The following is a 54,575-nucleotide window of genomic DNA, read 5'->3' on the forward strand; positions in this document are numbered from 1 at the left end:
GCGCCGGCGCGCATGCCGGTGCTCATCACGCCGGACTACGTGCAGAACAGCAACGACAGCTTCTGGCTCAGCAACCCCGACACCGCGCCGATGGCGGGTGTGTCGCCGTTGGTGGGCCCGATCGGCGTGCCGCAACGACTGCGCACGCGCAGCGCGATCATGGAAATCCGCGGCCGGCTCTCGGGCGGCGACGGCCTGCCCGGAAACCGCATGGGCGCGGCCGAGCTGCGCAGCGTGATCTTCCGCGACAGGAATCTCGCAGGCATGCTGGTGATGGACGATCTGCAGGCCGCCTGCAGTGCCGCCGGTAACACGCTCACCACCGATCAGGCGCTCGGCTGCCGCGTGCTCACCGCCTGGGACCGCACCAGCAATGCCGAATCGAAGGGCGCACCGCTGTTCCGCGAGTTCTGGCGCAAGACGAAGGACGTGCCCAAGGTCTGGCGCGTGCCGTTCGACCCCGCGCAGCCAGTGGCGACGCCCGCCGGGCTCGACATGGCCACGCCCGCCACGCGCGAAGCCGTGTTCAAGGCGCTGGGCGACGCGGTCGGCATCCTGCGCACCGCCGGCTTCGCGGCCGACGTGCCGCTGGGCGTGCCGCAGTCGCGCCTGGTGCGCGGCCAGAAGATCGCGCTGCACGGCGGCGACGAGTTCGAGGGCGTGCTCAACAAGCTGGAGTCGCAGGGCCAGTCGCTGATCGACCCGAAGGGCTACAACGTCAACTACGGCAGCAGCTACATGCAGGTCGTGACCTTCGACGCCAACGGCCCGGTTGCTCAAGGCCTGCTGACCTACGGCCAGAGCAGCGACCCGGCTTCGCCGCGCGCCTACGACCAGTTGCCGCTGTTCGCAGCCAAGCAGTGGCACCCGCTGCCGTTCCACCCCGCCGACGTGCGAGCGCAGCGCGAAGGCACTCCGCTGCAGCTCGCGTACTGACCGCCCATCCATGTCACAGCAAACCGCCCTTTCCCACACCGCCCCGAGCGGGCTCGACGAACTGATCCGCATCGCCGAGGCGCAGCCGCTGTCGCCAGCCTGCGATCACTTCTACTTCCTGCGCCACGGGCAGACCGGCCGCAATGCGCTGCGCATCTTCCAGGCGGTGAACGAGCCCCTGAGCGAGCTTGGTCTGCAGCAGGCCGCGCGCGCCGCCGGGCTGCTGGCCGGCGAGCCGATCAGCACCGTCGTGTGCAGCGACGCGCGGCGCGCGCACGACACCGCGTACACCGTGGCCACGACGCTGAAGCTCGTGCCGGCCGCACAGGCCGCGCTGCGCGAGCGCAACTTCGGCGCGCTGATCGGCACCTCGTCCGTCAACATCGACTGGGCCTGCGAGCCGGAGGGCGGCGAAACGCTCACGCAGTTCGTCGCACGCACGCGCGACGCGCTCGACACAGCCCTGCGGCTGCCCGCCCCGGTGCTGGTGGTGGCACATGGCGGCACGCTCTACGCGCTGGCCGCCCTCCTGGGCGTGCCCGTCGACGTCGGCCTGCTCGGCAATGCACAGCCCTTGCGTTTCGAGCGCCGCGGCCCCACATGGGCCGTGACGCCGCTGCTGCGGCAAGCCGACGGCGACGCAGCCCTGGCCTAGCCTCCCCCCACTCCTCGGGCCTTGTTGCCGTCCACCCAACGAACCGCCACACACCATGGAATTCAAGGACTACTACAGCGCACTGGGCATCGACCGCACCGCGTCCGACGACGAAGTGCGCAAGGCCTACCGCAAGCTCGCCCGCAAGTACCACCCCGACGTCAGCACCGAGCCTGACGCCGAGAAGCGCATGCGCGACATCAACGAGGCCAAGGACGTGCTTGGCGACAAGGAAAAGCGCGCCGCCTACGACGCGCTGGCCGATCGTGTCGCGCGCGGAGGCCATCCTGAGGGCGACTTCCAGCCACCGCCGGGCTGGGACGAAGGCTTCGAGTTTCACCGCGGCCCGCGCCAGGGCCCGGCCGACCACGCCGACTTCAGCGAATTCTTCTCGTCGCTGTTCGGCGAGGCCGAACGCCGCGGCGCCGCGCGGCAAAACTTCCGCGCGCGCGGCGAAGACCATCATGCGGCCATCGAGATCACGCTCGAAGACGCGCTCAACGGCGCCGAGCGCGAGATCACGCTGCGCGCGCAGACCGTCGACGCACAGGGCCACCCGCAGTGGGAGAACCGCACGCTCAGCGTGAAGATCCCGCCGGGCGTGCACCCGGGCCAGTTCATCCGCCTCGCGGGGCAAGGCATGCCCGGCCACGGCGGCGAGCCGCCCGGGGACCTGTACCTCGAAGTGCGCATCGCGCCGCACAAGCTGTACCGCGTGGAAGAACGCGACCTGTACATGACGCTGCCCATCACGCCCACCGAAGCCGCGCTGGGTGCGCAGGTGCAGGTGCCAACGCCCACCGGCGGCGTGGTCGAAGTGACCGTGCCGCGCAACGCGCGCAACGGCCTGAAGCTGCGGCTCAAGGGCCGTGGCTTCGCAGGCAAGACGCCCGGCGACCTGTACCTGCTGCTCGACATTGCGCTGCCGCCCGCCGACAGCGACGATGCGCGCAAAGCCTACGAACAGCTGGCGCAAGCCACGGCATCGTTCCACCCACGCCAGCATCTGGGAGTCTGAGCATGGTGAATTTCACTGTCACAACCGCCACCGCCGTCAGTGCCTCGCAGCCGCTCGCGGCGAGTGAACTGGCGCACGCCGTTGGCGCCGACACCACCTGGGTCGTGCAACTGGTCGAGGTCGGCATCCTGCGGATCGAAACGACCGAGACCCAACCCGAGCGCTGGCAGTTCTCCAGCGCCGACCTGCAGCACGCGCTCGAAGCGCGCCGGCTGGAGCGCGACTTCGGCGTGGGCCTCGACGCGGCCGCGCTGATCCTCGACCTGCAGCACGAGGTGCGCCGGCTCAAGGCGGTGCTGCAGGCGCGCGGCCTGCGCTGAGCTACTGCATCTGCTGCAGGTTGCCGATGCGCACCAGCATCTCGGTGAACATCTGCAGGTCGGCGTCGAGGTCGGGCACTTCCTTGTATTCCTTGGCGTTGTGCCCGGTGTACTTCTTGCCGGGCATGCCGGGGCCGAAGCTGATCGCGTTGGGCATCTGCTTGGCCGTGGTGGCGCCGGCCGCGGATACGGGCTTGGCCTCGAGGCCGGTGGTGTCGCCGTAGATGTTGAGCAGCGTCGTCAGCCACTGGCCAGAAGGATCGCGCGCCATCCAGTTGCCCTGGTCGTACTTGATCTCGACTGTGGCCTTGTTCGCCGCAGCCCAGTCATTGATCTTCGCGGTGACTTGGGTCTTGAGTTCTTCGGGCGTGCGGCCGCGCGGCATGCGCGTGTTGACCGCCACTACCACCCGGCCGTCGGCACCGGTGCGGATCAGGTTGGGAGAGAAAGTCAGTGGCCCCATGAAGTCGTCCCTGTAGCCCAGGCCGATCTTCTCGCCGAGGTAGCCGGTGCCGTAGAGCGCATCGACGTACTTCACCGCCTTGAGGAACTGGTTGTCGGCCAGCGTCACACCGGACTCCAGCAGGAACAGGCCCAGCCGCGGCAGCGGATTCACGCCGTTCTGGGGCTCCGAGCCATGGGCCGAGGTGCCGGTGACCTTGATGGCGATGCTGTCCCCGTCACGCGTGACGGCAATCGCAAACTTGCCGCCCTGCGGTTCGTACTTCTGCAGGAAGGCCGGTTTCGCGGCTTCGAGCTTTGCGAGCACCGCAGCGAGGTCGCCGCCCTTGAGCGTGGCGGTGGCGGTCTGCGAAATCGCGTTGACCGCGGCGGCTGCGCCCATGTCCGTGATCGCGGTGACTGCACCATCGGTTTTCTCCGCAGGGAAGAACACACTCAGCGAGCCCGCGCCCTTCTCGGCCACGACCGCGGGGTAGCCGCTGTCGAGCACGATGTTGTAGGCCGGCAGCGGCACCTTGCCGCGGTAGTACTCCATGGCGTCGCCACCGGTTTCCTCGGTGGTCTCGATCATCAGGCGCATGGTGCGCTGGATCGGCAGGCCGCTTTCCTTCACCGTCTTCATTGCATAGAGCACGGCGGCGATCGAGCCCTTGTCGTCGATGGTGCCGCGGCCGTAGAGGCGGTCGCCCACGCGGACCATGGTGAACGGATCGAGCCGCGTACCGTCGTCGAGCACCCACTCGGACAGCACCGCGGGCACCACGTCGGAATGCGTGAGGATGCCGAACTCTTCAGTGCCCTTGCCCTTGAGGCTGACTTCGAAGATGCGGTTGTCGACGTTGCGATACGCAAGCCCGAAGTCTCGCGCCATCTTCTCGACCAGCTTGCCGAAGTCGATGATCGTCGGGTTCTCGTGCGGCGGGATCTGCACGTTGCGCGCAGTCGGCAGCGCCACCATGGCACCGAGGCTCGCGATCACGGCCTTCTGGTTGTGCAGGCGGTTGTACAGGCCGAGCAGACGCGCGATGTTGGTGAGGTCGTCACCAGCCAGCGGTGCCTTCTTGCGATAGGCGGCCACGGCGGGCTTCAGCTCGGGGTTGGCCTTCTCGGCCTGGGCCAGGAAAGCGTTGAAGCTGGAGGCGGGCTTGCCGCCTTTCCAGGCCGCGGCCAACTGGTCGAGCGCGGGTTTCTTGAGCGTCTCCGAGAAGGCCGGTGCGGTGAGGCCAACTGCCATCAAGCCCATGGTGAGGGCTGGCAACGAGAAGCGAAATTGCAGCATGTGCGTGACTCCCTTTTCACAAAATGGAAGCCTTCGACGATACCCGAGCCACGCGCTGCGACAGGGCCCTGCGCACTACGAAGAAACGTTGCGCACGAGGGAGAAAGCGCGGCTTTAAGTTCGCCAACCGCGTGCGTTACTGCATCTGCTGCAGGTTGCCGATGCGCACCAGCATCTCGGTGAACATCTGCATGTCGGCGTCGAGGTCGGGCACTTCCTTGTACTCCTTGGCGTTGTGCGCCGTGTACTTCTTGCCGGGCATCGCGGGGCCGAAGTTGATGGCGTTGGGCATCAGCTTCGCGGTGGTGCTGCCAGCCGTGGGCACCGGCTTGGCCTCGAGGCCGGTGGTGTCGCCGTAGATGTTCAGGAGGGTCGAGAGCCACGCGCCCTTGGGGTCGCGCGCCATCCAGTTGCCCTGGTCGTAGGCAACCTCGAGCTTCACGTTGTTCGCGCTCGCCCACGCATCGATCTTCGACGTGACCTGCGCCTTCAGTTCATCGGGCGTGCGTCCGCGCGGCATGCGCGTGTTGACCGTGACTTCGAGCCTGCCGTCATTGCCCATGCGCACGAGGTTGGGCGAGAAGGTCAGCGGGCCCATGAAGTCGTCGGCGTAGCCCAGTCCCATCTTCTCGCCGAGGTAGCCGGTACCGTAGAGCGCGTCGATGTACTTCACGGCCTTCAGGTAGTGGTTGGCGGCCAGTGGCACGCTGGACTCCTGCAGGAACAGCGCGAGGCGCGGCAGCGGATTCACGCCTTCCTCTGGCCGCGAACCATGGGCCGAAACGCCTGTCACTTTCAGCTCGATGCCGTCGGCGCCGCGCGCAATGTCGATGGCGAACTTGCCGCCCTGCCCTTCGTATTTCTGCAGGAAGGCCGGCTTTGCTGCTTCGAGCTTTGCGAGCGCGGCCGCGAGGTCGCCGCCCTTGAGCGTGGCCATCGCCGTCTGCGAAATCGCGTTGGCCGATGCGGCGCCGCTCATGGCCGTGATGGCTGTCGATGCACCATCCGCCTGCTCCGCCGGGAACAACACCTTCAGCGCGCCCGAGCCCTTCTCTGCCACCACGGCCGGGTACTTGCTGTCGAGCACGATGTTGTAGGCCGGCAGCTGCGTCTTCGTGCGGTAGTACTGCATCGCGTCGCCGCCGGTTTCCTCGGTGGTCTCGATCATCAGGCGGATGCTGCGCTCGATGGGCAGGCCGCTTTCCTTCACGGCCTTCATCGCGTAGAGCACTGCGGCGATCGAGCCCTTGTCGTCGATGGTGCCGCGGCCGTAGAGAAAGTCGCCGATGCGGGTCATCTTGAAGGGGTCGAGCCGCGTGCCATCGTCGAGCACCCATTCGGACAGCACCGCAGGCACCACGTCGGAATGCGTGAGGATGCCGAACTCCTCGCCGCCTTTGCCCTTGAGGCTGACTTCGAAGATGCGGTTGTCGACGTTGCGGTAGGCAAGCCCGAAGTCGGTCGCCATCTTCTGCACCAGCTGACCGAACTCGATGATCGGCGCACTTTCATGGGGCGGCACCTGCACGTTGCGCACCGTCGGAATCGCCACCATGGTGCCGATGCTCGCAATCACGGCCTGCTGGTTCTTCAGGCGGTTGTAGAGGCCGAGCAGGCGCGCGATGTTGACGAGGTCGTCGCCGGCCAGCGAGGCCTTCTTGCTGCGGTACGCATTCACGCTGCTCTGCAACGCGGGCTGGCTCTTTGCAGCCTGCGCAAGGAAGGCGTTGAAGTCGGCGGCCGGCTTGCCGGCCTGCCACGCGGCGGCGAGCTGATCGAGTTGGGGCTTCTTGATGGTTTCGGCGTGCGCCTGCGCACCAAGGGCGAGCGCGACGCCCAAGGAAAGCGCCGACAATGAAAATCGAAAATGCTGCATCAGGGTCTCCCCCTCATTCTGAAAACACTCCCCGACGATAGCCGAGCAAAGAATCGAACGAACAATGAGCAACAGCACCGACAAGATCCGCTGCGCCTGGGCCCAGACCGACCCGCTGCTGGCCGCCTATCACGACGCCGAATGGGGCGTGCCCGAGCGCGACAGCCGCGCGCTGTGGGAAAAGCTCATGCTCGACGGCTTCCAGGCTGGCCTCTCGTGGCTCACCATCCTGCGCAAGCGCGATGCGTTCCGCAAGGCCTTCAAAGGCTTCGTGCCGGAGAAGATCGTCAAATTCACCGAGGCCGATGTCGAGCGGCTGATGCAGGACGCCGGCATCGTGCGCTCGCGCTCGAAGATCGAGGCCACCATCGGCAACGCGCGTGCCTACCTCGCGATGCAGGCGGCGGGCGAAGATTTCTCCGAATTCATCTGGGGCATGGTGGGCGGCAAGCCCATCGTCAACCGCACCGGTAGCGTTCCGGTGAAGACGCCGCTGTCGGAGGATATTTCCGCGGCGCTCAAGAAGCGCGGCTTCAAGTTCGTGGGCCCCGTCATCGTCTACGCGTGGATGCAGGCCACAGGCATCGTGGACGACCACGCGCACGACTGCCACCGGCACGGCGCCAAACACAAACCCAAGCCCCAATGAAAAAACCGGACGCTGCTTTCGCAGGTCCGGTTTTTTATTGACGTGTGACTGAGGCGGCTTGCGCCGCCTTCAATTACAGGCCGGCTTGACGCGTGAAGGTCAGGCCCTTCGCTTGCGAGGGGATCACGCTGCCAGCGAAGGTTTCGGGACGCAGGTTCTGGCCAGGTGCGTGTGCAGCGGCCACAGCCTCGCTGCGAACAGTGGCGCGGTCGACCGAAGCGGCCAGGGCGGGCGTTGCGGTCGACGCAGCGCCTTCGTTGTCGCCATAAGCGTTGCCGGCACGGGCAGCTGCCACGGCTTGGGGCGCCACTTCGGCGCGGCTGTAGCCAGAGGTCAGGGGCTGAACGCCTTCGTAGGTTTCTGCATGGGCGCCAGCGGCGGCGAGCAGGGACAGAGCGGCGGCAGCGAGGATGTTCGAGGTCTTCATTTCAATTCCTTCTTCATTGGGCTTTTGGGTGCCCCAAGTGTGCACCGCGATTCCTAGGGTAAACCCCCGCTCAATCGAATCGCAGTGTTCATGAAATTGAAACAATAACGAGGAACTTTCGGTTGAGGCTAACTCAACTGCCCTTTCGGTCGCCGGAACTGCGGTTAGTTTGTGTACTTTTCTTCTAGCCCGTCAAGTGACGAGCATCGCGCAAGCAAATCCAAGCACGTTGCATGCCAGCTACTGCGCCCTGCAAGCTCTCTGTCGCCCCAATGGGCCCGGTCCGCGAGCTTTGCACAATTCGCAATTCAAGAAAGATCTTGCCCATAATGACGGCTTGATTGGGCAAATGGTTGCGAATGAGCCTCGCCGTATTTGCGAATCTTGCAAATAACCGGATCAAGCGATGAAGAAGACTTTCATGGGCGTGCGGCTGCGCAGCCTGCGCGAGGAGCGCGGCCTGAGCCAGCTCGCGCTCGCGCAGCAGTTGGGCCTGTCGCCCAGCTACCTGAACCAGATCGAGCAGAACCAGCGGCCGCTCACGGTGCCGGTGCTTCTGCGCCTGCATGCCACGCTGGGCGTCGACATCCAGGCCTTCTCCGAAGACGAAGAAGCGCGCCTCATCGCCAGCCTGCGCGAGGCACTGGCCGACAACCCCGGCGGCGATGCCGTCGCGCTGGCCGAGCTGCGCGAAGTCGCCACCCAGATGCCCGCCGTGGGCCGCGCATTGGTCGCGCTGCACCAGCGCCATCGCGATGCGATGGAGCGGCTCGAAGCACTGGCAGGCGAACTCGGCGACGGACGCGGTGATCTCGCACGAATGCCGCAGGCGCGGCCCATGCCCTTCGAGGAAGTGCGCGACTTCTTTTTCGCGCACCAGAACCACATCGCGCCGCTCGATGAAGCGGCCGAAGCCCTCGCCGCGCAATGGCGCCTGCGCGAAGGCAACCCCGGCGACCGCCTCGCGCGCCAGTTGCTCGATGCGCATGGCGTGCGGGTTGTGCCCGCCGAAGACGGCGAGGCCGGCGCGCAGCGGCGCTACGACCCGGGCTCGCGCGTGCTGAGGCTCTCGCCCTACCTGGAGCCCGGGCAGCATGCATTCCAGCTCGCCACGCAGCTCGCCTTCTTCGAAGTGGGCGACATGCTCGACGAGCTGGTGGCCGCCGCGCCGCTGTCGAGCGACACCGCTCGCTCGCTGGCGCGCATCGGCCTGGCCAACTACTTCGCCGCCGCGCTGCTGCTGCCCTACGGCGAGTTCCTCGAAACTGCCGAGCAGTTGCGCTACGACATCGACCAGCTGGCGCGCCGCTTCGGCGTGGGCTTCGAGACCATCTGCCACCGCCTGAGTTCGCTGCAGCGGCCCGAGGCGCGAGGCGTGCCTTTCTTCCTGATCCGCGTCGATCGCGCGGGCAACATCTCGAAGCGGCAATCGGCCACGCACTTCCACTTCTCGAAGACCGGCGGCACCTGCCCGTTGTGGAACGTGTACGAGGCCTTCGCGCAGCCAGGCCGCGTGCTCACGCAGCTCGCTCGCATGCCAGACGGACGCGCCTATCTCTGGATTGCACGCACCGTGTCGCACGGCTATCGCGGCTACGGTTCGCCCAACAAGACCTTCTCGATCGGGCTGGGCTGCGACATCAGCCACGCCACGCGGCTGGTCTATTCAAAGGGCATGGACTTGCGCGATCCCGATGTGCCCACACCCATCGGCGCGGGCTGCAAGGTGTGCGAGCGCGAGGCCTGCCCGCAGCGCGCGCTTCCGTTCGTGGGCCGGCCGCTCGACGTGGACGAGAACCAGAGCCGGTTCATGCCTTACGCGGCAGCACCGTCCGGCAACAACGCGATCGTCAGGAGCGCGGCCAGGCGCGCACCAGGGTCCGCAGCGCGACCCCGCCGCTCCCCTTGACCTCGGCGCGGTAGGTGCCCACCAGGGCCTCGCGCTCGGCCGCGGCCTGCGGGTCGTTGCGCCAGGCCAGCAAGGCGGCCACATCGGCATCGGGCAGCGCGGCGAGCAGTGCCTGCGTTATCTGCTTTTCGAACTCGCGCGCCACCAGCATCAGGTTGCGCGGGCGCGTCGACGTCACACCACGCGACCACAGCGTGTCGAGAGCCATGTCGAGCGTGCGGTCCGGCAGCGAGCTGAGTTGTCCGCCGTTGCCGCGCGCCAGTTGCTTGACCACCGCGCTCATCAGCAGCTGGCTTGAAAAGTCGATCTCGCGAACATCGGCCACGGCCGTGCGTTCGAGCAGTTCGGTGCGCGCTGGGTCGGCCGGCTTGGCGCGCTCGCGGTTGAAGAACTCGGCCCTGCTGGCCTCGCTCATCGCGGTGTAGTCGGTACGCAGCTTCACGAAGCGGGCCACAGCGGCCTGCACTTGCGGGCTGAGTGCGGCACCGCCGTTGCCTGCCGATGCCACTTCCTGCTGGATAGCGGACACCGAGGCGGCTGTGTTGAATGCGCGCGTGGCAGCCGTGTCCAGCGCCTTGAGCGCCTTGTCGGCGATGGCTTGGTCATCGGGGTCAAGCAGCTCCTTCGCTCCGCGCGCGACAGCGCCGGGTGCATAAGAAGCCTGGTAGCGCGCCTGCACGCCTTCGAACTGCAGGAGTGCTTCCGCGCGGTTCTGCGCCCAGCCCATCAACGGGGCCAGAAACAGCAAAAGCAACAGGGAGAAACGGAACGGCGAAAGACGGTTCGGAGAGAGCATGGTGCCATTATTGGCACACCTGCCCGCTCCCCACGTCGCGCCATCTTGTGAAGTAACGCAAAAGTTCAGGCTCGTCGCCATGGAATCGAAACGTGCCGGCTTGCAGCCAAGCAACTGGATGTGACCGGCCGCGAGGCATATGATTCAACCGAGATATTTCGCAAATTCGATTGAATAATTTTCATGCTCCAGTCGATCCTCGAAATACGTCATCTGCGCACGCTCATCGCGCTTCGCGACACCGGCAGCCTGGTGCGCGCGGCGCAATTGCTCAACCTTACGCAATCGGCGCTGTCGCACCAGATCAAGCTGCTCGAAGACCGCTACGACGCACAGCTGTTCGAGCGCAAGTCGGTGCCACCGCAGTTCAGCACCACCGGCCTGCGTCTGCTTCAGTTGGCCGACACGGCGCTGCCGCTCATCGAAGAAGCCGAGCGCGACGTGGCGCGGCTCGCGCTGGGGCGCAGTGGCCAGCTGCGCATCGTGGTCGAGTGCCACGCCTGCTTCGACTGGCTCATGCCGGCAATGGATGCGTTCCGCCAACGCTGGCCCGAGATCGAGCTCGACATCGTCTCGGGCTTTCACTCCGACCCGATCGCGCTGGTGACGCAGAACCGCGCCGAAGTGGCGGTCGTGTCCAGGGAAGGCTCCGACGAAGCGGTGGACTATCACGCGCTGTTCCGCTTCGAAATCATGGCCCTGCTGGCCAACGACCATCCACTGACGGCCAAGGCTTACCTCACGGCGCGCCACTTCACCGACCAGACGCTCATCACCTACCCCGTGCCCGATGAAGTGATCGACGTCGTGCGGCAGGTGCTGGCGCCTGCGGGCGCGGAGCCTGCGCACCGGCGCACGACCGAGCTCACGGTGGCAATGCTGCAGTTGGTAGCCAGCGGGCGCGGCGTGGCAACACTGCCGCTGTGGGCGGTGCAGAACTACCTGGACCGCGGCTACGTCACAGCCCGGCGCGTGGGCAGCAAGGGGTTGACGGGGCGGCTCTACATGGCATGCACGCCGGGCACGTCGGAGCAGCCGTGGCTGGCGGACTTCGTGCGCATCACGCGAGAGAACTGCTTCAGGAGCCTGCCGGGAATCGAACTGCTCTGAGCGTTTTTTCTCTTCAGAACCGCGTGCCCACCGACAGCCGCACCATGTCCTGCGCGGTGAAGTTCACCTTCGGGTCGTAGGCCGCGCGAACGAACCAGCGCGGCCAGTCGTAGGTGACTGTCAGGCCCGCGCGGCGAATGAACCGGCCATCGACAGTGCCCTGCTTGGCCAGCAGGTCGACAGTCAGGCGTTGCCGCTCGGGCAACGGCACGCGGTAGATCAGATGCACGTCCTGCTGGTCGGGGTTCAGCCGGTTGTCGCGGATCAGCGAGAGCGACAGCGCCGTGCCGTCCGTCCACTTGTAGCCGCCATACACCGTGTACGAATCGTTCGGGTCGAAGTTCAGGTTCGCGTAGTTGCGAAGGTTGGTGCGGCCCAGCCCCGTGCCGACGAACCAGCTGTCGCCGGTTTCCACCGCCAGGCTGCCGCCCACGAACCCACCCGAGGCGGCCTGCAACGACGGCAGCACCCGCACCGGCCCCAGCGTGAAGGTGTGGTCCCACCCCACGCGCGGCTGCGCGAAGTCGAGTACCGGCGAGCGGAACCAGCCGATCCAGACATTGCCGTCTCCGTAGGTGTAGCGCAGGTTCATGTCCAGCCCCGGTCCCGCGGGCAGGCCGCCGCCGGAAACCCGGTAGGCGCCCACGGTGAGCTTGAATGGCAGTTCGGCCGGTTCATCGTCGGCCCATGCGACCGGCGCGAGGCACAGCAGGGCCGCGGCAGCAGCGAATCTTCGATGGCGCGCCGGCGTGCTCAAAACATGCTCGCGCCGATGTTGATGAGCAACGCGAGCACGGTCGTGTTGAAGAGGTAGGCCAGGATGCAATGCACCGAGCCGATGCGCCGCAGAGGCTTGGACACGAAGGACACATCCGCCGTCTGCCCCGAGGTGCCGATCACCGCGGAGAAGTAGAAGAAATCGCCGTAGGTCGGCGGTTCGTCCTCCGGAAACTGGAGGCCGGGTTTTCGCCCCTGGCCCGCCCCGGCGTAGTAGTCATGCGCGTAGTGCAGCGTGAACATGATCTGCGTGAAGGCCCACGACGACATCACCGTGAGCCCGGCCAGCGTGATGTGCGCGATCTTCTCCAGGCCGTGCATGTCCTTCACCACCGCGAGTTCGCCGCCGATGGCCGCCAGGCTCGCAATGGCCGACACCACCACCAGCACGAGGATGACGATCTGCCCATCGTCCTGCATCTGCGCGCGATAGCGCATGTGCTGCTGCGACGACCGGGTCATCATGACCGCGGCCAGCAGCACGTACAAGCAGGCTCCCGTGTTCCACGCGATCAGCAGGCGCGTGACCAGGTGGGCTTCGACAGCCGAAGGTATGAGCACGCCGGTCGCAATGGCGATGGCCGTGGCAATGAAGAGTCGCGGCCGGGCGGCCATCGGGCGGAGGAATCTGTGTCGCTGGAGTTTCATCAAGGCTTGGGCACGGCACGCCGCCGGGGTGGCGGCGCTACGGCCTGACCTGCGACTGTCGACGATGCTCTCTTGCGGCTACCTGACGAAGCGCCTTTCTGGCGCACCGCGCCGAGCAGCCAGTCACGAAAAGCCGCAACTTTCGGCCGGTCGCGGCTGCCCTCGGGGCACACGAGGTAGTACGCGAAGTCTTCGAGCCACGTCACTTTCGAGAGCTGCACGAGCCGGCCCTGCGCGATCTCGGGAGCCATCATGGCCGCGGGCAGCAGCGCCGCGCCCTGCCCTGCGAGCACCGCCTGCAGCAACAGGCTAGCGTCGTCGAAAGAAGGCCCGCGCGCCGGGCCGGCATCTTCGATGCCCTGCGCCTCGAACCACAGGCGCCAGCCCTTGCGATCGGCATCGTTCACGCGCGGCCACCGCAGCAGGTCGGCCGGCTTTTTCGGCTTGCCGTATTCGACGATCAGCGCGGGAGCGGCGACGGGAACCATCTCGACCGTGAGCACGCGCTGGCTGGCAAGCCCGGGGTACTGGCCCATGCCGTGACGGATGGCGACGTCTACGCCGTCGCGCGAGAAATCGGCTAGCGCATTGCTGGTCAGCACCTGCAGGTCGATGTCGGGATGTGCGTCCTGGAAGGACTTCAGGCGCGGCACGAGCCAGGCGGAAGCAAAGAACGGCGTGGCGCTCACGGTGAGCAGGCCGGTCTCCGCAGGCACGGCCACCTTCTGCGTGGCATCGCTGATTTGCCTGAAGGCATTGCGCACGGGCGGCAGATAGGCCTGGCCCGCGTCGGTCAGGAAGACGCCGCGATTGACGCGGCGGAACAGCTGCACGCCGAGATGCAGCTCCAGCGTCTTGACGAGCTGGCTCACGGCGCCGGGGGTCACGCACAGCTCGTCCGCCGCGTTCTTCACCGAGAGATGGCGCGCCGTGGCTTCGAAGGCGCGGAGTGCGTTGAGGGGCGGGAGCTGGTGTTCCATTATTTAGAAATTCTGATTCAGTAATAGCAGAAATTCTGGTTTGCGGCTCAGATTTATAAGCGGGAGTATTCGCACACTCGAAATCAATCAATTCAGATATTCTGATCTTTAAAGGCCTATGCCCTTGAGCCACACGCCAACCTCATCGCAAGCCGGCGGCCTCTTCCGCGGCTGGCTGGTGGTCGCAGGCGCCTTTGCCGTGACCTTCGTCGGCTTCGGCAGCGCCTACACCTTCAGCGCCTTTCTCGAATCGCTGCAGAAAGACTTCGGTGCCTCGCGCGGCTCGGTCTCGCTGGTGTTCTCGCTGGCAGGCTTTCTCTACTTCGGCCTCGGTGTGCTCAGCGGTCCGCTGGCCGACCGCTGGGGTTCGCGGCGGCTGGCCGTCGCCGGCATGGTGCTGGTCGGGCTGGGGCTGGCGCTTGCGGGGCAGGCGCGAAGCCTGACGCAGATCTATCTCGCCTACGGGCTGGGCGTCGGCCTCGGGGTCGGTGCGTCGTACGTGCCGGTGCTGGGCGCTGTGCAGCGCTGGTTCGTCAGGCGGCGCGGCTTTGCCTCGGGGCTGGCCGTGAGCGGCATCGGCGTGGGCACGCTGGTGATGCCGCCGCTGGCCTCGCTCTTCATCGAGACGCTCGGCTGGCGGAACGCCTACCTGGCGCTAGGCGCGCTGGCGGTGGTGGTAGGCGTGGGCATGGCGCTGCTGATCGAGAACGACCCGCGCGACCGCGGGCTCGGCCCCGACGGCGATCCGCCGCAGCCGAAGGCTGCATCGGCCCAGGCCGAGGGCTTCACGGTGCGCGATGCCGTGCGCTCGCGGCGCTTCGCCGGCCTGTACGTGGCCTGCCTCATCAGTTCCTTCGGCCTGTTCGTGCCCTTCGTGCATCTGGTGCCCTACGCGCTGGACCATGGCGTGCCCAATGCGCATGCGGTGCTGCTGCTGGGCGCCATCGGCGTCGGCAGCACGGCCGGGCGCTTCTTTCTGGGCGGGCTGGCCGACCGTATGGGACGCGCGCAGACCATGCTGCTGATGTCGACCGGCATGGCGCTGTCGCTGCTCGTGTGGGCAGCGTCCAGCGGCTTCTGGGGGCTGGCGGTGTTCGCGTTTTTCTACGGCGCGTTCTACGGTGGCTTTGTCGCGCTGCTGCCGGCGCTGGTGATGGACTACTTCGGCGGACGCAACATCGGCGCGATCATCGGCGTGCTCTACACCAGCGTGGCCTTCGGCACGCTGGTCGGCCCGGCGGCCGCGGGCTTTGCCTTCGATGTGAGCCGCAGCTACCTGCTGCCGATCCTTTTCAGCGTGGGGGCCAACCTCGTGGCGGCCGGCATCATGTGGGCGATGTCGCGGATGGACGCTTCTGCAAAGCTGGCCAGCACGGCCTCGCCGCGGGGTACAGTCGGGCATGACCCAAGCACCGCCCGCCGCTCCTAGCCCGCCTCCCGCATCGGCTGCACCTGCCGAAATCACGGAAAACCAGGCGATCATGCGCGCCTGGGTGCTTTTCACCGTGTTGTTCGTGGTGGTAATCGGCCTGCTTTGGGCTCTGCACTCCCACTACGGCTGACCACCGCCAGCGTCCGGCTCAGGGCGCCTTCTGCACCAGCTTCAGCACGCTCGAAAAATCGAGCGCGCCATGGCCCGCGAGGCTGTGTGCCGCATAGAGGCTGCGCGCCAACCCACCCAACGGCGTTGCCGCGCGCACGGCGGTCGCGTTTTCCTGCGCGAGCCCCAGGTCCTTGAGCATCAGGTCGGTGCCGAAGCCGCCGGCATAGTTCTTCGAGGCGGGCGAGGTTTCCATCACGCCCGGCATCGGGTTGTACTTCTCGAGCGCCCAGTTGCCGCCCGAGCTGCGGCGCATGATCTCCGACAGCACCTTCGGATCGAGCCCGTTGGCCACGCCCAGCGCCAGCGCCTCCGAAGTGCCGATCATCAAAATGCCGAGCAGCATGTTGTTGCAGATCTTCACTGTCTGACCCGCACCGGCAGCGCCAGCGTGGAAGATGTTGGCTCCCATCTTTTCGAGCACCGGACGCGCGCGCTCCAGGTCTTGCACTTCGCCACCGACCATGAAGGTCAGCGTACCGGCAATCGCGCCGCCAGTGCCGCCCGACACGGGCGCATCGATCATCGCGATGCCCTTGACGGCGGCCGCTTCGGCCACCTTGCGCGACGTGGCCGCTGCGATGGTGCTGCTGTCGATCACCAGCGTGCCGGCGCGAATGCTGTCGAGCAGGCCGGGCTTGCCGGCGCCACCGAGGAACAGGCCCTCGACATGCGCGCTGGCCGGCAGCATGCTGATGACGACTTCGGCGTCGACCACCGCTTCTGCAGCCGAAGCGGCAATGGGCAGGCCCTCGCCGCCGAACTTCTTGCTGGCCTCGGCCGAGAGGTCGAAGGCGCTGAGCGTGTGGCCGGCCTTGAGCAGGTTCATGGCCATCGGGCCGCCCATGTTGCCGAGGCCGATGAATGCGATCTTCATTTGTCTTGTCTCCGTTGTTCTGTGCGGGAAATGATGAAACTCAGACCAGCGACGCCAGCTCGGCAGGCATTTCGCCGCGCGGGCGCAGGTGGTCTTCGATGAAGGCGGGCGTGATCTCGTCGAGCGTGGCCGGGCTCCAGCGCGGGTTGCGGTCCTTGTCGACCAGCACGGCGCGGATGCCTTCGGCAAAGTCCTTGTGCGCGCAGAAGCCCAGCGAAGCCCAGTATTCGAGGCGGAACACTTCGGCCAGCGACATGCGCAGCACGCGCTGCCACAGCTCGAAGCTCAGCGCGGCCGAGCTCGGCGCGCCCTTGGCGAAGGTCTTGGCCGCCGTCTGCAGCCACGCGTCGTCGCTTTGCAGGTCATGCAGGCGCTTCGCGATGTCGAGCAGGTCGTCGCCAGCCATCAGGGCGTTGATGGTGTCGTAGTGCTCTCGCACCTTCGAGGCCGGCATCTCCGCGCCCTCGCCCGCCTTGGCGAGGATGCGCGACAGCGTGGCGCGGTCGGCCTTCTGCTCGCCTGCCCACTGCGTGGCGCCGATAGCTTCGAGCACTTCGCCCTTGCGCTCCTGCGGCACCAGCACGTCGGCCAGTCCGCAGAAGATGGTGTCGGCGGCGTTGACGTTGGCGGCCGTGAGCGCGAGAAACAGCCCCGTGCGGCCCGGCGTGCGGCGCAGGAACCAGCTGCCGCCCACGTCCGGGTACAGGCCGATGTTGATCTCGGGCATCGCGATGCGGCTCTGCAGCGTCATCACGCGGTGCGATGCACCGGCCAACAGGCCCACGCCGCCGCCCATCACGATGCCGTGGCCCCAGCACAGGAAGGGCTTGGGGAAGGTGTGGATCAGGTAGTCGAGCTCGTACTCTTCGCGGAAGAAGTCTTCGGCGTAGGTGTTGCGCGCGGGACCGCAGTCGAGCAGCGTCTGGTAGAGCTGGCGCAGGTCGCCGCCGGCGCAGAAGGCCTTCTCGCCTGCCGCCTGCAGCAGCACGCCGACGATGCCGGCGTCCTGCGCCCATTCGCGCAGCTTTGGCGTGAGCAGGCGCACCATGTCCACGGACAGCGCGTTGAGCGAAGCCGGTGCGTTGAGCGTGGCCACGGCAAAGCGCTGGCCACCGGCGGTCTTGATTTCGTCGAAGAGAACTACGGAGTCGGTCATTGTCTTGAGGGGTTCTGGATGCGGGGTTTCAGCGGATATCGCTGTCCCCTTCCAGCAATTTTCGCGCAACGATCACGCGCATGATCTCGTTGGTGCCTTCGAGGATCTGGTGAACCCGCGCATCGCGAACCAGCCGCTCCAGCGGGAACTCGCTCAGGTAGCCATAGCCCCCGTGCAGCTGCAGCGCGTCGTTGCAGACGTTGAAACCCGCATCGGTCGCAAAGCGCTTGGCCATCGCGCAATAGGTGCTCGCATCGGCATGGCCGGCATCGAGCTTCGATGCCGCGAGCCGCACCATCTGCCGCGCAGCAACCAGCTCGGTCGCCATGTCGGCCAGCTTGAACTGCAGCGCCTGGAAGCTCGCGAGCGGCTTGCCGAACTGCTGGCGCTCGTGCAGGTAGCGGCGCGCTGCATCCAGCGCGCCCTGCGCAGCACCCACCGAGCAGGTCGCGATGTTGATGCGCCCGCCGTCCAGCCCTTTCATGGCGATGCGAAAGCCCTCGCCTTCCTTGCCCAGCAGGTTCTGCGCGGGGATGCGCACGTTGTCGAAATTGATGGTGCGCGTGGGCTGGCTGTTCCAGCCCATCTTGTGCTCCTTCTTGCCGTAGCTGATGCCCGGCGCGTCGGCCGGCACCGCAAAGGCCGAGATGCCACTCGCGCCCGCGCCACCCGTGCGCGCCATCAGCACCAGCACGTCGGTCGAGCCCGCGCCCGAGATGAAGGCCTTGCCGCCGTTGATGACGTACTCGGCGCCCTGCAGCTCGGCGCGCGTCTTGAGCGAGCCAGCATCCGAACCGGCGCCGGGCTCGGTCAGGCAGTACGAGGCGAGCTTGCGCCCGCTCGTCAGTTCTTCGCCCCACTGCTGCGCCACCGCATCGGTCGCCCAGGTGCCGAGCATCCACGTCGCCATGTTGTGGATCGTGATGAAGGCCGTGGTCGAGGGGTCGACCGCGGCCATCTCCTCGAACACCAGCGCTGCGTCGAGTCGCGGCAGGCCGAGGCCGCCGACGCGCTCAGGCGCGTAGAGGCCGCAGAAGCCCAGCTCGCCGGCCTTTGCGATGGCCTCCTTCGGGAAGATGGCCTCGGCGTCCCACTGCGCCGCGTGCGGCGCGAACTCGGCCTGTGCAAAGTCGCGCGCAGTCTGTGCGAAGGCGCGCTGCTCTTCGGAAAGTTCGAAGTCCATCCGGCGGACTTCTTACTTGAGGCTGATCGTCGTGTTCACGCCGTGCGAGACGGTGCTGTCGTCGAACCAGCGTGCCGTCACCGTCTTGGTCTGCGTGTAGAACATGATGACCTGCTTGCCGTACGGGCCCAGGTCGCCCAGCTTCGACGCACGCGAGCCGGTGAACGAGAACATCGGAACCGGCACCGGAATCGGCACGTTGATGCCGACCTGGCCCACGTCGATGTCTTCCTGGAACCGGCGCGCTGCGGCACCCGACTGCGTGAAGATCGCCGTGCCGTTGCCGTTCGGGTTGCTGTTGATCAGCTCGATGGCTTCGTCGATGTTCTCTGCATCGGCAATGCAAAGCACCGGGCCGAAGATTTCCTGGTCATAGATCGTCATGCCGGGCTTCACGCCGGTGAAGATCGTCGGGCCGACGAAGTTGCCCTTCTCGTAGCCGGGTACGGTGGGCTTGCGGCCGTCGAGCACCAGTTGAGCACCGTCGGCTTCGCCACGTTCGATGAGGCTGTTGACGCGGTCGTACGCCGCGCACGAAACCAGCGGGCCCACGTCCACGCCCTTTTCAGTGCCGGCGCCGATCTTCAGCGTCTTCGCCTTCTCGATGAGCTCGGGCACCCAGTTGCGCGCCTCGCCCACCAGCACCGCGACCGACACGGCCATGCAGCGTTGACCGGCGGCACCGAAGCTCGCGCCGGCCAGCGCATTGAGCGTCTGCTCCTTGTTCGCGTCGGGCATCACGATGGCGTGATTCTTCGCGCCCATCATGCATTGCGCGCGCTTGCCGTTCAGCGTGGCGCGGTTGTAGACGTGTGTGCCGACCTTGGTCGAGCCGACGAAGCTGATCGCCTTGATGTCCTTGTGGTCGCAGATGCCGTTGACGATGGCTTCGCCGCCATGCACCACGTTCAGCACGCCGGGCGGAATGCCGGCTTCCAGCGCCAGTTCGCACAGGCGCATGGTGACCATCGGGTCCTGCTCGGAAGGCTTCAGCACGAAGGTGTTGCCGGTGACGATGGCCATCGGGAACATCCACAGCGGAATCATGGCCGGGAAGTTGAACGGCGTGATGCCGGCGCACACGCCCAGCGGCTGCAGCAGCGTGTAGGTATCGACGCCATTGGCCACGTTGTTGGCCAGCTCGCCGAGCTGCAGGTTGCCGATGTTCGATGCGTGCTCCACCACCTCGAGGCCGCGGAACACATCGCCCTCCGCGTCGGGCAGCGTCTTGCCCTGCTCGGCCGTGAGGATCGCGGCGAGCTCGCCCATGTGTTCGCGAATGAGCTGCTGCAGCTTCAGGAAGATGCGGGCGCGCGCACCAATGGGCGTCTTGCGCCAGGTCTTGAAGGCTTCCTTGGCAGAGGCCACGGCGGCATCCAGCTCGGCCGGCGTCGCGAAGGGCACGCGGGCCAGCACCTGCTGCGTGGCCGGATTGACGACGTCGCGCCATTCGGTGGTCTTCGATTCGACCAGCTTGCCGCCGATCAGCAATTTGACGGTGGCGACCTGGGTCGAGGGCGTGGTGGTGGCGTCCATGGGGTTTGTCTCCTGTGAATCCGGTGAAATTCGGGTGCCGGTCTGGCCGGTTCGGTCACGCATCCTAGCTTTGCAGATTTGCCATGACAATAGACAAATATGCGCGGCCGCTTTGCAAAAATGCAGAGCCTCAAACCAAAAACACGAGGGCACATGGACTGGGACAACCTTCGCTACTTCTTCGAACTCGCCCGCTCGGGCACCCTGATGAGCGCGGCCCGCCGGCTCGAGGTCGACCACACCACCGTCGCGCGCCGCATCCAGGCACTGGAAAAGGAAGTCGGCGCCCCGCTCTTCTCGCGCGAATCGGGCGGCCACCGGCTCACCGAGGCGGGCCGGCGGCTGCAACCGCAGGTCGAGGCAATGGAGAGCGCCTTCCGCACCGTGGAAAGCGCAGCGCCGGCCTCGCAGGAAGGCTTGTCGGGGCTGGTGCGCATCGGCGCGACCGAGGGCTTCGGCACGGTGGTGCTGGCGCCGCAGCTGGCGCTGTTCGCGGTGCAGCATCCGAAGCTCACCATCGACCTGCTCGCGATGCCGCGCCTCGTGCATCTGTCGCGGCGCGAGGCCGACATCGTGATCTCGCTCGAGCGCCCGGCGCGCGGGCCGGTGGTGGTCACCAAGCTCACCGACTACACGCTGCGGCTCTACGCCTCGAAAAAGTACCTGGCCGCACACAAGCCCATCAAGACGCGCGAAGACCTGCGCGGCCACACCTTCATCAGCTACGTCGACGACCTGCTCTTCAGCAAGGAACTGCAGTACCTCGACGAACTGCACCGCCCCGACGCCTTCGCGCTGCGCAGCACCAGCGTGCTCGCGCAGCACAGCGCGGTGGTAGCGGGCGCGGGCATTGCGGTGCTCCCGGCCTTCATCGCGGAGAACGACAGCGCGCTGCGCCCCGTGCTGCCCGGACAGGCGAACTTCACGCGCACGTTCTGGATGTCGATGCCGGCAGAGACCAAGCATCTCGGGCGCATGCAGACGGTGTGGAACTTCCTGCGCGAGACGGTACAGGCGCGGCAGGCGCTGTTGCTTCTGGCCCCGCCCGGCGATGAGAATGGCGCCTCACAGCAGCAGCAACGCCCGGCCCGCCCGCGCAGGCCAGCCCCGTAGCCAGCCCCCAAACACGGAGACCCGCCCCATGCCACGCCACCGCCCCGCACGTCTTGAACACATCGCAGGCATCGGCGTCGACCGCATGGGTGCCATTGCCGACGATGCCGATGGCCCGCCGTTTCTTCGGCTCGAGAACCTCGACGTCGACATCCCGCCCGACCCCGAAGCCATTGCGCGCACCGTGCGTGGGGCCTCGGAAGATTCGGACAACAGCTACTTGCCCTTCGTCGGCCAGTCGCGATTGCGCGATGTGGCGGCGCGGCATGTGTCGGCGCTGTCGGGCGTGGCGTACAGCGGCGCGCGCAACTGCGTGATCTCGGCAGGCGGGCTCTCGGGCATCCTCAATGCGCTGCTCGCGACCGTCGAGGTGGGCGACGAAGTGCTGGTGACCGATCCGACCTACGCGGGGCTGCTCAACCGCATCCGCCTCGCCGGCGGCACGCCGAAGTACGTGCCGTTCCAGTTCAGCCCCGGCGGCGAATGGAAGCTCGATCGCGCCGCGCTGCAAGCCGCCATCAGCCCCCGCGTGCGCGTGATGCTGCTGATGTCGCCCTTGATGCCCACGGGCGGCTGCTTCGATGAAGACGACTGGCGTGCCATCGCCGCACTGTGCGTGCAGCACGACCTGACGCTGATCCTCGACAGCGCCATGGAACGCCTGCTGTTCGACGGCCGGCAAGTGATCCACCCGGCAGGATTGCCCGGCATGGCCGAGCGCACGATCACCGTGGGCTCGTCGGCCAAGGAGCTGCGCATGATCGGCTGGCGCGTCGGCTGGACCGTGGCGCCCGAGAGCTACATGCCTGATCTCGTGGCCGTGTCGCTGGCCAATGTGGTGGTGCCGGTGGGCATCGCGCAGGATGCAGTGGCAACGGCGCTGGAACAATCGGTGCGCACGCTCGCGCCGTACGTGGGCGAGCTGGAGCAGCGGCGTGACACGGTGCTGGACGAACTTCGCGGCCTGCCTGTCGGTGTACCGGGCGGTGGCTGGTCGCTGCTGCTGCGCACGAGCGACTTCGGCATCGACGGGCAAACGCTGTCGCAGCGCCTGCTGTCGCATCGCGTCTGCGCCACGGCGATGCAAGGCTGGGGCGAGACGCATGGCGCGCAGTATCTGCGCTTCGTGTTTTCCAACGAGCCGGTCGAGCGGCTGCGCGGATTGGGAGACAAGGTGCGGGCTGCGCTGGGCGCCTGAGCGCTCAGGACAAGCTCAGGAAAAAAGGCGCTTCAGAAATCCAGGCTTTGCCGCGGGCGCTGCAGCCTTCTCCAGCAGTTCGATCAGCCCTTCCACGCGCGGCTTCTTGAGCCGGCGCGCATAGTCGATGTAGCTCTCTTCCTTGTCCATCCTGTAGAGCCGCGGCGGCATCGGCAGGCCTTGCACCGCGCCCAGCAACACGCGCAGCGCGTCGATCTGGTTCATGCGGATGGCGCTCGTGATCGCGGACTCGCCGAACGACGGAATGATCTCGTTGGACTGCGCGAGGCCCGCACCGAGCAGGGCCTTGATTGCCGCCACATCGCCTTCGACGGCCGCCGCACCCAATGCATCGAGCGCCGCCGACTTTTCGGGCGAGAGACTGGCCTTGTAGGCATCGCTGCGCTTGTCGTCCTCGTCGCGCGCGTCGCCGCCTTCCATGATCATGAAGTCGGTCACCAGCGCCACGGGTTCGCCCGCAGCGTCGAGCGCCCAGAAGCTGGGGTAGCTGCCGTCGCCCCAGCCCGAGCGGAAGATCACCATGTTGCTCGCCGAGCCCGGCCCGAGCGGGTAGTGGTCGACGACGTTGGCGTCGCCCATCTCGCCCGCGAGCACGTCGTCGTAGTAGCTGATGAAATCGGGGGCGGCGGCTTCGCGCTTGTCGCGCTCGGCCATGGCGGCCGCGGCGTCGGGGTCCATGAAGCAGCCGACGCCTGCGTCGACCGGGTAGCCGTAGAACTCGCCGTCGCCCAACGCTTCGAGCGACTCCCCTTCCATCAGCGCCATCTGCCAGTTCAGATCGGCGGCGCGCAGGCTGCCGCGGTCACGCAGCCACAGCACCGCCAGCGCATGCCGCCCCTTGTCGTGCAGCACTTCGACGGGGAAGGCGCCGCGCGCCTGCAGCTCGCGCGCAAAGGGTTGCCGCTCGGGCTGCACCAGCGGGTCGCAGGCCACAACGCGCCCGCTCGTGATCTGCACCAGGCCGCAGGGCAGCCGCGCCAGGTGCCGCGCGCGGAGCGCATCGTCGTCGAGGAAAACGGCCTGGAGGTTGTCGATGTCGAGGTAGGGCATCGGCCCAGTTTCTCACTTCGCTGTGTCGGCCGGCCACACCGGCGGATGGCTGCCCGGCGGCTTCGAAGGGCGCGGCCACGCGGCGGGCGTTCGCGACAGCTGCGCGCTGTGGCGCAGTGCGGCAAGTTCACCAAAGCCGGAGGCCGAGGTCTCGACGTACGGCTTGAGGTCGGGCCTTGCAATCGACAAGCCGCCGGGCACGCGACCAAGGCTGCGCAGCCACTGTCCCGTCTGCGCCAGCGACACCTGCACGTGCCAGCTGCCGCCCTCCTGCTGCTGTCGCCACAGCGCAGCGGCGGCACCGAATGCGATCAGGTAGCCGGTCGCTTCGTCGAGGATCTGCATCGGCAGCGGCTTCGGCTTGCCATCGCCGGCGGCCTCGCCTTCGGCGTGGTTGAAGCCCATTGCGGTCTGCACGAGCGAATCGAAACCGCGGCGATTGGCCCACGGACCTTGTGTGCCATAGGCCGTCAGCGACACGCACACGATGCCCGGCCGCAACCGCGCCAGCTCCGCCGGCCCGAAGCCCAGCGATGCAATGCCGCCGGGCCGGTAGCCCTGCACGAAGACATGCGCCTGCGTGGCGAGCTGCCGCAGCACGGCTCGGCCCTCGTCGGTGCGCAGGTCCACATGCGTCGAGAGCTTGCCGCGGCTGGTGTCGGCAATGGATTCGATGTTCGGCAGGTTCGGCGAATTGACGAGCATCACGTCGGCGCCATACGCCGCGAGCGCGCGCCCTCCCACGGGGCCCGCGAGGATCCGCGTCAGATCCAGCACGCGCACGCCGGTGAGTGGCCGTTGATCTTCGCGCAGCGGCGTCAGCGCGAGCGGCGGTGCGTCGCCGATCCGTTCGATGGTGAACAGCGGTTGCGCCGCAATGGCCTGGCCTTGCGGCGTGGCGCCCCACTCGTCGAAACGGCGCAGCGCGGTTGCCACCAGCCCTTGCGCAGCGGCGGCATCCTCGAATTCATGCGCGCGCCAGGTCGCCATCACCGCCTCGGCTTCGGCGCGCGTGGCAGTGGCCGGATCCAGCTTCATGAGCTTCAACGCCCCATCGCGGTGATGCGCAAAGTTCGCGTGAATGCGCACCCAGCCATCGGCGCAGCGGTACAGCCCCGAGAAGGTGTCCCACGGATCGGGCACGCGCCCGTCGAGGCTGAACCAGCCTGTGCAGTCGAGCGCCGCATGCTGCATGTCGACGCCGACCTGCTGGCGCGCCGAACCTCGCAGGTGCCCGAGCTCGCAGGCAGCCAGCGCCGCCGCAGCGATGGTGCTCTGTGCCGCCACGCCGACCGCGAAAGACGACGGCAGCACCGGGTCGGCGCCCGTAGGCCGTACAAACGGCAAGGCTTCTGCGGGCAAGCCTGCCTGCCGCCAGATGCCGCCCAGAACTTCGCTTGCATTCATTCCTGTGTGCTCCAAAGAAAAAGGCAGGGCCCGCTCTCGCGGCCCTGCCTTCGTTGTCGTTGCGTTCGCTGCCCTGTTACTGGATCAGCTTGGCGCCGGTCTTGGACTGCAGCGTGTCGAAGCTGACGCCCGGCGCCAGCTCGACGACCTTCAGGCCCTCGGGCACCACGTCCATCACAGCCAGGTCGGTGATGATGCGGTCGACCACGCCCACGCCCGTCAGCGGCAGGGTGCACTTCTCGAGGATCTTCAGGTCCTCGGTGCCGTCCTTCTTCTTGGCCACGTGTTCCATCAGCACGATCACGCGCTTCACGCCAGCCACCAGGTCCATCGCACCGCCCATGCCCTTGACCATCTTGCCGGGGATCATCCAGTTGGCGAGGTCGCCCTTGGTGCTGACCTGCATCGCGCCCAGGATCGACAGGTTGATCTTGCCGCCGCGAATCATCGCGAAACTGTCATGGCTGCCGAAGATGGCCGAGCCGGGCAGAGTGGTCACGGTCTGCTTGCCGGCGTTGATCAGGTCGGCGTCGACCTGGTCTTCGGTCGGGAAGGGGCCGATGCCGAGCATGCCGTTCTCGCTCTGCAGCCACACTTCTTTCGTGCCGGTGTGGTTGGCCACCAGCGTCGGAATGCCGATGCCGAGGTTGACGTAGAAGCCGTCTTCGAGTTCTTGCGCGGCGCGGGCCGCCATCTGGTCTTGGGTCCAGGGCATCTCAGGCTCCTTCTTTCTTGTTGGCGGGCACGGTGGGCACGGGCACTTCGCTGGTGGCGGCGGCCTGGGCGATGGCGGTCTGGGCCTCGACCTTGGCGGCGGCGGCATCGACCGAGGCGCTCACGGTGCGCTTCTCGATGCGCTTCTCAGGGCTGGCGTTGAGCACGATGCGGTGCACGTAGATGCCCGGCAGGTGGATGTCGTCGGGAGCCAGCTCGCCCACTTCGACGATCTTCTCGACCTCGACGATGCAGATCTTGCCGGCCATGGCAGCGGCCGGGTTGAAGTTACGTGCCGTCAGGCGAAAGCGCAGGTTGCCCGACTTGTCGGCTACGTCGGCCTTGACCAGTGCCACGTCGGGCACGAGCGAACGTTCCATCACGTAGGTTTCGCCGTCGAATTCGCGCAGCTCCTTGCCTTCGGCCACTTGCGTGCCCACGCCGGTCTTGGTGAAGAAGGCCGGAATGCCCGCGCCGCCGGCGCGCAGCTTCTCGGCCAGCGTGCCCTGGGGCGTGAATTCGAGCTCGAGTTCGCCGGCCAGGTACTGGCGCTCGAACTCCTTGTTTTCGCCCACGTAGGAGGCGACCATCTTCTTGATCTGGCGCGTTTCCAGCAGCTTGCCGAGGCCGAAGCCGTCGACGCCCGCGTTGTTCGAGACAACGGTGAGGTTCTGCACGCCGGAATCCTTGAGCGCTTCGATCAGCGCTTCGGGAATGCCGCACAGACCGAAGCCGCCGACCGCGAGCATCTGCCCGTCGGCCACGACCCCCTTGAGTGCCGCGTCTGCGGAGGGATAAATCTTGTTCACTCGGGCTCCTTGATGGATGAATGGAGAGTGGGTGGGAAAGCCCTGAACGATACTACCTACTCGCATACGTAGTATTTCGTAATGGTGACCCCCGATGCCCGAGATCGATTACCGGCTGGCTTTTGAGCATGCACCCGTCGGCATGGTGGTTTCGAGCAACCGCACCATCGTGGCCTGCAACGTGCGCGTGTGCGAGATTTTTGGCGCAACGCCCTCCGCGCTGGTCGGGCATTCGTTCAGCATCCTGTACCCCAGCGTGGCCGAGTTCGAGCGCATCGGCAAGCGCATGGAGCCCTTTCTGAACGCCAGCGGGCACTACGCCGACAACCGCATGATGAGGCGCCTGGGTGGCCTGCACGGCGCCATTGCAGGCGAAACCTTCTGGTGCCACGTCACGGGCCATGCGATGAATCGCGCCGCCCCGCACGAGGCCGGCATCTGGACTTTCGAAGACCTGGGCTCGCGCCGCGCAGTAAAGGCCGAACTCACGCCGCGCGAGCGAGAGGTGGCGGCGCAGGTGATGCGCGGGCTGACCTCCAAGGAAATCGGCAAGGCGCTGGGCATCAGCCACCGCACGGTGGAGCTGCACCGGGCGCGGTTGATGCGCAAATACGCGGCTGCGACCACGGCCGAGCTGGTGCAGAAGCTGATCGCGGGTTGAGCCCGACGATTGCCGGGGCCCGCCGGAAGTTCCGGCCACAAGCCACCTGATCGTTGCGAAAACGGAAACGCCGTGTCGTCGAAACGCCTGCTCCGTTGCGCGCGGCGAGGCCTATCGTTGAGGCCATGCAGGGCAGGAAGCCCGCAACCACTCAGGAGTCTGAAATGTCCACACGTATCCATTCCGAAACCAGCCTCTTGCTGCAAACGCAGGCCTCGTTCGCACGGGCCCACGCGCTCGCTGTGCAGAAGGTGCCCGTCGCACTGACGCTCTCGGCAATCATCCTGTCGATCATCAACGTCAAGCTGTAGCCGTTCATGCTGTGGCAGGCTTGGGGCTCGACTCCAGGCCGCCCGACATGACCGTTCCATCCAGCATTCTTCCCTTCTGGGAGCGATTCCAGGCCACCGCCGGCGCCGACATGTCGGCCCGCTTTGGCGAGGCCTTCTACTTCGACGACAACGAGGCCGGCGCCACCGAACTGGCAAAGCTCGTCCTGGACGGGCGCAAGCGCGGCACCGCGAGCCTCGAATGGTCCTTCGAATCGACCGGCAGGCCACGGCCCAAGCCCGGTGACCTGAGCGTGGTGACCGACTGGCATGGCAAGCCCCTGTGCGTGATCGAAACCCTCAGCGTGGTGGTCATGCCCTTCGATGAGGTCGGTGAAGACTTCGTGGCCGTCGAGGCCGAAGGCGATTGCTCGCTGCGCTACTGGCGCGAAGGCCACTGGAAGTACTTCAGCGGCGAATGCGAGCGTCTCGGCAGGAAGCCCGACCTGCGCATGCCGGTGCTGTGCGAGACCTTCGAGGTCGTCTACCAGGAAGACTGAGGGCCCCGCCCCCCTTCAATCCGGCTTGATGTCCGCCGACTTGATCACCTTCGACCAGGTCGCCAGCTCCTGGTCGACGAACTTCGCGAGCGTTGGCGAGTCCATGTAGGTCGCGAAGGCGCCCTGCTCGTCGACCTTCTTGCGGAAGGCTTCGCTCTCCACGATCTTCTTCAGCTCCGCGCTGAGCCTGGCGACGACCTCGGGCGGCGTCTTCGCCGGCGCGAACACCGCGAACCACGACTCGACCTCGTAGCCCGGCAGGCCCGCCTCGGCCGATGTCGGCACATTGGGCATCGACGGATGGCGCTTCGTGCCCGTATAGGCCAGCGCCTTGATGCGCCCGCCCGCGAAGTGGCCGATGACCGAGGGCGGCGTGGTGATGAACATGTCGACGTTGCCCGAGATCAGGTCGTTGATGGCCGGGCCCGAGCCCTTGTAGGGCACATGCGTCATCGCCTGCTTCGACTGCCGCGACAGCAGCTCGCCCGCAATGTGCTGGATCGAGCCGTTGCCCGACGAGGCGTAGAACAGGCCGCCTTCCTTCTTCTTGCCGTATTCGATGAGTTCCTTCATCGAGTTCACCGGGAGCTTGCCGCTCACCGCGACGACGTGCGGCGCGCGCATCACCATCGCCACCGGCACGAAGTCTTTCGTCGGGCTCCACCTGATGTTCGGGTAGAGCGAGGGGTTGCCGACGTGGAAGCCCGAGTACTGCATCAGCAGTGTGTAGCCGTCCGGCGCGGCGCGCGCCACGAACTCGGTGCCGATGTTGCCGCTGGCGCCAGGCTTGTTGTCGATGACCACGGGCTGGCCCAGCGCGCGCTGCAGCGGATCGCCGACCATGCGCGCCATGATGTCGGTGGAGCCGGCCGGCGACGTGGGCACGATCATGGTGATCGGCTTCGAGGGCCAGGTGTCGGCGTTTGCAGCCGAGGCAGCCAGCGCAAGGCCGACCGCGAGAAGGCGGTGGATGGGTTTCATGGTTTGTCTCCGGTGGTTTTGTATTTGGCTTGCTGCTTGCTGTCTTCGGGCCCGCGCCGTCAGGGCGCCAGCTCCGATATCTCGATCAGGTTCAGGTCAGGGTCGCGCACATAGACCGAGCGGATGCGCGATGTAGCGCCCGTACGCATCACGGGGCCTTCGAGGATCGGCACGTCGTGCTCCTTCAGCCGCGCGATGACTTCCTCGAGCGGCACGCTGGCAATGAAGCACAGGTCGAGCGACCCCGGCGTCGGCAGCTGCGCCTTGGGCTCGAACTCGTGGTCCTTGATGTGCAGGTTGATCTTCTGGTTGCCGAAGCGAAAAGCCTTGCGGCCGGCGCCGAAGCTTTCGAGCGCCATGCCCATCACATCGACGTAGAAACGGGTGCAGGCTTCTTCGTGCGCAGTCGTCAGCACGAGATGGTCCAGATGGTCGATCACGGGTGGAGCTCCTTCTGTCCGCGCTCCTTGGCACGGGCAACGATGTCGTTGAAATCCGCGGGCGGTGCATGCCGGGTCAGCCGATGGCCCGCGCGCGAGACCTGGCTCGACAGCTCATGCTGTACGAGCGATTCCAGCTCGGCCGCGGCGGCGATCAGGCCGTCCAGGTCCATGCCGGTGTCGTAGCCCATGCACCGCAGCATGTGCACCACGTCCTCGGTCGCCACATTGCCGGTCGCGCCCGGTGCATAGGGGCAGCCGCCGATGCCTCCGAGCGACATGTCCAACCGGTGGATGCCGGCCTCGACGGCAACGACTGTGTTTGCGAGGCCCATGCCGCGTGTGTTGTGGAAGTGGGCGGTCCAGTCCATCTGGGGATGAACCGCGATGACGTTCTCGCAGAGGGCCTGCACCTGCGTGGGATAGGCCATCCCAGTCGTATCGCACAGCGTGATGCCCTGCACCTCCAGCGCGGCGAAACGGTCGATCCAGCCTTGCACCGCTGCCAGCGGCACCTCGCCCTCCATCGGGCAGCCGAACACACACGAGAGCGACACGTTCACCGGCACCCCGGCCTGCTTCGCCAGCGCGACGACACCGGCCAGCTGCGCGAACGACTGCTCTTGCGTCATGCGCAAATTGGCGAGGTTGTGCGTCTCGCTCACCGACATGACGATGTTGAACTCGTCGATGCGGCTTTCCAGCGCGCGCTCGGCACCACGCACGTTCGGCACCAGCGCGGTATAGATCACACCGGGGCGCCTGGCGATGCGGTGCATCACCTCCTCGCCGTCGCGCAATGCCGGAATCGCTTTTGCCGAAGTGAACGACGTGACTTCGATCTTGGCGTAGCCCAGCCCGCTGAGCCGGTCGATCAGCACGACCTTGTCACCGGTGGGAATGAAGCGGCTCTCCATCTGGAAGCCGTCGCGGGTGGCGACCTCGTTGATGAGCAGCCGCGTGCCGTTGCCCGTCTTCATACGAGAAGCCCGCTTTCCGCGCGGCGCGCTGGCCAGCCAGCGCCCTGCAAATCGCCGGTGTGCTCGCCAAGGCGCGGCGCGGGATGCGCGATGCGTCCCGGCGTGGCGCTGAGCTTGGGTACCACGCCGGGCACCTTCAGCGTGGCACCGTCAGACGTGGGAGCCACAACGATCATCTCGCGCGCCAGGTACTGCGGGTCGCTCGCGATGTCGGCCACGGTGTAGATGCGCCCGACCGGCACGCCAGCAGCGTCGAGTGCGGCCAGCACTTCATCGCGGCTGCGCTGCAGCGTCCATGCCTCGATGGCGGCGTCGATCTCCGCCACGCGCCGCACGCGCCCGTCGTTGTGCACAAGCTCCGCGTCGTTCTCCAGGTCCGCGCGCCGGATGGCTCGCATCAGCCGGCGGAAGATGCTGTCGCCGTTGCCGGCCACCAGCACGTAGTGTCCGTCGTTGCACCGGTAGGCGTTGGTCGGCGCAATGCCGGGCAACGCGCTGCCGGCGCGCTCGCGCACCGCGCCGAAGGCGTCGTACTCGGGCAGCAGGCTTTCCATCACGTTGAACACCGACTCGTACAGCGCCACGTCGATGAACTGCCCTTCCCCGCCATGGGCCATGCGATGGTGCAGCGCGGTCAGCACGCCGATCACGCCGTGCAGCGCTGCCAGCGTGTCGCCCAGCGACACCCCCACGCGCACCGGCACCCGCCCCGGCTCGCCGCTCAGATAACGCAGCCCGCCCATCGATTCGCCGAGCACGCCGAAGCCGGGCTTGTCGCGATAAGGCCCGGTCTGCCCGTAGCCCGAGATGCGCAGCATGATCAGCCGCGGGTTCAACGCGTGCAGCTGCTCCCACCCCAGGCCCCAGCCTTCGAGCGTGCCGGGCTTGAAGTTCTCGATGAGCACGTCAGCCTCGAGCGCCAGCGCGCGCGCTGCCTCCTGGCCTTCGGCGCTGCGCAGGTCGAGACACACCGAACGCTTGTTGCGCGACTGCACCTCCCACCATGCCGAAGTGCCATCGCGCAGCAGCCGCCACTTGCGCAGCGGGTCGCCGACGCCGGCCGGTTCGACCTTGATCACATCGGCGCCGAACTCCGCCAGCGTCTTGCCGGCGAAGGGGCCGGCAATGAGCTGGCCAAGCTCCAGCACTTTCAGGCCTTCGAGTGCATTCATGTCCGCGTCCGTCTCCTTGTTGGGTAAGGTCCGACTCTAGGAACAGATTGCGCCGGGCGGAATTGCTGTGACGGCAGCACTCCTTCGCAAAACGCGAAGGGGTGGCCGCGCCTCTCTAGAATCCGCCGATGCCCAGCCCGATCAACCCCGCCCGTGTCGACTTCGTGACGCTGCGCCTGTTCTGCGCGGTCGCGCAGTCGGGCAGCATCACCAAGGGCGCGGAGGCATGCCACCTCGCGCTGTCGGCGGCAAGCCGGCGGCTTTCGGACTTCGAGGCAGCAACGGGATCGAAGCTGCTCGAACGCAGCGCGCAAGGCATCGCGCTCACGCCCGCCGGCCATGTGGCGATGCAGCATGCGATGCGGTTGTTCCAGGGCTTCGAGCAGTTCAGCAACGAGATCAACGACTACTCAAGCGGCGTGCGCGGCCATGTGCGGCTGTGGGCCAACATGTCGGCGCTGACCGAGTTCCTGCCCACGACGCTCGCGACTTTTCTCGCGCAGCATCCCGACATCCGAGTGGAGGTCGAAGAGCAATTGAGCGGCGACATCGTGCGCGCACTGGTCGACGGGCTCGCCGACGTCGGCGTGTTCGCGGAGAACACACCCGCCTATGGGCTCGACGTCGCGCCCTTCCAGACCGACGAACTCGTGGTGCTGTGCGCAAAGCAGCATCCGCTGGCGCGCAGCCGCGTGAAGCAGGTCGACTTCAAGACCTGCCTCGCGCACGAATTCGTCGGCCTGAACCGCAGCAGTTCGCTGCTGGAGCTCACGTCGCGCGCAGCAGAGCAGGCCGGCATCCCGATGCGCCTGCGCGTACAGGTGCGCAGCTTCGATGCGATGTGCCACATGATCGCAGCCAATCTCGGCATCGGCGTGGTGCCGCTGGCCGCGTGCAAGGCGCAGGTTGCGGCGCTCGATCTGAAGGTCGTGCGGCTGAAGGATGCGTGGGCCACGCGGCGGTTGCTGATGGCGACGAAGATGGGGGCCACCCTCTCGCCCGCTGCACAGCTGTTGGTGCGTCAGCTACTCGCCTCATCGACCTAGCGGGCGAAGACTCAGCCAGCCGTCATCCGCTTGACCGCCGCGATCCACTTTTCGAACGCCTTCATCTGGTCGCCGACGAACTTGCGCGTCGTCTCGTCGGTGCAGTTGCCATCCGCGTCGAACTTGCCGCCCGCGCCGCCGATGAAGACCTCGGGCTTCGCCAGCACCATCGCGTTCACGAACAACAGCACGCGGCGCAGGTCGTACTGAACGCGCGCGCCGCCAACCGGCCCCGGCGATGCCGACAGGATGGCCACCGGCTTGTGCGCGAAGGGCTGGTCTTCGCCGCGGCTGAGCCAGTCGATCATGTTCTTGAACCCGCCCGGAATCGAGAAGTTGTATTCGGGCGTGGCAATCACCACGCCGTCGGCGCGGCGGATGCGGTCGCGCAGCGCCTGCACCGATGCCGGGTAGCCCTTTGCGAACACGTCTGCGTCGAACACCGGCACCTCGCGCCATTCGACGACCTCCATGGCCATCGGCTCGGGCATCAGTGAGCCTGCGAGGTTCAAGGCAGCCCGATTGATGGAGCCGGTGCGAAGACTGCCGCAGAGGCCGACGATGTCGAGGGTGCTCATTCGGTTTCCTGTTCTTGTGCTGGGGTTGGTGGTCGGCAACTATGGCGTCGGCCAGGTCACCGGGAAAGTGGTTTTCGCGGAAACCACATTTCCTTCAAACGGAAAAGTCCGGCGCGCAGCCGGACTCGAGGGCGCGCTGATCTTCACGGGGTGCTCCTTGGAGATTGATCGAAAAACGCCCCCAGTCTATCTGCGCAACGCCCTCCCGCCTTCCCTTGCTACTTCGCCTCTTCGGCCTCCAGCACCGCCCACTCCTCGTCGGTGAAGAGCCGCGAGCGCGTCAGGAAGCGCAAGCCTTCCGGCCCCTCCAGCGAGAACATGCCGCCGCGCCCCGGCACCACGTCGATGATCAGCTGCGTGTGCTGCCAGTACTCGAACTGCGGCCCGCTGATGTAGAACGGCATGCCGCCGATGTGGCCGAGCAGCCGGTCGTAGTCGCCCACGATGAACTCGTCGCGCCCGTAGCACATGGGCGCGCTGCCATCGCAGCAGCCGCCCGACTGATGGAACATCAGCGGGCCGTGCTTTGCGGCGAGCCTGTCGATCAACGCGAGCGCGGCATCGGTCGCGGTGACGCGCAGGACTTCGCCGGTCATCAGAAGAAGCCCAGCTTGTTCTCGCTGTAGCTCACCAGCAGGTTCTTGGTCTGCTGGTAGTGGTCGAGCATCATCTTGTGGTTTTCGCGACCGATGCCCGACTGCTTGTAGCCACCGAAGGCCGCATGCGCCGGATAGTGGTGATAGCAGTTGGTCCACACGCGGCCGGCCTGGATGCCCTTGCCCATGCGGAAGGCGCGGTTCATGTCGCGGCTCCACACGCCGGCGCCCAACCCGTAGAGCGTGTCGTTGGCAATGGCGAGCGCTTCCTCCTCGTCCTTGAAGGTGGTGACAGACACCACGGGGCCGAAGATTTCCTCCTGGAAGATGCGCATCTTGTTGTGGCCCCTGAACACGGTCGGCTTCACGTAGTAGCCGTCGGCCAGATCGCCTTCGAGCTTCTGGCGCTCGCCGCCGATCAGCACCTTCGCACCCTCCTGCTTGCCGATGTCGAGGTACGACAGGATCTTCTCGAGCTGCTCGCTGGAAGCCTGCGCGCCGATCATCGTTGCCATGTCGAGCGGGCTGCCCTGCTTGATGGCGGCCACGCGTTTCAGCGCGCGTTCCATGAAGCGGTCGTAGATCGACTCCTGTATCAGCGCGCGCGACGGGCAGGTGCACACCTCGCCCTGGTTCAGCGCGAACATGGTGAAGCCTTCGAGCGCCTTGTCGAAGAAGCCGTCGTCCTTGTCCATCACGTCGGCGAAGAAGATGTTGGGCGACTTGCCGCCCAGCTCCAGCGTGACCGGAATCAGGTTCTGGCTCGCGTACTGCGAGATCAGCCGGCCGGTGGTGGTCTCGCCGGTGAAGGCGATCTTGCCGATGCGGTTGCTCGACGCCAGCGGCTTGCCCGCCTCCACGCCGAAGCCGTTGACGACGTTCAGCACGCCCGGCGGCAGCAGGTCGCCGATGATTTCCATCAGCACCAGGATCGACACCGGTGTCTGCTCGGCCGGCTTCAGCACCACGCAGTTGCCGGCTGCCAACGCGGGCGCCAGCTTCCACACGGCCATCAGGATCGGGAAGTTCCAGGGAATGATCTGGCCGACCACGCCGATAGGCTCGTGAAAGTGGTACGCGAAGGTTTCATGGTCGATCTCGCTGATGCCGCCTTCCTGCGAGCGAATGCACGAGGCGAAGTAGCGGAAGTGATCGATGGCCAGCGGCAGGTCGGCCGCCGTGGTTTCGCGGATGGGCTTGCCGTTGTCCCAGGTTTCGGCGGCCGCCAGAACCGCCAGGTTTTCCTGCATGCGGTCGGCGATCCTGTTCAGGATGTTGGCGCGCTCGGTGGTCGAGGTGCGGCCCCAGGCGCCCTTGGCCTTGTGCGCGGCGTCGAGCGCGCGGTCGATGTCGGCCGCCGTGGAGCGCGGCACCTCGCAGAAGACCTTGCCGGTGACGGGTGTGATGTTCTCGAAGTACTGGTTGTCCACCGGCGCGACCCATTCGCCGCCGATGTAATTGCCGTAGCGCTTCTTGAACGGCACCGCGGTACCGAATTTGCCCGGTTCGAGCATGTCCATGACTTTGTCTCCATATGCAAGGTAGTGGCGCCACGACATGCGGCGGCCTGCATGGACTACCGCAAGCCACATACCCGGCCGGATCGGGACATTCCCTAGGCACCTGCGCACTGCAAACCGATGCCGGAGCGGGTTTTCATTCGCAATCTGCGACATGTTCGCGCGAATATGGCGACTAGGATGTCGCACAAGGCGAAAACCTATCGGAGACACGCATGAGTGGTGAAGCGCATTTGCCATCGATCGGAGTGGATCAGGCCCGCGAGCTGTTCTTCGCGCAGGGCCGCGACCCTGCGCCGTGGATCGCACCGCACATCTCGCGTTCCTGGCAGCGCAGCCGCCCGGTCGACCACCATGTGATCGACCCCGAGCCGATGGCGCTGGCATTGCTGAGCGAACGGCGCGAGCAGGCCATGCGGCTGCTGAACTGCGCGCAGCCCGAGCTCGACGGCCTTGCCGAGCATGCGGTCGGCAATGGCTGCGTGGTGATCCTGTCGGACGCCAGCGGGCTGATCCTCGAAGAGGTCGGCAGTGCCGACTTTCTGCCCAAGGCCGAGCGCATTGCGCTGCAGCCCGGCGTGGAATGGTCGGAGCACAACCGGGGCACCAATGCCATCGGCACGGCGCTGGCAGAGCGAGAAGCGCTGATGGTGCTGGGCGGCGAGCACTACCTGGCGCAGAACGGCGCGCTCGGCTGTGCGGCGGCGCCCATCTTCACCGGGCGCGGCGAACTGGCGGGCGCGCTCGATATCTCTGGCGAGACGGTGCGGGTGAACACGCATGCGCTGGGGCTGGTGCGCATGGCGGCGCAGCAGGTCGAGCATCGCATGATGCTGGCCGAGGCCGGCGGCCACGTGCTGCGCTTCCACGCGCGGCCGGCACTGATTGGCACCGCGCGCGAGGGGCTGATGGTGATCGAGGGCGGGCGCATCGTCGCGGCCAACCGTGTAGCGCTCGAACTGTTCGGCCGCTCATGGGACGGCCTGATCGATCTGGACGCCGAAGCTTTTCTCGGCGCGAACTGGCCGCGCATGGAGCACCGGCGCAACCTGCTGACGCTGCCGGGCGGGCGGCAGATCGCGATGGTGATGGAGCGTTCGAACACGCCGGACACAGCGCGTACCACCACTCGCCACGCCACGTCGCCCCCGGGCATGACCACTGAAGCCGACGACATACAACCGCTGCTGCACAAGGCTGTGCGGGTGCTGAATGAAGGCGTCTCCGTGCTGGTCAACGGCGAGACCGGCAGCGGCAAGGAAGTGTTCTCGCGCCGGCTGCATGCCGCGAGCCGGCGCAGTGCGGGGCCCTTCGTGGCAGTGGACTGCGCCTCGCTGCCCGAGACGCTGATCGAGTCCGAGCTGTTCGGCTACGAGGAAGGCGCTTTCACCGGTGCAAAGCGAAAGGGCATGGCGGGCCGCATCCGCGAGGCCCACGGCGGGGTGCTGTTTCTCGACGAGATCGCGGAGATACCGCTGCCCTTGCAGACGCGCCTGCTGCGCGTGCTCGAAGAGCGCGTGGTCACGCCGCTGGGCGGCGGCCAGGGCGTGGCGGTGGACTTCGACCTGGTCTGCGCCACACACGGCCACCTGCCGGCACTGGTGGAGGCCGGGCGCTTTCGCGCCGACCTGATGTATCGCGTGGCAGGGTTCACAGTCGCCCTGCCGCCGCTGCACCAGCGCGGCGACCGGCACGCGCTGATCTCACGGCTGTTCCTCGAGGCAGGCGGCGCGGCCAAGCACCTGCGGCTGGAGAGCGATGCGCTCGAAGCGCTGGCCGCCTACCGCTGGCCGGGCAATGTGCGGGAGCTGCGCAGCACGCTGCGTGCGGTCGTGGCGTTGGCCGATGTGGGCGATTCGGTGACGGCGGCCATGCTTCCCGCGCATCTGGTCGGCGGGTGGACTTCGCCGCCCGACGACGCGACGCCCCATGCCCTGCCACACACCGAACCGCTGATGAGCATCACACGCCACGCCATCGACGAGGCACTCAAGGCCTGCGATCACGACGTGGCGAAGGCCGCCCGCCGGCTGGATGTTCACCGCAGCACCATCTATCGCCATCTTGCGCGCCAGCGCGGCAAGCCCGAGGCACATTGACTGGACAGTCCGCAGGCTGAAGGCGCGGGCCTGCGCAGACATGCGCTTCTCACCCGCCGGCATAACCAAAGACTGACTTGCCCCGCAATGCCGGAGCGGCCAGACTTTGTGCATGGCCTCTCTTCCGCATCCATGACCACCGGCAGACGCGCACGGCGCCTGTCGGCCGTTCCTTCGACCTTGCGGATTCCCCTGGCCGCCCGGGCTTCGGGCGACGCGATGTTTCCGCAAGTGGCCGTGCGGGACGCATACGCCGCGGGCATCCTGGAGCAGATCCGCGACGACGGCCAAGCGCTGCCGGAAGACCGGGCAACCATCTACAGCATCCTCTCGCGCACCCGCCGCTTCCGCAGCCTGGCCCAGGACTTCCTCAAGCAGCACCCCGGCGGGCGCGTGGTGAACATGGGTTGCGGCCTTAGCCATTACTTCCAGTGGCTGGACGACGGCAAGTCCCACATGACCGACGCCGACCTGCCCGAGGTGCTCGAAATGCGCCGCGAGCTGATCCCCGAGACGAATGAACGCCACGACCTGCGCGAGCTCGACCTGACCGCGCCCGACTGGTGGGAACAGCTGGGCCTGCCGCGCAAGCGCAACGCTGCGCCGGTATTCCTGTTCACCGAGGGCGTGCTGATGTACCTGAAGCCCGAACAGGTGCAGGCAGTGCTCGCCACCTTCGGCGAACGCGCGCCCGCAGGCTCGATGCTGGCCTTCGACGCCATGTGCTGGCTTGCGGTGGGGCGCGGAAGGCAGCATCCATCGGTGCGCACGACCGGTGCAGAGTTTCTCTGGGGCATCCGTCGCTCTACCGAACTGACGCAGCCCCATCCGCGCCTGCAGCTGACCGACACTTACCGCGTGCTGGAAGGCATCGGCCTGCCCTACACCTTGTTCGCCCCGATGGTCATGCTGTTTCTCGGGGTGCCGCTGTATGCGCTCTACGCGCTGAAGGCGACGGACGTCGCCGATACATAAACGCACAATTTTGTGAAGTGCCGGCTTTGTCCGGCCCGCGCTGCGCGGAATGGCTGACGCGGTGCGGCCCCGGGCCAGGTCAAGCTACCAGCTGTTCCCGGTCGCGGAGAATGCTCTATCGTCTTCGCTGCTTTTCTTTCTTCCCCCTCAAGATTCGCAACCCTCAAGAACCACATGCTTGATCGCCGATCCTTCCTTGCCGCCGGTGGTGCCGCTGCCGCACTTGCCGCCCTCGGACTGCCCCAGGAGGCACTGGCCGCCAACGGGCTGCAACTGAGCCAGCCCACGCCCTTTTCCTTCGACGCGTTGATCGCACAGGCGAAGTCGCTCGCCGCCAAGCCCTATGCGGCGGCCGCGCCACTGGCGCCCGAGGTGCTCGACCGCATCGACTACGACGCGCACGGCAAGATCAAGTTCGACCCCGCCAACGCCCTCTTCCGCGACGGGCCCGGCGCCTTCCCCGTTACCTTCTTCCACCTCGGGCGCTTCTTCCAGACGCCCGTGCGCATGCACGTGCTCGAGAACACCGACGGCGACGCATTTTCCCGCGAGGTGCTCTACAGCCCCACCTACTTCTCGATGCCGCCCGACAGCCCCGCGCGCGCACTGCCGCCGGGCGCAGGCTTTGCGGGCTTTCGCCTGCAGGAAAGCCGCCTGGGCGACCAGAGCAAGCTCGACTGGCAGAAGAACGACTGGGTCGCCTTCCTCGGCGCCTCGTACTTTCGCGCGATCGGCGAGCTCTACCAGTACGGCCTGTCGGCGCGCGGCCTTGCGCTCGACGTGGCAGTGCCCGACAAGCCAGAGGAGTTTCCGACCTTCACGCGCTTCTACTTCGAGACGCCCGCCGCCAACAACACCACCTCGATGACGGTCTACGCGCTGCTCGAAGGGCCGAGCGTCACGGGCGTGTTCAAGTTCATCATGCAGCGCGGCAAGGCCGTCATCATGGACATCGACGCGCGCATGTTCCTGCGCCGCGACGTCTCTCGCCTGGGCCTGGTGCCGCTCACGTCGATGTACTGGTACTCGGAAACCATCAAGCCCACCGCCATCGACTGGCGCCCCGAGGTGCACGACTCCGACGGCCTCGCAATCTGGAACGGCGCGGGCGAGCGCATCTGGCGACCGCTCAACAACCCCACGCAGACGCGCGCCTCGGCCTTCGCCGACACCAAGCCGCGCGGCTTCGGCCTGCTGCAGCGCGATCGCGCCTTCGACCACTACCAGGACGGCGTGAACTACGAGAAGCGCCCGAGCCTGTGGATCGAGCCGCTGGGCGACTGGGGCGAGGGTTCGGTGCAGCTCATCGAGATTCCGACCGACGACGAGATCCACGACAACATCGTCGCCTTCTGGGTGCCCAAGGCCGATGCGAAGGCCGGGGCCAGCTACAGCCTGCAATACCGGTTGCACTGGACCGACCAGGAACCCTTCCCGTCGCCGCTCGCGCGCTGCGTGGCCACGCGCATCGGGCGCGGCGGGCAGCCGGGCCAGCCGCGTCCGCAGGGCGTGCGCAAGTTCATGGTCGAGTTCATCGGACAGCCGCTGCAGGCCGTGCCCTTCGGCGTGAAGCCCGAGGTGATGCTGACGGCGGCGCGCGGCAAGTTCTCGTACGTCTTCGCCGAGGCCGTGCCCAACGGTGTGCCCGGCCACTGGCGTGCGCAGTTCGACTTCACGCCCGAAGGCAACGAGCCGATCGACATGCGCATGTACATGAAGAACGGCGACCAGACGTTGACCGAGACCTGGCTGTACCAGTACCAGCCGGGCTGAAATCGCGGGCGCTTCAGCGCTTGCCAGCCTTGTTGTAGGGCGCGAAGAGTTCCACCGCCCAATCCACGAACACGCGCAGCTTGGCGCTCAGGTGCCGGTTGGTCGGGTACACCACGTGCAGGGGATACGGCTCGGGCGCCCAGCCCTGCAGCACCTCGACCAGCGCGCCGCTGGCCAGGTAGGGCGCGGCCATCACATCGAAGGTCTGCGCCACGCCCATGCCGGTGAGCATCGCGCTCAGGTGCGCCGTGCTCTCGTTCACGCCCACCACGGTGTGGCCGTGGATTTCGATGCGCTCCTCGCCGCGCCCATAGCGCAGCGGAATCGGCCGGTTGCTCAGCGACGAGAAATAGCCCACCACGCGATGCGTGCCGTCACCGAGGTCCGCAGGCGTCTTCGGCACGCCGTGGCGCTCCAGATAGGCCGGCGTGGCGCAGGTCACGAAGGGCAAGGTCGCGATGCGGCGCGCCACGAGCGACTGGTCGGTCAGTTCGCCGGCACGGATCACGCAGTCGACCGCATCGCCGATCAGGTTCACCGGCCGGTCGCTCACGCCGATCTCGAGTTCGATTTCGGGATAGCGCGCATGGAACGTCGGCAGTTGCGGAATCAGGATCATGTTGGCCAGCGAGGAGCCGACGTCCACCCTCAGCCGACCGCGCGGATTGGCCTGTGCGTTGGTGAGGTCGGACTCGATGTCTTCCAGTTCGGCCAGCACGCGCGCGGTGCGCTCGTAGTAGGCCGCGCCCTCGGGCGTGACCGTCACGCGCCGCGTGGTGCGCTGCAGCAGCTTCACGCGCAGGTGCGTTTCGAGTTGCTGCACCATCTTCGTCACGGTGGGCTTGGGCATCTGCAGCGAGTCGGCGGCGCGCGTGAAGGTGCCGGCCTCGACCACGCGGGCAAACACGCGCATGGCGGTGATCTGGTCCATCGCCGGATTATTAGTGATCCGGAAACAAACAAATCCCGCGCGCCGTCTTGGTCCGCGTGGGGGGCGCGCCCAAACTTCCTTCCGTCGACAACGCTGCATTGCAGCAACCACCAAGGAAGAAACCATGACCCTCAAGCTCGACGACAAGATCGCCCTCGTCACCGGCGGCACCAGCGGCATCGGCCTGGCCACCGCACAACGCTTCGTGGCTGAAGGTGCGCACGTGTTCATCACCGGCCGCCGCAAGGCCGAACTCGACGCGGCTGTGAAGGCCATCGGGCGCAACGTGACCGGCGTGCTCGGCGACGTGTCGAAGCTCGAAGACCTCGACCGGCTCTACGCCGCCATCAAGCAGGAGAAAGGCCGCCTCGACGTGCTGTTCGCCAACGCGGGCGGCGGCAGCCTGCTGCCGCTGGGGCAGATCACCGAGGAACACTTCGACAAGATCTTCGGCACCAATGTGCGCGGCCTGCTCTTCACGGTGCAGAAGGCGCTGCCGCTGATGCCCAAGGGGGCATCGATCGTGCTCAACGCATCGATCACCAGCATCAAGGGCAACCCGGCCTTCAGCGTCTACAGCGCGACCAAGGCGGCGGTGCGCAGCTTTGCGCGCAGCTGGACGGTGGACCTGAAGGACGCCGGCATCCGCGTGAACGCCGTAAGCCCCGGCGTGGTGCCGACCCCCGCCTACGATCTGCTGGGCCTCACGGCGGAGCAGGTGCAGGGCTTCGTCGAGGGACAAACCCAGAACATCCCGCTGGGCCGGGTCGGCACGCCCGATGAAATCGCCAAGGCCGTGGTGTTCCTGGCCTCCGACGACAGCAGCTTCGTCAACGGCGTCGAGTTGTTCGTCGACGGCGGCATGGCGCAGATCTGACGATCAGCGCTTGGTGACGGACACCAGCTCCACTTCGAAATTCAGCGTGGCGTTCGGCGGAATCACGCCGCCCGCGCCGCGCGAACCGTAGGCAATCGACGGTGGGCAGGTCAGCTTGGCCTTGCCGCCGGGCTTCATCTTCTGCACGCCTTCGGTCCAGCATGGGATCACGCCGTTGAGCGGGAACTCGGTGGGTTCGCCGCGCTTGTAGGAGCTGTCGAATTCCTTGCCCGTGTCGGGGAAGGTGCCGCGGTAGTGAACCTTGACCACGTCGGTGGCCGCGGGCGAAGCGCCGGTGCCTTCCTTGATCGACTGGTAGATCAGGCCGCTTGGCGTGGTCACGGGCGCAGATTGCGCGAACGCGGCGGGCATTGCAAAGACGGACACGAGAGCGGCACAGAAAAGAGACTTCACAAAACACCTCGAAGGCTGAGAGGCCCCGATTATGGCCAGCGGCCCATATCGGCCCATGCCGGCCTCGTTGGAACGGCCCTTGCTTTGCTGAATGTGCACTGTCAACATTCACGCAGAGAGGAAGCCGCATGAACTCCACCGAAGCCAGCACTGGCGCAGCAGCGCCGGCCCACACAGGCACCGGCCATCTCAAGAAAGTGCTCGGCCCCGTGCAACTCTGGGGCATTGCGGTGGGCCTCGTCATCTCGGGTGAGTACTTTGGTTGGAGCTACGGCTGGAACACGGCCGGCACGCTCGGCTTCCTGGTTGCCACGGTGCTGGTGGCCACGATGTACACCACCTTCATCTTCAGCTTCACCGAGCTCTCCACAGCCATTCCGCATGCGGGTGGTCCTTTTGCTTATGCGCGGCGCGCCTTCGGACCCAACGGCGGCTTTGTCGCGGGCTTTGCGACGCTGATCGAATTCGTCTTCGCGCCGCCGGCCATCGCGCTGGCCATCGGCGCGTACCTCAACGTGCAGTTCCCGGGCATCAACCCGAAGTGGTTCGCCCTGGGCGCGTACGTGATCTTCATCGCGCTCAACTGGGTCGGCGTGGGCATCGCTGCGGCCTTCGAGTTGTTCGTGACGGTGCTGGCCATCGTCGAGCTGCTGGTGTTCATGGGCGTGGTCACGCCGGGCTGGACCATGGCCAACTTCGTGGCCAACGGCTGGGCCGGCGGCAGCGTGCTGAACGGCGCGGCCATCTCGGGCATCTTCGCCTCCATACCGTTCGCGATCTGGTTCTTCCTCGCCATCGAGGGCGCGGCCATGGCCGCCGAAGAGGCGCGCGACCCGCACCGCACCATTCCCATCGCCTACACCACGGGCATCGTCACGCTGGTGGTGCTGGCCTTCGGCGTGATGATTTTCGCGGGCGGCGTGGGCGACTGGCGCAAGCTCGCCAACATCAACGACCCGCTGCCACAGGCCATGAAGGCGGTGGTGGGCGACAACAGTGGCTGGCTGCACATGCTGGTGTGGATCGGCCTCTTCGGGCTGATCGCTTCGTTCCACGGAATCATCATGGGCTACTCGCGGCAGATCTTCGCGCTGGCGCGCGCGGGATACCTGCCGCGCTACTTCGCCGGCCTGAGCCCGCGCTTCGACACGCCGCACCGCGCGCTGCTGGCCGGCGGCGTGATCGGCGTCATTGCCATCTTCAGCGACGAGTGGGTGCAGTTCGGCGGCCAGACGCTCACCGCCAACATCGTGACCATGGCGGTGCTCGGCGCCATCGTGATGTACCTGATCTCGATGGCTGCGCTGTTCAAGCTGCGCCGCACCGAGCCGAACCTGCTGCGCACCTACCGCGCGCCCTTCTACCCGGTGTTCCCGGCCGTCGCGCTCGGGCTCGGCGTGGTGTGCCTGGGTGCGATGGTGTGGTTCAACGGCATGCTCACGCTGCTGTTCATCGTGCTGATGGCCGCGGCGTACGGCTACTTCCTGCTGACATCGGCGCAGCGCAAGGCGGCCGCGCCCGACGAGATGCTGTCTTCTTCGACGACCTCCGCCTGACACCTGAAGAAAGATGCTGTATCGCACCACCATCGCCGACCAGGTCTTCACCTTCGAAGACCTGCGGCAGGTCATGGCCTTCGCAAGCCCTGCGCGCTCGGGCGACTACCTCGCGGGCATCGGCGCGGCCACCGCGCAGCAGCGCATGGCCGCGCGCCACGTGCTGGCCGACACGCCGCTCAAGCAGTTCCTCACCGAAGCGCTGATTCCGTACGAGAGCGACAACATCACGCGCCTCATCATCGACAGCCACGACGCGCAAGCCTTCGCGCCGGTGTCGCACCTCACGGTCGGCGACTTCCGCAACTGGCTGCTGTCCGAGGCTGCCACCACCGCCACGCTCACCGCGCTTGCGCCGGGCCTCACGCCCGAGATGGTGGCGGCCGTGTCCAAGATCATGCGCAACCAGGACCTGGTGTCTGTCGCGAAGAAGTGCAGCGTGGTCACGCGCTTTCGCGACACCGTCGGCCTGCCCGGCCACCTGGCCGTGCGCCTGCAGCCCAACCACCCGACCGACGACCTGCGCGGCGTGGCGGCCTCCACGCTCGACGGCCTGCTCTACGGCGCGGGCGATGCGGTGATCGGCCTTAACCCGGCCTCCGACAGCATGCCGGTGCTTGGCCAGTTGCTGCGCATGCTCGACGAGGTGATCCAGCGCTTCGAGATTCCCACGCAAAGCTGCGTGCTCACGCACGTGACCAACACGCTCAAGCTGGCCGAAGCCGGCGCACCGGTGGACCTGGTGTTCCAGTCGATTGCAGGCACCGAGAAGGCGAACCTCTCCTTCGGCGTGACGCCCGAGCTGCTCGACGAGGCCTACGCGGCGGCGCTGTCGCTCAAGCGCGGCACCATTGGCGACAACGTCATGTACTTCGAGACCGGCCAGGGCAGCGCGCTCTCGGCCAACGCCAACTTCGGCGTCGACCAACAGACCTGCGAGGCGCGCGCCTATGCGCTGGCGCGGCGCTACAAGCCCTTTCTCATCAACACTGTCGTCGGCTTCATCGGGCCGGAGTATCTGTACGACGGCAAACAGATCATCCGCGCCGGGCTCGAGGACCACTTCTGCGGCAAGCTGCTGGGCCTGCCCATCGGCTGCGACATCTGCTACACCAATCACGCCGAGGCCGACCAGGACGACATGGACACGCTTCTCGTGCTGCTGGGCACGGCGGGCATCAACTTCATCATGGGCATCCCGGGCGCGGACGACGTGATGCTCAACTACCAGAGCACCTCGTTCCACGACGCACTGTTCCTGCGCGAAACACTGGGCCTGAAACGTGCGCCGGAGTTCGAAGCGTGGCTGCAGCGCATGCAGATCACCGATGCGGCCGGCCAGCTGGCACCGCCCTCTTCCAACCGGCTGCTGGCCGACATGAGCGGGCTCTCCGCACTCGCGTCATGAGCGATTCACCGGTCACCCCCAACCCCTGGGCGCAATGGCGCTCGGCCACGCCCGCGCGGCTGGCACTGGGCCGCGCCGGCGCCGGCATGCCGACCGACGAGACACTGCGCTTCGGATGGGCGCATGCGATGGCCCGCGACGCGATCCACGCCGCGCTCGACGTCGATGCGCTCGAAGCCGCTTTGACCGCGCAGCGCTGGGAAGTGGCGCGCGCACGCAGCCGCGCCGCGGACCGCACCGAATACCTGCGCCGGCCCGATCTCGGCCGCCAGCTCGATGAAGACGCAGCCACGCGCCTGCTCGGCGACCGGCGCTACGGCTGCGATGTCTGCGTGGTGGTCGGCGACGGGCTCTCCTCGCTCGCGGCGGCGCGTCATACAGTGCCACTGCTCGCGGCATTGCGATCGCACCTGCCGCCCGACACGAGCTTTGCCCCCGTGGTCATCGCCACGCAGGCGCGTGTGGCGCTGGCCGACGAGGTAGGCGAACTGTTCGGCGCTGCGCTCTCGGTCATGCTGATCGGCGAGCGCCCCGGCCTCAGCTCGCCCGACAGCCTCGGCATCTACCTGACCCATTCGCCCAAGCGCGGCCGGCACGACGCCGAACGCAACTGCATCTCGAACGTGCGCCCCGAAGGCCTGCCCTACGAAGTGGCCGCGTTCAAGCTGGCATGGCTGATGCGAGAGTCCCTGCGCAGGGGACTGACCGGCATCGGGCTCAAGGACGAGAGCGATCTCGCGGTGCTTGAACAGCGCCAGGCGCCATCGCTCGCGCGCTGAGCACAACCCACAAGCGGCAACGCCGGAACTGTCACGAGCGCTTCGTACGCTCGTCATCGTCTTTTTTTGTCCAACGCATGCACTCAAACAGGAAAAAAGCAATGCAACGTCGCCTCCTTCTTCTCTCGCCAATTGCCGCTGCGATGGCTGCGGCCGGCTGTGCCAGCCTGTCGTCCTCCGCGGGGCCGGCCCTTTCGCCCGGCCACTGGGACGCCTTCAACCGCGCGCAGATCGAGGGCCTGATCGCCAGCCTCGGCAAGGGCAGCCCGGGCTACAACGCCGCGAAGCGGCCGTACGTGGTGTTCGACTGGGACAACACCAGCGTCTTCCTCGACATCGAAGAGGCCTCGCTCATCTACCAGCTCGAGAACCTCGTCTTCGGTGCCACGCCCGCGCAGCTCGAAGTGGCGCTGCGCAAGAACATCCCGAAGAAAGACTTCCTGCCCGCGTACAACAACGCGGCCGGCCAACCGGTGAACATCGACCGCGTGGTGCCCGACATCGTCGCGAGCTACACATGGCTTTACCAGAACTACAGGGGCCTGAAGGGCGACCAGTCGCTGGCCGTGGTGGCACTGAGCCCGCACTACGGCGCATTCACCACCAAGGTGCGCTACCTGTACGAAGCCATCGGCGACACCTTCGACCACGACACGGCCTACCCGTGGGTCACGTACCTCTTCGCCGGCATGAACGAGGCGCAGGTGCGCAAGCTCACGGCCGACACGGTGGCGTGGCAGCTGAAGGAGCCGGTCGCCAAGGTCAAGTGGACTTCGCCCACCGCGCTGCCGGGCCGCGCGGGCGTGGTCTCGGTGAGCTGGAAGAACGGCCTGCGCCTGCAGCCCGAAATGCAGGAGCTGTATGCCGCCTTCCGCAACGCGGGCTTCGACGTGTGGGTGTGCTCGGCGTCGTTCGTCGATGTGATCAAGGAGATCTCGTCGAATCCCGCTTTCGGCTACAACAACCCGCCCGAGCGCGTGCTCGCGATGGAGCTGGAGCGCGATGCCAGCGGCGTGATCCAGCCCGAGTTCCGCCGCGGCTACGACCAGACGCAGGGCCCGGGCAAGACGAAGAACATCCAGCGCTTCCTGGTCAGCAAGTACGGCTACGGTCCGAGCTTCGTGGCCGGCGACAGCGAAGGCGACCAGAACATGATGGCCGACTTTGCAGACACGAAGAAGGTGCTGATCGTCAATCGCCTGCGCGACCCGAAGACCGACATCGGCAAGTTCTCGGCCATGGCAGTGCAGAACTACGGCAAGGCCGACACGCGCTACCTGCTGCAGGGGCGCGACGACAACACGGGCTCGTGGGTACCCTCGCAGCTGCACACGCCGCTGGGCGCAGCACAGGGCAAGGCGCTGAAGTAAACGCGGCGCACCGCGGGCGGTTGCCTATGATCCTGGCATCGAACACCAGGAGACAACATGACAACGGCCCGCTACCCCCTTGCCGAACTGAAAGACCTGCCCGAGGACATCCGCACCGCGATCCTCGCCGTGCAGGAAAAGGCCGGCTTCGTGCCCAACGTGTTCCTCGGCCTCGCGCGCCGCCCCGCCGAGTGGCGCGCGTTCTTCGCGTACCACGACGCGCTCATGCTCAAGGAAGAAGGCTCGCTCACCAAGGGCGACCGCGAGATGATCGTCACCACCACCAGCGCGGCCAACCAGTGCCTGTACTGCGTGGTGGCGCACGGCGCGCTGCTGCGCATCTACGAGAAGAAGCCGCTGGTGGCCGACCAGGTGGCGGTGAACTACCGCAAGGCCGACATCACGCCGCGCCAGCGCGCGATGCTCGACTTTGCAATGAAGGTCTGCGACCGCTCGCACGAGATCGACGACAGCGACTTTCCGCCGCTGCACGCCCATGGCTTCGACGACGAGGACATCTGGGACATCGCGGCCATCACCGCCTTCTTCGGCCTGAGCAACCGCCTGGCCAGCTTCAGCGGCATGCAGCCGAACAACGAGTTCTTCCTCATGGGGCGGTTGCCCCGCGAGAAGAAGTAGCCGGGCCCGCTCAGGCCTTCGCGCGGCAGGATGCGAGGGCGTCCAGTGCCGGCTTGTAGGTGGGCGTGGTCACATCCATCACGCCAAGCACCGTGTGATACAGGTTGTCGTGCGTGAGCGGCGCATCGAGCCCCGCCTCCATGCACGAGCGCGAGAGCTTGCGCCGCTCGCTCATGCCTTCGCTGAACCACGTGACCATGGGCACATGCTTCTGCGCCTCGGGCGCGAAGCTGTAGGGCACACCGTGCAGGAACAGGCCGTACTCGCCGAGCGATTCGCCGTGGTCGCTCACGTACAGCATCGCCGGGTCGTATTGCTTCGATTGCGCCTTGAGCCAGTCGATGGTCTGGCCAAGGAAGCGGTCGGTCTGCACGATCGAGTTGTCGTACACGTTCATCAGCTCCGCGTGGCCGCACTCGGCCAGCGCATTGGTCTTGCACTCGGGCAGGAAGCGCTTCACATCGGCCGCCGAGCGCTTGTAGTAGGCCGGGCCGTGGCTGCCCATCTGGTGCATCACCAGCACGATGCCCTTGGCGCGGCGCTCGGCCGGCAATGCGGCGATGCGCTCGTCCAGGCCCTTGAGCATCACGTCGTCGAGGCATTCGTCGCCGTCGCACAGAGCCTTCTTCGTGGCGGCATCGAGGCCGTCGAAGGCCGAGGCGTTCGGCACGCGGGTGCAGACGTCCTTGCAGCCAGCCTGGTTGTCGAGCCAGAACACGGCCAGCCCGGCGGCCTGCAGCACGTCGACCAGGTTCTCGTAGTCGTCCTTGCGCGATTCATAGCCCTGCTTGCCCAGCGGCGAGAACATGCACGGTACCGAGGCCAGCGTATTGGTGCCGCAGGAATGCACGTCGCGGTAGCTCAGCACGCCGCGCTTGGCCAGCTCGGGCGTGGTGTCGCGCGCATAGCCGTTGAGGGCGAAGTGGTCGGCGCGGGCCGTCTCGCCCACCACCACCACGAACAGCGGCGGCTTGGTCTGAGCCGCATAGCTCGCGCCCAGCGCCGTGCCGGCGGTGATCGGAATCAGCTTGCCGCTGCGCTTGAACAGCGGCTTGATGAGCAGCGAACCCGTGGAATAGAGGGTTGCGATGGGGTTCATCATGTAGCGCAGATGAACGTTGTTGCGCATCAGCGGCGCCAGCTCGCGGTTCATGGACACCGCCGCGCCGAGCGCCACGACCACCGACAGCAGCAGCAGCGCCACGTTGCGCCAGAGCTTCGACAGAATGCCCATCGGCGCGACGCGCACCCGCCAGAGCAACCAGGCCGCGGGCACCACCACCACCCCCACGTTGAAGGCCATGCGCCAGCTCAGCAGGTCGCGCGCCTCGTTCGGGTCGGTCTGCAGCGCGTTGGCGATCATGGTCGGGTCCATCACCACGCGGTACTCGAGCATGTAGTGCTGCACCACCGCGGCCAGCACGACCACGGCGAGCCACAGCGGCTTCATCCAGCGTGACCAGGCTGTGAGCGACAGCATGGCCGCCGAGCCGCACAGCGTTAGCAGGCTCATGACCACGATGGTCGACATGTAGGTGCTCGGCGCACCACCGATGCGGGCCAACTCGTTCCACAGCGGCCAGTTGGTGGTCAGGACGAGGTAGAGGCTGAGCCACAGGACGACCACGGCGGCCGAACGCGGCCGCTCCAGCCAGAGATTGAAGCGCACCCACGGGCTGCCGGAGGCAGGCGAGTGTGGCGTTTTGGAGTCAGAAGTACCCACCCGCTGCAATGGGGCGGGAGCGATTCGCGAAACAGACATGCGGCGAATGTAACGAACCCGCCTGAAGGGAGCCTGAACTGACTATTCAGTCAGTGTTCAGGCTGGCCCTGCGCATCCTCAGCATCCTCATCCTCGCGCGCTGCCGCGTCACGAAAGCACCGCTGGAAACGGCCAGGCTCAGCGGCCGGCTCACGCCGCGTTCCACCACGATCGACACCAGCGCACCCAGCATCGCCGCCGCCACGATGTCGGAGGGGAAATGCAGGCCCAGGTACACCCGGCTCCACGCCACCACGGCGGCCACCAGCAACGCCGCCAGCATGGGCCAGCGAGAAGGCAGGCACCAGAGCGCAAAGGCCGCGGCAAAGGTGCCGGCCGCATGCAGGCTCGGGAAACCGGGCCGCACGCCCTGCGGCACCCACTGGATGCCCAGGCCATAGAACGCAGGCCGGGGAATCGGCGCCACCGCACGGATCATGTTCACGATCAGCCACACGGCCAGCACACTCATCAGCACCGTGAACAGCGCATAGCGCCAGCGCCGGCTGAACAGTGCGCAAACCCCGATACCGAGCGTCAACAGAGCCGGCAGCAGGTCGGAGGAAAACTCGGCGAAGCCCAGGCTCCACGCCGGCACCGACATGCCCGCGTTGATCAGCCTGAACAGCGCGAAATCAAGGTCCTGCATGTGCGGGCACCGCCGGTCTCAATGCGCGCGAACCGAAGCGCGTTACCGCCACCTCGATGGCGAAGCCCACAACCCAGCAGACCCAGGCCGTCCAGAGCGTGTGGCTCATGTAGTGGGCGCCGCGCAGCTGCTGCGACACACCCAGCACGAGCCCTGCAACCATCGCCACCCCCAGCCAGATTGCTGCAGCGCGAGACGACACCCGGCGCAGCACGAAATACCCGCCCACGTAGGCAAAGGCCGCCGAAGCATGGCCGGCCGGGAAGCACCCGCCGGGCCCGCCGTCGTCGACGCCCCACGACCAGTGCGACACGTAGCGCGCCATACCGCCGAACTCCTGCAGATCCCAGGGGCAGCTGGTGTGGCTGGCATGCTTGAGCAGGCTGACCGCAATCACCGAGAGCAGCACGGTCAGGGCCAACTGCACGCGGCTACCGGTGCTCAGGCGGCGCAGCAGGCCGAAGGGCCAGCGGATCGCGGCGAACAGCGTGATCACGAGCACCCAGCTGAGGTCGCGGGCGCCCTCATGCATCACATGAACCATGAAGGGGCTGTCGCGCAGGGAAAACCCGATGTGGGACCCTGCCATGCGCGCCAGCATCAGATCCCCGCCCGTCGCGTCCCACGCCATCAGTGCAACCAGTGCGATAAGGGTCAGAACCCCCAGACGAAAATTGGGAAAACGAGTCATGGACGAAGGCAGGACTGAAAAACAGTCGCGAGCCTACGTTTGCGGAATGAACCGAGCCTGAAGCAAGATGAACCGAACCTGACTGAAAGGCCCGGTGCAACTCGGTGACGCTAGACTGCAATTTTTCTTGGAAAGACATGCGTGCGCATATTGCTGGTCGAAGATGACAGTGCATTGGCAGATGCCGTCTGCAGCTATCTGTTGGCCAAGGCTTTCGTGGTCGACGTGGCGCCCAGCCTGGCCGACGCGCGCGGCGCCCTGCTCTCGGTGCAGTACGCAGCCGTGCTGCTCGACCTGCATCTGGGCGACGGAGACGGCCTCTCGCTGCTGCCGCAGATCCGCGCCCTGCCCGAGCGCCCCATAGTCATCGTGCTGACGGCCCGCGACCAGGTAACAGACCGCATCCGCGGCCTGGACGCCGGCGCCGACGACTACCTCATCAAGCCCTACGACCCTGCCGAACTGCTTGCACGCCTGCGTGCGGTCGAGCGGCGCCGCAGCTCCAGCAGCTCGCCGGTGCTGCACCTCGGCACGCTCGAGATCGACCTGGCGCACGACATGGTGCGCAAGGACGGCTCACCGATCACGCTGACGCAGAAGGAATGGGCGCTGCTGCGCGTCATGGCCACGCGGCCCGAGCGCATCCACACGCGCGAGAACCTCGCCGATGCGCTGTACGGCTTCGGCGACGAGGCCGACAGCAACACGCTAGAGGTCTTCATCAGCCGCCTGCGGCGCAAGCTCGGACGCAGCCACATCCAGACACTGCGCGGCCTCGGCTACCGGCTGTCGTTCTCCGCGGACGACGACGAATGAGTGCCTCCAGCTTCGCGGCCGGCCGCGACTCGCTCGCCGGCCGGCTGACCCGCACCCTGATCATCTGGGTCGGCGGCGTGTGGCTGTTGTGCGTGTTCGCCGTGGTCTGGTATGTGGACCGCGAGATCAACCACAACTTCGACAACGAACTGGTCGAGGTCTCGCACCGCATGTTCGCGATGGCGGTGCAGGAACTGGAAAAGCTGCAGCACCCGGGCCAGGAGCCGCCGCGCGAACCGCTGATCGCGCCCAAGCAGCTGTTCTCGGAAGACGCGGTGATCTACCAGATCGTCGATCTGCACGAGCATGTGATGCTGCGCTCCGCCGAGGCGCCCGCGGACACCTTCGACGTGCCGCTGGCCGCCGGCTTCGCGAACAACCCGACCTGGCGCATCTACACCGTGCGACACCCGACGCTGGGCCTGTTCTTCCAGGTGGCGGACCCGCTCGACGAACGCCGCCACGCCCTCAACCGCACGCTCTTCGGCCTGATCATTCCGCTCGGCGCAGTGCTGCCGCTGCTTGCGCTGGTGTTGCGCAACGTGGCGCGCACCGAGCTGCGGGTGCTGCAGGATCTGGCCGGCGAGATCGAGAAGCGCAGCGGCGCCGACCTGAGCCCGATTGCCCTGCCCGGCGGGTTGCCCAAGGAGCTGCGCACTGTCGGCGATCACGTCAACCGGCTGCTGGAGCGGCTGTCTCACTCGCTCGACGTGGAGCGCGCCCTGGCGGCCAATGCCGCGCACGAGCTGCGCACGCCGCTCGCCGCCGCCCGCCTGCGGCTGCAGACCGCGCTGGAGCACGACCTGCAGCGCAACGACGTGCAGGCCGCGCTCGATGCGCTGCACACTCTCAGCCATCGCACCGAAAAGCTGCTGCAGCTGTCGCGCGCGGAATCGGGCGCCTCGCTCGCGCGCACGCGGGTCGACCTGGTGCAGCTTGCCGGCACCGTGGCGCAGGAGTTCTGGCAAGACCCGCAGAATGCCGAGCGGCTCATGCTCAAGGTGCCCGACAGCGTCGTGCCACTGGCCCTCGGCGACGTCGATGCTCTCGCAATTGCCCTGCGCAACCTGGTGGAGAACGCGCTGCGCTACGGCGGCGGCCGCGTCGTCATCGAGGTGATGTCGCCTTGCACCCTGGCCGTGCGCGACACCGGCCACGGCGTTACCCCCGCGCAGCTCGAAACCCTGCGCGAGCGCCACGTGCGCCACAGCTCCGACCGCGCGGGCTATGGCCTGGGCATTTCGATCGTGGGCACCATCGTCGAGAAGCACGGCGCGAAGCTCGAACTCTCGTCGCCGCCCCTGGGCGCGGCGCACGGCTTCGAGGCGCGCATCGTGCTGCGGCCGGCCTGAGCCTCTTCAGCGCCGGGCAGCTTCCTTCTTCGGCACAAAGCCATAGGAGTTGTCGAAGCCGAACTGCCCGGCGTCGTACATCGCCTTCATCTTCTTCACGAGATGCCGCTGCACCGGCTTGGGCAACGCAAAGTAGTTGTCATTGGCGGTGGTCTTGCGATCGCCGTCCAGATGACCGGTGATGGCGTGGATCGTCGCCTTGCGGCCCAGATGGAAAGCGACGATCTTGATGCGCCCCACGTAGTCGTCGTTGTCGATGTGACCGGAGTCGACGGGGTTGAAGAAGCGATACACGAGGATCGGGTCGACCAGCCCGTCGCCGTCGATGTCAGCGAGTTCAATGAGCTTCGATCGAAAGTTGACGCCAGCCTCGTCCTTGCTGGCGAAGTCGCGGATCGACCATTCACGGGTCAAGGTGTTGTCGCCGCCCACCTTGTAGAGCGAGGCCTGGATGGCCGAGGACAGCAGTTCCCCGTCGTATGGCTCGTCCTGCTTTTCGCCGAGCAGCAAGACGTAGCTGCCCGACTTGTCGGTGTAGCAATAGCGCTTGAATGCGGGGAGTTCAAGCCCTGCCTTCTTCAGCGCCTCGGCGCTCGCGTACGGCGCATTGGCTGCGCATTCGTTCTTGCCGGGTAGGCCTATCTGGGCGTGGCTGCCGGTGACAAACAATGCCAGGAGCGTTAACGCCAGGAGCTTCCGCTTCATCGGACCGCCGTTCACTCGCTCACCAGCGCGCGCAGCCAATCGGGCAGCGCCAGCGCCTTCTGCTTCGGGAAGTCGACCCAGATGGTGGTCGCGCCGCCGGCCGCGCAGATCACGTCGGGCTCTTCCTCGCGGGCCATGGTGCCCCAGCTCTCGAAGGTAGTGCGGCCGGGGTCGCTCACGTACATCTTGAGCAGCACGTTGCCCGGGTATTCGATCTGGCGGTAGAAATTGCAGAAGGCGTTGACGATCACCATGCCCTCGCCGCCAGGCTCGGGCTCGAAACCGATGGAGTGCATCCAGTCGATACGCGCGGTTTCGAGGTAGCGAAAGTAGGTGCCGTTGTTCAGATGGCCCATTGCATCCATGTCGCCCCATCGGATCGGGATCGACGTTTCATACACGAGCTTTTTCTTTTCAGGGATTTCGATTCTCATCGGTGCGCCTTGATGGATGCGAGGATGCCCAGCACG

The 54,575-nt window shown here is 66.6% G+C and carries 55 protein-coding genes (2 of these 55 cut by a window edge); 25 read left to right on the forward strand and 30 right to left on the reverse strand.

Features of this window, described 5'->3' with window-relative positions:
• The 4 genes in view from AC07O3_RS10855 to AC07O3_RS10870 are tightly spaced (at most 55 nt apart) and all read left to right on the forward strand, a layout consistent with a single transcriptional unit that may run on beyond the window.
• Positions 1–936: the 3' portion of a penicillin acylase family protein gene (locus AC07O3_RS10855; RefSeq protein WP_495339288.1), read on the forward strand. Its footprint begins 1,467 nt before the window's first position; only the last 936 of its 2,403 coding nucleotides appear in the window; the start codon falls outside the window, past its left edge; the stop codon is at positions 934–936.
• 10 nt (positions 937–946) lie between these two features.
• On the forward strand, positions 947–1,591 hold the full coding sequence (locus tag AC07O3_RS10860; protein WP_495339289.1) for a histidine phosphatase family protein: 645 nt from the start codon (positions 947–949) through the stop codon (positions 1,589–1,591).
• A 55-nt stretch (positions 1,592–1,646) separates the two neighbouring features.
• Positions 1,647–2,609, forward strand: coding sequence for a DnaJ C-terminal domain-containing protein (locus tag AC07O3_RS10865; RefSeq protein ID WP_093055677.1), 963 nt, complete (start codon positions 1,647–1,649; stop codon positions 2,607–2,609).
• A gap of 2 nt (positions 2,610–2,611) precedes the next feature.
• Positions 2,612–2,929, forward strand: coding sequence for a chaperone modulator CbpM (locus tag AC07O3_RS10870; protein WP_495339290.1), 318 nt, complete (start codon positions 2,612–2,614; stop codon positions 2,927–2,929).
• 1 nt (position 2,930) lies between these two features.
• Here AC07O3_RS10870 and AC07O3_RS10875 read toward each other — a convergent pair whose 3' ends face one another.
• Positions 2,931–4,670, reverse strand: coding sequence for a dipeptidase (locus AC07O3_RS10875; RefSeq protein WP_495339291.1), 1,740 nt, complete (start codon positions 4,668–4,670; stop codon positions 2,931–2,933).
• A gap of 136 nt (positions 4,671–4,806) precedes the next feature.
• The gene (locus AC07O3_RS10880) at positions 4,807–6,546 is read right to left on the reverse strand and encodes a dipeptidase (protein WP_495339292.1); all 1,740 of its coding nucleotides are present in this window, start codon (positions 6,544–6,546) and stop codon (positions 4,807–4,809) included.
• A 64-nt stretch (positions 6,547–6,610) separates the two neighbouring features.
• Here AC07O3_RS10880 and AC07O3_RS10885 point away from each other — a divergent pair, with 64 nt between their 5' ends.
• Positions 6,611–7,195, forward strand: a complete 585-nt coding sequence (locus AC07O3_RS10885) for a DNA-3-methyladenine glycosylase I (RefSeq protein WP_495339293.1) — start codon at positions 6,611–6,613, stop codon at positions 7,193–7,195.
• A 73-nt stretch (positions 7,196–7,268) separates the two neighbouring features.
• Here the strand turns inward: AC07O3_RS10885 and AC07O3_RS10890 are convergent, their stop codons facing one another.
• On the reverse strand, positions 7,269–7,622 hold the full coding sequence (locus AC07O3_RS10890; protein WP_093073331.1) for an alpha/beta hydrolase: 354 nt from the start codon (positions 7,620–7,622) through the stop codon (positions 7,269–7,271).
• A gap of 406 nt (positions 7,623–8,028) precedes the next feature.
• On the opposite strand from AC07O3_RS10890, the gene AC07O3_RS10895 reads away from it, so the two are divergent.
• Positions 8,029–9,531, forward strand: coding sequence for a short-chain fatty acyl-CoA regulator family protein (locus AC07O3_RS10895; RefSeq protein ID WP_495339294.1), 1,503 nt, complete (start codon positions 8,029–8,031; stop codon positions 9,529–9,531).
• Here the strand turns inward: AC07O3_RS10895 and AC07O3_RS10900 are convergent.
• Positions 9,473–10,327, reverse strand: coding sequence for a hypothetical protein (locus AC07O3_RS10900; protein WP_495339295.1), 855 nt, complete (start codon positions 10,325–10,327; stop codon positions 9,473–9,475). The two genes, AC07O3_RS10895 and AC07O3_RS10900, sit on opposite strands and share 59 nt — an antisense overlap.
• 183 nt (positions 10,328–10,510) lie before the next feature.
• Here AC07O3_RS10900 and AC07O3_RS10905 point away from each other — a divergent pair, with 183 nt between their 5' ends.
• Positions 10,511–11,437, forward strand: a complete 927-nt coding sequence (locus AC07O3_RS10905; protein WP_093073326.1) for a LysR family transcriptional regulator — start codon at positions 10,511–10,513, stop codon at positions 11,435–11,437.
• 13 nt (positions 11,438–11,450) lie between these two features.
• On the opposite strand, the gene AC07O3_RS10910 is transcribed toward AC07O3_RS10905, so the two are convergent.
• Genes AC07O3_RS10910 through gcvA form a run of 3 tightly spaced genes read right to left on the reverse strand, consistent with a single transcriptional unit; the run spans position 11,451 to position 13,842 of the window.
• Positions 11,451–12,194: a hypothetical protein gene (locus AC07O3_RS10910; RefSeq protein ID WP_495339296.1), complete on the reverse strand. Its 744-nt coding sequence runs from the start codon at positions 12,192–12,194 to the stop codon at positions 11,451–11,453.
• Complete coding sequence (locus tag AC07O3_RS10915; protein WP_495339297.1) at positions 12,191–12,829, reverse strand: DUF1345 domain-containing protein; 639 nt, start codon at positions 12,827–12,829, stop codon at positions 12,191–12,193. The genes AC07O3_RS10910 and AC07O3_RS10915 overlap by 4 nt, the downstream gene beginning before the upstream one ends.
• Positions 12,830–12,861: 32 nt before the next feature.
• Positions 12,862–13,842 (reverse strand): transcriptional regulator GcvA, encoded by a 981-nt coding sequence (gene gcvA / locus AC07O3_RS10920; RefSeq protein WP_093176214.1) that lies wholly within the window; start codon positions 13,840–13,842, stop codon positions 12,862–12,864.
• Between the two features lie 118 nt (positions 13,843–13,960).
• Between gcvA and AC07O3_RS10925 the strand changes: the two genes are divergently transcribed.
• Positions 13,961–15,271, forward strand: a complete 1,311-nt coding sequence (locus tag AC07O3_RS10925) for an MFS transporter (RefSeq protein ID WP_495339298.1) — start codon at positions 13,961–13,963, stop codon at positions 15,269–15,271.
• A 151-nt stretch (positions 15,272–15,422) separates the two neighbouring features.
• Here AC07O3_RS10925 and mmsB read toward each other — a convergent pair whose 3' ends face one another.
• The 4 genes from mmsB to AC07O3_RS10945 are packed head-to-tail and all read right to left on the reverse strand — an operon-like array spanning position 15,423 to position 20,194.
• Positions 15,423–16,319, reverse strand: a complete 897-nt coding sequence (gene mmsB / locus AC07O3_RS10930; protein ID WP_495339299.1) for a 3-hydroxyisobutyrate dehydrogenase — start codon at positions 16,317–16,319, stop codon at positions 15,423–15,425.
• Between the two features lie 40 nt (positions 16,320–16,359).
• Positions 16,360–17,475, reverse strand: a complete 1,116-nt coding sequence (locus AC07O3_RS10935; protein ID WP_093176223.1) for an enoyl-CoA hydratase/isomerase family protein — start codon at positions 17,473–17,475, stop codon at positions 16,360–16,362.
• A 28-nt stretch (positions 17,476–17,503) separates the two neighbouring features.
• The gene (locus tag AC07O3_RS10940; protein ID WP_426389091.1) at positions 17,504–18,658 is read right to left on the reverse strand and encodes an acyl-CoA dehydrogenase family protein; all 1,155 of its coding nucleotides are present in this window, start codon (positions 18,656–18,658) and stop codon (positions 17,504–17,506) included.
• 12 nt (positions 18,659–18,670) lie between these two features.
• Positions 18,671–20,194 carry a CoA-acylating methylmalonate-semialdehyde dehydrogenase gene (locus AC07O3_RS10945; RefSeq protein ID WP_093073314.1) on the reverse strand — a complete coding sequence of 508 codons (1,524 nt, stop codon included), beginning with the start codon at positions 20,192–20,194 and terminating at the stop codon, positions 18,671–18,673.
• A gap of 153 nt (positions 20,195–20,347) precedes the next feature.
• Between AC07O3_RS10945 and AC07O3_RS10950 the strand changes: the two genes are divergently transcribed.
• A complete protein-coding gene (locus AC07O3_RS10950; RefSeq protein ID WP_495339300.1) occupies positions 20,348–21,307 on the forward strand; it encodes a LysR family transcriptional regulator in 960 nt (319 codons plus the stop codon).
• A gap of 28 nt (positions 21,308–21,335) precedes the next feature.
• The gene (locus AC07O3_RS10955; protein WP_495339301.1) at positions 21,336–22,505 is read left to right on the forward strand and encodes a pyridoxal phosphate-dependent aminotransferase; all 1,170 of its coding nucleotides are present in this window, start codon (positions 21,336–21,338) and stop codon (positions 22,503–22,505) included.
• 15 nt (positions 22,506–22,520) lie between these two features.
• On the opposite strand, the gene AC07O3_RS10960 is transcribed toward AC07O3_RS10955, so the two are convergent.
• The 4 genes from AC07O3_RS10960 to AC07O3_RS10975 form a co-directional block, all read right to left on the reverse strand.
• The gene (locus tag AC07O3_RS10960) at positions 22,521–23,576 is read right to left on the reverse strand and encodes a DUF4241 domain-containing protein (protein ID WP_495339302.1); all 1,056 of its coding nucleotides are present in this window, start codon (positions 23,574–23,576) and stop codon (positions 22,521–22,523) included.
• 12 nt (positions 23,577–23,588) lie between these two features.
• Complete coding sequence (locus tag AC07O3_RS10965) at positions 23,589–24,983, reverse strand: CoA transferase (protein WP_495339303.1); 1,395 nt, start codon at positions 24,981–24,983, stop codon at positions 23,589–23,591.
• Positions 24,984–25,059: 76 nt separating this feature from the next.
• Positions 25,060–25,698 carry a 3-oxoacid CoA-transferase subunit B gene (locus tag AC07O3_RS10970; RefSeq protein WP_093055639.1) on the reverse strand — a complete coding sequence of 213 codons (639 nt, stop codon included), beginning with the start codon at positions 25,696–25,698 and terminating at the stop codon, positions 25,060–25,062.
• A 1-nt stretch (position 25,699) separates the two neighbouring features.
• The gene (locus AC07O3_RS10975) at positions 25,700–26,506 is read right to left on the reverse strand and encodes a CoA transferase subunit A (RefSeq protein WP_093055637.1); all 807 of its coding nucleotides are present in this window, start codon (positions 26,504–26,506) and stop codon (positions 25,700–25,702) included.
• A gap of 94 nt (positions 26,507–26,600) precedes the next feature.
• Here AC07O3_RS10975 and AC07O3_RS10980 point away from each other — a divergent pair, with 94 nt between their 5' ends.
• The 3 genes from AC07O3_RS10980 to AC07O3_RS10990 all read left to right on the forward strand — a co-directional run bounded on the left by AC07O3_RS10980 (position 26,601) and on the right by AC07O3_RS10990 (position 27,996).
• Entirely contained in the window at positions 26,601–27,167 is a 567-nt protein-coding gene (locus AC07O3_RS10980; protein ID WP_093055635.1) for a LuxR C-terminal-related transcriptional regulator, read from the forward strand.
• Between the two features lie 164 nt (positions 27,168–27,331).
• Positions 27,332–27,478, forward strand: coding sequence for a hypothetical protein (locus tag AC07O3_RS10985; RefSeq protein WP_176928800.1), 147 nt, complete (start codon positions 27,332–27,334; stop codon positions 27,476–27,478).
• 47 nt (positions 27,479–27,525) lie between these two features.
• A complete protein-coding gene (locus AC07O3_RS10990; protein ID WP_495339304.1) occupies positions 27,526–27,996 on the forward strand; it encodes an ASCH domain-containing protein in 471 nt (156 codons plus the stop codon).
• Between the two features lie 15 nt (positions 27,997–28,011).
• Here the strand turns inward: AC07O3_RS10990 and AC07O3_RS10995 are convergent, their stop codons facing one another.
• Genes AC07O3_RS10995 through AC07O3_RS11010 form a run of 4 tightly spaced genes read right to left on the reverse strand, consistent with a single transcriptional unit; the run spans position 28,012 to position 31,569 of the window.
• A complete protein-coding gene (locus tag AC07O3_RS10995; RefSeq protein ID WP_495339305.1) occupies positions 28,012–28,977 on the reverse strand; it encodes a Bug family tripartite tricarboxylate transporter substrate binding protein in 966 nt (321 codons plus the stop codon).
• A gap of 59 nt (positions 28,978–29,036) precedes the next feature.
• A complete protein-coding gene (locus AC07O3_RS11000) occupies positions 29,037–29,417 on the reverse strand; it encodes a VOC family protein (RefSeq protein WP_093055629.1) in 381 nt (126 codons plus the stop codon).
• On the reverse strand, positions 29,414–30,397 hold the full coding sequence (locus AC07O3_RS11005) for a hydroxymethylglutaryl-CoA lyase (protein WP_495339306.1): 984 nt from the start codon (positions 30,395–30,397) through the stop codon (positions 29,414–29,416). The genes AC07O3_RS11000 and AC07O3_RS11005 overlap by 4 nt, the downstream gene beginning before the upstream one ends.
• A complete protein-coding gene (locus AC07O3_RS11010) occupies positions 30,394–31,569 on the reverse strand; it encodes a CaiB/BaiF CoA transferase family protein (RefSeq protein WP_495339307.1) in 1,176 nt (391 codons plus the stop codon). The genes AC07O3_RS11005 and AC07O3_RS11010 overlap by 4 nt, the downstream gene beginning before the upstream one ends.
• Before the next feature lie 128 nt (positions 31,570–31,697).
• Here AC07O3_RS11010 and AC07O3_RS11015 point away from each other — a divergent pair, with 128 nt between their 5' ends.
• Entirely contained in the window at positions 31,698–32,615 is a 918-nt protein-coding gene (locus AC07O3_RS11015; RefSeq protein WP_093055624.1) for a LysR family transcriptional regulator, read from the forward strand.
• Positions 32,616–32,626: 11 nt separating this feature from the next.
• Here AC07O3_RS11015 and AC07O3_RS11020 read toward each other — a convergent pair whose 3' ends face one another.
• The 3 genes from AC07O3_RS11020 to adh form a co-directional block, all read right to left on the reverse strand.
• Complete coding sequence (locus tag AC07O3_RS11020; protein WP_097198899.1) at positions 32,627–33,193, reverse strand: NADPH-dependent FMN reductase; 567 nt, start codon at positions 33,191–33,193, stop codon at positions 32,627–32,629.
• A 218-nt stretch (positions 33,194–33,411) separates the two neighbouring features.
• Complete coding sequence (locus tag AC07O3_RS11025) at positions 33,412–33,789, reverse strand: DUF779 domain-containing protein (RefSeq protein WP_093055621.1); 378 nt, start codon at positions 33,787–33,789, stop codon at positions 33,412–33,414.
• The gene (gene adh / locus AC07O3_RS11030) at positions 33,789–35,309 is read right to left on the reverse strand and encodes an aldehyde dehydrogenase (RefSeq protein WP_093055619.1); all 1,521 of its coding nucleotides are present in this window, start codon (positions 35,307–35,309) and stop codon (positions 33,789–33,791) included. Before adh ends, AC07O3_RS11025 begins: the two co-directional genes overlap by 1 nt.
• Before the next feature lie 215 nt (positions 35,310–35,524).
• On the opposite strand from adh, the gene AC07O3_RS11035 reads away from it, so the two are divergent.
• The 3 genes from AC07O3_RS11035 to AC07O3_RS11045 all read left to right on the forward strand — a co-directional run bounded on the left by AC07O3_RS11035 (position 35,525) and on the right by AC07O3_RS11045 (position 40,156).
• Entirely contained in the window at positions 35,525–37,408 is a 1,884-nt protein-coding gene (locus AC07O3_RS11035; protein WP_495339308.1) for a sigma-54-dependent Fis family transcriptional regulator, read from the forward strand.
• A 132-nt stretch (positions 37,409–37,540) separates the two neighbouring features.
• Positions 37,541–38,383 carry a class I SAM-dependent methyltransferase gene (locus tag AC07O3_RS11040; protein ID WP_093055615.1) on the forward strand — a complete coding sequence of 281 codons (843 nt, stop codon included), beginning with the start codon at positions 37,541–37,543 and terminating at the stop codon, positions 38,381–38,383.
• A gap of 174 nt (positions 38,384–38,557) precedes the next feature.
• Positions 38,558–40,156 (forward strand): OpgD/OpgG family glucan biosynthesis protein, encoded by a 1,599-nt coding sequence (locus tag AC07O3_RS11045; RefSeq protein WP_426389104.1) that lies wholly within the window; start codon positions 38,558–38,560, stop codon positions 40,154–40,156.
• A 13-nt stretch (positions 40,157–40,169) separates the two neighbouring features.
• On the opposite strand, the gene AC07O3_RS11050 is transcribed toward AC07O3_RS11045, so the two are convergent.
• Complete coding sequence (locus tag AC07O3_RS11050) at positions 40,170–41,087, reverse strand: LysR family transcriptional regulator (protein WP_093055611.1); 918 nt, start codon at positions 41,085–41,087, stop codon at positions 40,170–40,172.
• Between the two features lie 124 nt (positions 41,088–41,211).
• On the opposite strand from AC07O3_RS11050, the gene AC07O3_RS11055 reads away from it, so the two are divergent.
• Positions 41,212–41,964, forward strand: coding sequence for a glucose 1-dehydrogenase (locus tag AC07O3_RS11055; protein ID WP_495339309.1), 753 nt, complete (start codon positions 41,212–41,214; stop codon positions 41,962–41,964).
• Positions 41,965–41,967: 3 nt separating this feature from the next.
• On the opposite strand, the gene AC07O3_RS11060 is transcribed toward AC07O3_RS11055, so the two are convergent.
• Entirely contained in the window at positions 41,968–42,336 is a 369-nt protein-coding gene (locus tag AC07O3_RS11060; RefSeq protein ID WP_176928807.1) for an FKBP-type peptidyl-prolyl cis-trans isomerase, read from the reverse strand.
• A 170-nt stretch (positions 42,337–42,506) separates the two neighbouring features.
• Between AC07O3_RS11060 and eat the strand changes: the two genes are divergently transcribed.
• The 5 genes from eat (at position 42,507) to AC07O3_RS11085 (ending at position 48,130) form a co-directional block, all read left to right on the forward strand.
• A complete protein-coding gene (eat, locus tag AC07O3_RS11065) occupies positions 42,507–43,934 on the forward strand; it encodes an ethanolamine permease (RefSeq protein WP_495339310.1) in 1,428 nt (475 codons plus the stop codon).
• A gap of 13 nt (positions 43,935–43,947) precedes the next feature.
• A complete protein-coding gene (locus tag AC07O3_RS11070; protein ID WP_495339311.1) occupies positions 43,948–45,342 on the forward strand; it encodes an ethanolamine ammonia-lyase subunit EutB in 1,395 nt (464 codons plus the stop codon).
• Entirely contained in the window at positions 45,339–46,121 is a 783-nt protein-coding gene (gene eutC, locus AC07O3_RS11075; protein WP_093055602.1) for an ethanolamine ammonia-lyase subunit EutC, read from the forward strand. Before AC07O3_RS11070 ends, eutC begins: the two co-directional genes overlap by 4 nt.
• Positions 46,122–46,222: 101 nt before the next feature.
• A complete protein-coding gene (locus tag AC07O3_RS11080; RefSeq protein ID WP_495339312.1) occupies positions 46,223–47,491 on the forward strand; it encodes an HAD family hydrolase in 1,269 nt (422 codons plus the stop codon).
• A 57-nt stretch (positions 47,492–47,548) separates the two neighbouring features.
• Entirely contained in the window at positions 47,549–48,130 is a 582-nt protein-coding gene (locus tag AC07O3_RS11085; RefSeq protein ID WP_093055598.1) for a peroxidase-related enzyme, read from the forward strand.
• A gap of 10 nt (positions 48,131–48,140) precedes the next feature.
• Here the strand turns inward: AC07O3_RS11085 and AC07O3_RS11090 are convergent, their stop codons facing one another.
• From AC07O3_RS11090 to AC07O3_RS11100, 3 genes are read right to left on the reverse strand one after another with little or no spacing between them, the layout of a single operon-like run.
• Complete coding sequence (locus AC07O3_RS11090; protein ID WP_495339313.1) at positions 48,141–49,892, reverse strand: phosphoethanolamine transferase; 1,752 nt, start codon at positions 49,890–49,892, stop codon at positions 48,141–48,143.
• Between the two features lie 46 nt (positions 49,893–49,938).
• A complete protein-coding gene (locus tag AC07O3_RS11095; RefSeq protein WP_440531865.1) occupies positions 49,939–50,541 on the reverse strand; it encodes a phosphatase PAP2 family protein in 603 nt (200 codons plus the stop codon).
• The gene (locus AC07O3_RS11100; RefSeq protein WP_495339314.1) at positions 50,528–51,232 is read right to left on the reverse strand and encodes a phosphatase PAP2 family protein; all 705 of its coding nucleotides are present in this window, start codon (positions 51,230–51,232) and stop codon (positions 50,528–50,530) included. Before AC07O3_RS11100 ends, AC07O3_RS11095 begins: the two co-directional genes overlap by 14 nt.
• A gap of 141 nt (positions 51,233–51,373) precedes the next feature.
• Here AC07O3_RS11100 and AC07O3_RS11105 point away from each other — a divergent pair, with 141 nt between their 5' ends.
• On the forward strand, positions 51,374–52,048 hold the full coding sequence (locus AC07O3_RS11105) for a response regulator transcription factor (RefSeq protein ID WP_093073278.1): 675 nt from the start codon (positions 51,374–51,376) through the stop codon (positions 52,046–52,048).
• The gene (locus AC07O3_RS11110; protein ID WP_093073276.1) at positions 52,045–53,400 is read left to right on the forward strand and encodes a sensor histidine kinase; all 1,356 of its coding nucleotides are present in this window, start codon (positions 52,045–52,047) and stop codon (positions 53,398–53,400) included. Before AC07O3_RS11105 ends, AC07O3_RS11110 begins: the two co-directional genes overlap by 4 nt.
• A gap of 6 nt (positions 53,401–53,406) precedes the next feature.
• Here AC07O3_RS11110 and AC07O3_RS11115 read toward each other — a convergent pair whose 3' ends face one another.
• The 3 genes in view from AC07O3_RS11115 to AC07O3_RS11125 are tightly spaced (at most 11 nt apart) and all read right to left on the reverse strand, a layout consistent with a single transcriptional unit that may run on beyond the window.
• Entirely contained in the window at positions 53,407–54,105 is a 699-nt protein-coding gene (locus tag AC07O3_RS11115) for a M949_RS01915 family surface polysaccharide biosynthesis protein (RefSeq protein ID WP_495339315.1), read from the reverse strand.
• An 11-nt stretch (positions 54,106–54,116) separates the two neighbouring features.
• Positions 54,117–54,539, reverse strand: a complete 423-nt coding sequence (locus AC07O3_RS11120; protein WP_093073272.1) for an acyl-CoA thioesterase — start codon at positions 54,537–54,539, stop codon at positions 54,117–54,119.
• A protein-coding gene (locus AC07O3_RS11125) for a DMT family transporter (RefSeq protein ID WP_495339340.1) crosses the window boundary here: on the reverse strand, positions 54,536–54,575 show its 3' end. The gene runs 791 nt beyond the window's last position; 40 of the gene's 831 nt are visible here — the last part of the coding sequence; its start codon lies beyond the right edge, outside the window; it ends in the stop codon at positions 54,536–54,538. The genes AC07O3_RS11120 and AC07O3_RS11125 overlap by 4 nt, the downstream gene beginning before the upstream one ends.

This window comes from Variovorax sp. GW821-FHT09D05, assembly GCF_059416325.1.

Excerpts from the sequence above, each read along its gene's own strand:
- AC07O3_RS11100 (WP_495339314.1), bottom strand. The coding sequence starts at position 51,232 with ATGACTCGTTTTCCCAATTTTCGTCTGGGGGTTCTGACCCTTATCGCA.
- eutC (WP_093055602.1), top strand. The coding sequence starts at position 45,339 with ATGAGCGATTCACCGGTCACCCCCAACCCCTGGGCGCAATGGCGCTCG.
- AC07O3_RS10895 (WP_495339294.1), top strand. The coding sequence starts at position 8,029 with ATGAAGAAGACTTTCATGGGCGTGCGGCTGCGCAGCCTGCGCGAGGAG.
- AC07O3_RS10905 (WP_093073326.1), top strand. The coding sequence starts at position 10,511 with ATGCTCCAGTCGATCCTCGAAATACGTCATCTGCGCACGCTCATCGCG.
- AC07O3_RS10925 (WP_495339298.1), top strand. The coding sequence starts at position 13,961 with ATGCCCTTGAGCCACACGCCAACCTCATCGCAAGCCGGCGGCCTCTTC.
- AC07O3_RS11035 (WP_495339308.1), top strand. The coding sequence starts at position 35,525 with ATGAGTGGTGAAGCGCATTTGCCATCGATCGGAGTGGATCAGGCCCGC.
- AC07O3_RS10880 (WP_495339292.1), bottom strand. The coding sequence starts at position 6,546 with ATGCAGCATTTTCGATTTTCATTGTCGGCGCTTTCCTTGGGCGTCGCG.
- eat (WP_495339310.1), top strand. The coding sequence starts at position 42,507 with ATGAACTCCACCGAAGCCAGCACTGGCGCAGCAGCGCCGGCCCACACA.
- AC07O3_RS10875 (WP_495339291.1), bottom strand. The coding sequence starts at position 4,670 with ATGCTGCAATTTCGCTTCTCGTTGCCAGCCCTCACCATGGGCTTGATG.
- AC07O3_RS11040 (WP_093055615.1), top strand. The coding sequence starts at position 37,541 with ATGACCACCGGCAGACGCGCACGGCGCCTGTCGGCCGTTCCTTCGACC.
- AC07O3_RS10915 (WP_495339297.1), bottom strand. The coding sequence starts at position 12,829 with ATGGCCGCCCGGCCGCGACTCTTCATTGCCACGGCCATCGCCATTGCG.
- gcvA (WP_093176214.1), bottom strand. The coding sequence starts at position 13,842 with ATGGAACACCAGCTCCCGCCCCTCAACGCACTCCGCGCCTTCGAAGCC.
- AC07O3_RS11015 (WP_093055624.1), top strand. The coding sequence starts at position 31,698 with ATGCCCAGCCCGATCAACCCCGCCCGTGTCGACTTCGTGACGCTGCGC.
- AC07O3_RS11005 (WP_495339306.1), bottom strand. The coding sequence starts at position 30,397 with ATGAAGACGGGCAACGGCACGCGGCTGCTCATCAACGAGGTCGCCACC.
- AC07O3_RS10960 (WP_495339302.1), bottom strand. The coding sequence starts at position 23,576 with ATGCCCTACCTCGACATCGACAACCTCCAGGCCGTTTTCCTCGACGAC.
- AC07O3_RS10955 (WP_495339301.1), top strand. The coding sequence starts at position 21,336 with ATGCCACGCCACCGCCCCGCACGTCTTGAACACATCGCAGGCATCGGC.
- AC07O3_RS11090 (WP_495339313.1), bottom strand. The coding sequence starts at position 49,892 with ATGTCTGTTTCGCGAATCGCTCCCGCCCCATTGCAGCGGGTGGGTACT.
- AC07O3_RS11095 (WP_440531865.1), bottom strand. The coding sequence starts at position 50,541 with ATGCAGGACCTTGATTTCGCGCTGTTCAGGCTGATCAACGCGGGCATG.
- AC07O3_RS10885 (WP_495339293.1), top strand. The coding sequence starts at position 6,611 with ATGAGCAACAGCACCGACAAGATCCGCTGCGCCTGGGCCCAGACCGAC.
- AC07O3_RS10970 (WP_093055639.1), bottom strand. The coding sequence starts at position 25,698 with ATGCCCTGGACCCAAGACCAGATGGCGGCCCGCGCCGCGCAAGAACTC.
- AC07O3_RS11085 (WP_093055598.1), top strand. The coding sequence starts at position 47,549 with ATGACAACGGCCCGCTACCCCCTTGCCGAACTGAAAGACCTGCCCGAG.
- AC07O3_RS11050 (WP_093055611.1), bottom strand. The coding sequence starts at position 41,087 with ATGGACCAGATCACCGCCATGCGCGTGTTTGCCCGCGTGGTCGAGGCC.
- AC07O3_RS10940 (WP_426389091.1), bottom strand. The coding sequence starts at position 18,658 with ATGGACTTCGAACTTTCCGAAGAGCAGCGCGCCTTCGCACAGACTGCG.
- mmsB (WP_495339299.1), bottom strand. The coding sequence starts at position 16,319 with ATGAAGATCGCATTCATCGGCCTCGGCAACATGGGCGGCCCGATGGCC.
- AC07O3_RS11115 (WP_495339315.1), bottom strand. The coding sequence starts at position 54,105 with ATGAAGCGGAAGCTCCTGGCGTTAACGCTCCTGGCATTGTTTGTCACC.
- AC07O3_RS10860 (WP_495339289.1), top strand. The coding sequence starts at position 947 with ATGTCACAGCAAACCGCCCTTTCCCACACCGCCCCGAGCGGGCTCGAC.
- AC07O3_RS10985 (WP_176928800.1), top strand. The coding sequence starts at position 27,332 with ATGTCCACACGTATCCATTCCGAAACCAGCCTCTTGCTGCAAACGCAG.
- AC07O3_RS10900 (WP_495339295.1), bottom strand. The coding sequence starts at position 10,327 with ATGCTCTCTCCGAACCGTCTTTCGCCGTTCCGTTTCTCCCTGTTGCTT.
- AC07O3_RS10945 (WP_093073314.1), bottom strand. The coding sequence starts at position 20,194 with ATGGACGCCACCACCACGCCCTCGACCCAGGTCGCCACCGTCAAATTG.
- AC07O3_RS10965 (WP_495339303.1), bottom strand. The coding sequence starts at position 24,983 with ATGAATGCAAGCGAAGTTCTGGGCGGCATCTGGCGGCAGGCAGGCTTG.
- AC07O3_RS10950 (WP_495339300.1), top strand. The coding sequence starts at position 20,348 with ATGGACTGGGACAACCTTCGCTACTTCTTCGAACTCGCCCGCTCGGGC.
- AC07O3_RS11110 (WP_093073276.1), top strand. The coding sequence starts at position 52,045 with ATGAGTGCCTCCAGCTTCGCGGCCGGCCGCGACTCGCTCGCCGGCCGG.
- AC07O3_RS11045 (WP_426389104.1), top strand. The coding sequence starts at position 38,558 with ATGCTTGATCGCCGATCCTTCCTTGCCGCCGGTGGTGCCGCTGCCGCA.
- AC07O3_RS11120 (WP_093073272.1), bottom strand. The coding sequence starts at position 54,539 with ATGAGAATCGAAATCCCTGAAAAGAAAAAGCTCGTGTATGAAACGTCG.
- AC07O3_RS10890 (WP_093073331.1), bottom strand. The coding sequence starts at position 7,622 with ATGAAGACCTCGAACATCCTCGCTGCCGCCGCTCTGTCCCTGCTCGCC.
- AC07O3_RS11025 (WP_093055621.1), bottom strand. The coding sequence starts at position 33,789 with ATGACCGGCGAAGTCCTGCGCGTCACCGCGACCGATGCCGCGCTCGCG.
- AC07O3_RS11020 (WP_097198899.1), bottom strand. The coding sequence starts at position 33,193 with ATGAGCACCCTCGACATCGTCGGCCTCTGCGGCAGTCTTCGCACCGGC.
- AC07O3_RS10990 (WP_495339304.1), top strand. The coding sequence starts at position 27,526 with ATGACCGTTCCATCCAGCATTCTTCCCTTCTGGGAGCGATTCCAGGCC.
- AC07O3_RS11010 (WP_495339307.1), bottom strand. The coding sequence starts at position 31,569 with ATGAATGCACTCGAAGGCCTGAAAGTGCTGGAGCTTGGCCAGCTCATT.
- AC07O3_RS10980 (WP_093055635.1), top strand. The coding sequence starts at position 26,601 with ATGCCCGAGATCGATTACCGGCTGGCTTTTGAGCATGCACCCGTCGGC.
- AC07O3_RS11070 (WP_495339311.1), top strand. The coding sequence starts at position 43,948 with ATGCTGTATCGCACCACCATCGCCGACCAGGTCTTCACCTTCGAAGAC.
- AC07O3_RS10870 (WP_495339290.1), top strand. The coding sequence starts at position 2,612 with ATGGTGAATTTCACTGTCACAACCGCCACCGCCGTCAGTGCCTCGCAG.
- adh (WP_093055619.1), bottom strand. The coding sequence starts at position 35,309 with ATGGACATGCTCGAACCGGGCAAATTCGGTACCGCGGTGCCGTTCAAG.
- AC07O3_RS10995 (WP_495339305.1), bottom strand. The coding sequence starts at position 28,977 with ATGAAACCCATCCACCGCCTTCTCGCGGTCGGCCTTGCGCTGGCTGCC.
- AC07O3_RS11055 (WP_495339309.1), top strand. The coding sequence starts at position 41,212 with ATGACCCTCAAGCTCGACGACAAGATCGCCCTCGTCACCGGCGGCACC.
- AC07O3_RS11060 (WP_176928807.1), bottom strand. The coding sequence starts at position 42,336 with ATGCCCGCCGCGTTCGCGCAATCTGCGCCCGTGACCACGCCAAGCGGC.
- AC07O3_RS10935 (WP_093176223.1), bottom strand. The coding sequence starts at position 17,475 with ATGACCGACTCCGTAGTTCTCTTCGACGAAATCAAGACCGCCGGTGGC.
- AC07O3_RS10865 (WP_093055677.1), top strand. The coding sequence starts at position 1,647 with ATGGAATTCAAGGACTACTACAGCGCACTGGGCATCGACCGCACCGCG.
- AC07O3_RS11080 (WP_495339312.1), top strand. The coding sequence starts at position 46,223 with ATGCAACGTCGCCTCCTTCTTCTCTCGCCAATTGCCGCTGCGATGGCT.